The 54,478-nt window shown below is 47.2% G+C and carries 65 protein-coding genes, 6 tRNA genes and 1 other annotated feature (2 of these 72 cut by a window edge); of the genes, 15 read left to right on the forward strand and 56 right to left on the reverse strand.

The window, feature by feature from the left end:
• Positions 1-955 carry the 3' portion of an AEC family transporter gene (locus GCWU000321_RS04330; RefSeq protein WP_007069872.1) on the forward strand. 20 nt of this gene lie to the left of the window's left edge, so 955 of the gene's 975 nt are visible here — the last part of the coding sequence; the start codon falls outside the window, past its left edge; it ends in the stop codon at positions 953-955.
• 104 nt (positions 956-1,059) lie between these two features.
• On the opposite strand, the gene GCWU000321_RS04335 is transcribed toward GCWU000321_RS04330, so the two are convergent.
• The 33 genes from GCWU000321_RS04335 to gyrB form a co-directional block, all read right to left on the reverse strand.
• Positions 1,060-2,091 (reverse strand): DMT family transporter, encoded by a 1,032-nt coding sequence (locus GCWU000321_RS04335; RefSeq protein ID WP_007069873.1) that lies wholly within the window; start codon positions 2,089-2,091, stop codon positions 1,060-1,062.
• 161 nt (positions 2,092-2,252) lie between these two features.
• Positions 2,253-2,843 (reverse strand): 3'-5' exonuclease, encoded by a 591-nt coding sequence (locus tag GCWU000321_RS04340; protein ID WP_007069874.1) that lies wholly within the window; start codon positions 2,841-2,843, stop codon positions 2,253-2,255.
• Between the two features lie 153 nt (positions 2,844-2,996).
• Positions 2,997-3,338: a 50S ribosomal protein L17 gene (gene rplQ, locus GCWU000321_RS04345; RefSeq protein ID WP_007069876.1), complete on the reverse strand. Its 342-nt coding sequence runs from the start codon at positions 3,336-3,338 to the stop codon at positions 2,997-2,999.
• 33 nt (positions 3,339-3,371) lie between these two features.
• Positions 3,372-4,352 (reverse strand): DNA-directed RNA polymerase subunit alpha, encoded by a 981-nt coding sequence (locus tag GCWU000321_RS04350; protein ID WP_007069877.1) that lies wholly within the window; start codon positions 4,350-4,352, stop codon positions 3,372-3,374.
• 91 nt (positions 4,353-4,443) lie between these two features.
• Positions 4,444-4,833, reverse strand: a complete 390-nt coding sequence (gene rpsK / locus GCWU000321_RS04355) for a 30S ribosomal protein S11 (protein WP_007069878.1) — start codon at positions 4,831-4,833, stop codon at positions 4,444-4,446.
• Between the two features lie 18 nt (positions 4,834-4,851).
• Positions 4,852-5,229, reverse strand: a complete 378-nt coding sequence (gene rpsM, locus GCWU000321_RS04360; RefSeq protein ID WP_007069879.1) for a 30S ribosomal protein S13 — start codon at positions 5,227-5,229, stop codon at positions 4,852-4,854.
• Positions 5,230-5,251: 22 nt separating this feature from the next.
• Entirely contained in the window at positions 5,252-5,365 is a 114-nt protein-coding gene (rpmJ, locus tag GCWU000321_RS04365; RefSeq protein WP_008859825.1) for a 50S ribosomal protein L36, read from the reverse strand.
• A 16-nt stretch (positions 5,366-5,381) separates the two neighbouring features.
• The gene (gene infA / locus GCWU000321_RS04370) at positions 5,382-5,603 is read right to left on the reverse strand and encodes a translation initiation factor IF-1 (protein WP_007069880.1); all 222 of its coding nucleotides are present in this window, start codon (positions 5,601-5,603) and stop codon (positions 5,382-5,384) included.
• A gap of 46 nt (positions 5,604-5,649) precedes the next feature.
• The gene (map, locus tag GCWU000321_RS04375; protein ID WP_007069881.1) at positions 5,650-6,402 is read right to left on the reverse strand and encodes a type I methionyl aminopeptidase; all 753 of its coding nucleotides are present in this window, start codon (positions 6,400-6,402) and stop codon (positions 5,650-5,652) included.
• Complete coding sequence (locus GCWU000321_RS04380) at positions 6,399-7,052, reverse strand: adenylate kinase (protein ID WP_007069882.1); 654 nt, start codon at positions 7,050-7,052, stop codon at positions 6,399-6,401. The genes map and GCWU000321_RS04380 overlap by 4 nt, the downstream gene beginning before the upstream one ends.
• Before the next feature lie 11 nt (positions 7,053-7,063).
• The gene (gene secY / locus GCWU000321_RS04385; protein ID WP_007069883.1) at positions 7,064-8,326 is read right to left on the reverse strand and encodes a preprotein translocase subunit SecY; all 1,263 of its coding nucleotides are present in this window, start codon (positions 8,324-8,326) and stop codon (positions 7,064-7,066) included.
• Position 8,327: 1 nt separating this feature from the next.
• Positions 8,328-8,768, reverse strand: coding sequence for a 50S ribosomal protein L15 (gene rplO, locus GCWU000321_RS04390; RefSeq protein WP_007069884.1), 441 nt, complete (start codon positions 8,766-8,768; stop codon positions 8,328-8,330).
• Between the two features lie 14 nt (positions 8,769-8,782).
• A complete protein-coding gene (gene rpmD, locus GCWU000321_RS04395) occupies positions 8,783-8,962 on the reverse strand; it encodes a 50S ribosomal protein L30 (RefSeq protein WP_022027523.1) in 180 nt (59 codons plus the stop codon).
• 13 nt (positions 8,963-8,975) lie between these two features.
• The gene (gene rpsE / locus GCWU000321_RS04400) at positions 8,976-9,476 is read right to left on the reverse strand and encodes a 30S ribosomal protein S5 (RefSeq protein WP_007069886.1); all 501 of its coding nucleotides are present in this window, start codon (positions 9,474-9,476) and stop codon (positions 8,976-8,978) included.
• 17 nt (positions 9,477-9,493) lie between these two features.
• Positions 9,494-9,859: a 50S ribosomal protein L18 gene (rplR, locus tag GCWU000321_RS04405; RefSeq protein ID WP_007069887.1), complete on the reverse strand. Its 366-nt coding sequence runs from the start codon at positions 9,857-9,859 to the stop codon at positions 9,494-9,496.
• 18 nt (positions 9,860-9,877) lie between these two features.
• Positions 9,878-10,420, reverse strand: a complete 543-nt coding sequence (gene rplF, locus GCWU000321_RS04410) for a 50S ribosomal protein L6 (RefSeq protein WP_007069888.1) — start codon at positions 10,418-10,420, stop codon at positions 9,878-9,880.
• A 17-nt stretch (positions 10,421-10,437) separates the two neighbouring features.
• The gene (gene rpsH, locus GCWU000321_RS04415) at positions 10,438-10,836 is read right to left on the reverse strand and encodes a 30S ribosomal protein S8 (protein WP_007069889.1); all 399 of its coding nucleotides are present in this window, start codon (positions 10,834-10,836) and stop codon (positions 10,438-10,440) included.
• Positions 10,837-10,863: 27 nt separating this feature from the next.
• Entirely contained in the window at positions 10,864-11,133 is a 270-nt protein-coding gene (gene rpsN / locus GCWU000321_RS04420; protein WP_007069890.1) for a 30S ribosomal protein S14, read from the reverse strand.
• A gap of 13 nt (positions 11,134-11,146) precedes the next feature.
• The gene (rplE, locus tag GCWU000321_RS04425; RefSeq protein WP_007069891.1) at positions 11,147-11,686 is read right to left on the reverse strand and encodes a 50S ribosomal protein L5; all 540 of its coding nucleotides are present in this window, start codon (positions 11,684-11,686) and stop codon (positions 11,147-11,149) included.
• Positions 11,687-11,706: 20 nt separating this feature from the next.
• Positions 11,707-12,039: a 50S ribosomal protein L24 gene (gene rplX / locus GCWU000321_RS04430; protein ID WP_007069892.1), complete on the reverse strand. Its 333-nt coding sequence runs from the start codon at positions 12,037-12,039 to the stop codon at positions 11,707-11,709.
• A gap of 12 nt (positions 12,040-12,051) precedes the next feature.
• The gene (gene rplN / locus GCWU000321_RS04435) at positions 12,052-12,420 is read right to left on the reverse strand and encodes a 50S ribosomal protein L14 (protein WP_007069893.1); all 369 of its coding nucleotides are present in this window, start codon (positions 12,418-12,420) and stop codon (positions 12,052-12,054) included.
• 29 nt (positions 12,421-12,449) lie between these two features.
• Entirely contained in the window at positions 12,450-12,710 is a 261-nt protein-coding gene (gene rpsQ / locus GCWU000321_RS04440) for a 30S ribosomal protein S17 (protein WP_007069894.1), read from the reverse strand.
• Between the two features lie 24 nt (positions 12,711-12,734).
• The gene (rpmC, locus tag GCWU000321_RS04445) at positions 12,735-12,941 is read right to left on the reverse strand and encodes a 50S ribosomal protein L29 (RefSeq protein WP_022027520.1); all 207 of its coding nucleotides are present in this window, start codon (positions 12,939-12,941) and stop codon (positions 12,735-12,737) included.
• A 1-nt stretch (position 12,942) separates the two neighbouring features.
• A complete protein-coding gene (rplP, locus tag GCWU000321_RS04450) occupies positions 12,943-13,368 on the reverse strand; it encodes a 50S ribosomal protein L16 (RefSeq protein WP_007069896.1) in 426 nt (141 codons plus the stop codon).
• A complete protein-coding gene (rpsC, locus tag GCWU000321_RS04455) occupies positions 13,368-14,141 on the reverse strand; it encodes a 30S ribosomal protein S3 (RefSeq protein ID WP_022027519.1) in 774 nt (257 codons plus the stop codon). Before rpsC ends, rplP begins: the two co-directional genes overlap by 1 nt.
• 18 nt (positions 14,142-14,159) lie before the next feature.
• Positions 14,160-14,495 carry a 50S ribosomal protein L22 gene (gene rplV, locus GCWU000321_RS04460; protein ID WP_007069898.1) on the reverse strand — a complete coding sequence of 112 codons (336 nt, stop codon included), beginning with the start codon at positions 14,493-14,495 and terminating at the stop codon, positions 14,160-14,162.
• 14 nt (positions 14,496-14,509) lie between these two features.
• Positions 14,510-14,776 (reverse strand): 30S ribosomal protein S19, encoded by a 267-nt coding sequence (gene rpsS / locus GCWU000321_RS04465; protein ID WP_007069899.1) that lies wholly within the window; start codon positions 14,774-14,776, stop codon positions 14,510-14,512.
• A 17-nt stretch (positions 14,777-14,793) separates the two neighbouring features.
• On the reverse strand, positions 14,794-15,621 hold the full coding sequence (gene rplB / locus GCWU000321_RS04470; RefSeq protein ID WP_007069900.1) for a 50S ribosomal protein L2: 828 nt from the start codon (positions 15,619-15,621) through the stop codon (positions 14,794-14,796).
• 16 nt (positions 15,622-15,637) lie between these two features.
• A complete protein-coding gene (rplW, locus tag GCWU000321_RS04475) occupies positions 15,638-15,919 on the reverse strand; it encodes a 50S ribosomal protein L23 (protein WP_007069901.1) in 282 nt (93 codons plus the stop codon).
• Positions 15,919-16,545 carry a 50S ribosomal protein L4 gene (rplD, locus tag GCWU000321_RS04480; protein ID WP_007069902.1) on the reverse strand — a complete coding sequence of 209 codons (627 nt, stop codon included), beginning with the start codon at positions 16,543-16,545 and terminating at the stop codon, positions 15,919-15,921. Before rplD ends, rplW begins: the two co-directional genes overlap by 1 nt.
• 51 nt (positions 16,546-16,596) lie before the next feature.
• The gene (rplC, locus tag GCWU000321_RS04485) at positions 16,597-17,238 is read right to left on the reverse strand and encodes a 50S ribosomal protein L3 (protein ID WP_007069903.1); all 642 of its coding nucleotides are present in this window, start codon (positions 17,236-17,238) and stop codon (positions 16,597-16,599) included.
• A gap of 12 nt (positions 17,239-17,250) precedes the next feature.
• Entirely contained in the window at positions 17,251-17,562 is a 312-nt protein-coding gene (rpsJ, locus tag GCWU000321_RS04490; RefSeq protein WP_007069904.1) for a 30S ribosomal protein S10, read from the reverse strand.
• A gap of 519 nt (positions 17,563-18,081) precedes the next feature.
• The gene (gene gyrB, locus GCWU000321_RS04495) at positions 18,082-20,031 is read right to left on the reverse strand and encodes a DNA topoisomerase (ATP-hydrolyzing) subunit B (protein WP_007069905.1); all 1,950 of its coding nucleotides are present in this window, start codon (positions 20,029-20,031) and stop codon (positions 18,082-18,084) included.
• Between the two features lie 230 nt (positions 20,032-20,261).
• On the opposite strand from gyrB, the gene GCWU000321_RS04500 reads away from it, so the two are divergent.
• The gene (locus GCWU000321_RS04500; protein ID WP_040381287.1) at positions 20,262-21,146 is read left to right on the forward strand and encodes a transglycosylase domain-containing protein; all 885 of its coding nucleotides are present in this window, start codon (positions 20,262-20,264) and stop codon (positions 21,144-21,146) included.
• A 58-nt stretch (positions 21,147-21,204) separates the two neighbouring features.
• Here GCWU000321_RS04500 and GCWU000321_RS04505 read toward each other — a convergent pair whose 3' ends face one another.
• The gene (locus tag GCWU000321_RS04505; protein ID WP_007069908.1) at positions 21,205-22,545 is read right to left on the reverse strand and encodes an anaerobic C4-dicarboxylate transporter; all 1,341 of its coding nucleotides are present in this window, start codon (positions 22,543-22,545) and stop codon (positions 21,205-21,207) included.
• A 417-nt stretch (positions 22,546-22,962) separates the two neighbouring features.
• Here GCWU000321_RS04505 and GCWU000321_RS04510 point away from each other — a divergent pair, with 417 nt between their 5' ends.
• Together GCWU000321_RS04510 and mnmA are read left to right on the forward strand one after the other, a co-directional pair.
• Entirely contained in the window at positions 22,963-23,760 is a 798-nt protein-coding gene (locus tag GCWU000321_RS04510) for an enoyl-CoA hydratase/isomerase family protein (protein ID WP_007069909.1), read from the forward strand.
• A 269-nt stretch (positions 23,761-24,029) separates the two neighbouring features.
• Positions 24,030-25,082 (forward strand): tRNA 2-thiouridine(34) synthase MnmA, encoded by a 1,053-nt coding sequence (gene mnmA / locus GCWU000321_RS04515; RefSeq protein WP_007069910.1) that lies wholly within the window; start codon positions 24,030-24,032, stop codon positions 25,080-25,082.
• A 75-nt stretch (positions 25,083-25,157) separates the two neighbouring features.
• Here mnmA and GCWU000321_RS04520 read toward each other — a convergent pair whose 3' ends face one another.
• Positions 25,158-26,264 (reverse strand): hypothetical protein, encoded by a 1,107-nt coding sequence (locus GCWU000321_RS04520; RefSeq protein ID WP_040381288.1) that lies wholly within the window; start codon positions 26,262-26,264, stop codon positions 25,158-25,160.
• Between the two features lie 156 nt (positions 26,265-26,420).
• Between GCWU000321_RS04520 and GCWU000321_RS04525 the strand changes: the two genes are divergently transcribed.
• Positions 26,421-26,981: a DNA-3-methyladenine glycosylase I gene (locus GCWU000321_RS04525; RefSeq protein ID WP_007069913.1), complete on the forward strand. Its 561-nt coding sequence runs from the start codon at positions 26,421-26,423 to the stop codon at positions 26,979-26,981.
• 83 nt (positions 26,982-27,064) lie between these two features.
• On the forward strand, positions 27,065-27,820 hold the full coding sequence (locus tag GCWU000321_RS04530; protein WP_007069914.1) for a sulfite exporter TauE/SafE family protein: 756 nt from the start codon (positions 27,065-27,067) through the stop codon (positions 27,818-27,820).
• 146 nt (positions 27,821-27,966) lie between these two features.
• Here the strand turns inward: GCWU000321_RS04530 and GCWU000321_RS04535 are convergent, their stop codons facing one another.
• The 3 genes from GCWU000321_RS04535 to GCWU000321_RS04545 form a co-directional block, all read right to left on the reverse strand.
• On the reverse strand, positions 27,967-29,133 hold the full coding sequence (locus GCWU000321_RS04535) for an ABC transporter substrate-binding protein (protein ID WP_156777785.1): 1,167 nt from the start codon (positions 29,131-29,133) through the stop codon (positions 27,967-27,969).
• 177 nt (positions 29,134-29,310) lie between these two features.
• Positions 29,311-29,514: a binding site (T-box leader), on the reverse strand.
• A gap of 191 nt (positions 29,515-29,705) precedes the next feature.
• Entirely contained in the window at positions 29,706-30,689 is a 984-nt protein-coding gene (locus GCWU000321_RS04540) for an asparaginase (RefSeq protein ID WP_007069917.1), read from the reverse strand.
• Positions 30,690-30,789: 100 nt separating this feature from the next.
• Positions 30,790-30,864, reverse strand: a tRNA-Cys gene (locus GCWU000321_RS04545).
• A 152-nt stretch (positions 30,865-31,016) separates the two neighbouring features.
• Here GCWU000321_RS04545 and GCWU000321_RS04550 point away from each other — a divergent pair.
• The gene (locus GCWU000321_RS04550) at positions 31,017-31,937 is read left to right on the forward strand and encodes a DUF805 domain-containing protein (protein ID WP_040381291.1); all 921 of its coding nucleotides are present in this window, start codon (positions 31,017-31,019) and stop codon (positions 31,935-31,937) included.
• A 79-nt stretch (positions 31,938-32,016) separates the two neighbouring features.
• Here the strand turns inward: GCWU000321_RS04550 and tuf are convergent, their stop codons facing one another.
• From tuf to truA, 13 genes are all read right to left on the reverse strand, one after another.
• A complete protein-coding gene (tuf, locus tag GCWU000321_RS04555) occupies positions 32,017-33,204 on the reverse strand; it encodes an elongation factor Tu (protein ID WP_007069919.1) in 1,188 nt (395 codons plus the stop codon).
• Between the two features lie 228 nt (positions 33,205-33,432).
• Positions 33,433-33,509 (reverse strand) — tRNA-Met (locus GCWU000321_RS04560).
• Position 33,510: 1 nt separating this feature from the next.
• Positions 33,511-33,586, reverse strand: a tRNA-Thr gene (locus GCWU000321_RS04565).
• Positions 33,587-33,613: 27 nt separating this feature from the next.
• A tRNA-Met gene (locus GCWU000321_RS04570) sits at positions 33,614-33,689 on the reverse strand.
• Between the two features lie 4 nt (positions 33,690-33,693).
• A tRNA-Tyr gene (locus tag GCWU000321_RS04575) sits at positions 33,694-33,778 on the reverse strand.
• A 3-nt stretch (positions 33,779-33,781) separates the two neighbouring features.
• Positions 33,782-33,857, reverse strand: a tRNA-Thr gene (locus GCWU000321_RS04580).
• A 167-nt stretch (positions 33,858-34,024) separates the two neighbouring features.
• Positions 34,025-34,264, reverse strand: coding sequence for a DUF951 domain-containing protein (locus GCWU000321_RS04585; RefSeq protein ID WP_007069921.1), 240 nt, complete (start codon positions 34,262-34,264; stop codon positions 34,025-34,027).
• Between the two features lie 6 nt (positions 34,265-34,270).
• Entirely contained in the window at positions 34,271-35,314 is a 1,044-nt protein-coding gene (locus GCWU000321_RS04590; protein ID WP_007069922.1) for a hypothetical protein, read from the reverse strand.
• Complete coding sequence (gene whiA / locus GCWU000321_RS04595; RefSeq protein ID WP_007069923.1) at positions 35,314-36,249, reverse strand: DNA-binding protein WhiA; 936 nt, start codon at positions 36,247-36,249, stop codon at positions 35,314-35,316. Before whiA ends, GCWU000321_RS04590 begins: the two co-directional genes overlap by 1 nt.
• Positions 36,249-37,601: a uridine diphosphate-N-acetylglucosamine-binding protein YvcK gene (gene yvcK, locus GCWU000321_RS04600; RefSeq protein ID WP_007069924.1), complete on the reverse strand. Its 1,353-nt coding sequence runs from the start codon at positions 37,599-37,601 to the stop codon at positions 36,249-36,251. The genes whiA and yvcK overlap by 1 nt, the downstream gene beginning before the upstream one ends.
• A gap of 11 nt (positions 37,602-37,612) precedes the next feature.
• On the reverse strand, positions 37,613-38,506 hold the full coding sequence (rapZ, locus tag GCWU000321_RS04605; protein ID WP_007069925.1) for an RNase adapter RapZ: 894 nt from the start codon (positions 38,504-38,506) through the stop codon (positions 37,613-37,615).
• A gap of 3 nt (positions 38,507-38,509) precedes the next feature.
• Positions 38,510-39,319: a Cof-type HAD-IIB family hydrolase gene (locus tag GCWU000321_RS04610; protein WP_007069926.1), complete on the reverse strand. Its 810-nt coding sequence runs from the start codon at positions 39,317-39,319 to the stop codon at positions 38,510-38,512.
• 125 nt (positions 39,320-39,444) lie between these two features.
• Complete coding sequence (gene truA / locus GCWU000321_RS04615; RefSeq protein ID WP_007069927.1) at positions 39,445-40,185, reverse strand: tRNA pseudouridine(38-40) synthase TruA; 741 nt, start codon at positions 40,183-40,185, stop codon at positions 39,445-39,447.
• A gap of 144 nt (positions 40,186-40,329) precedes the next feature.
• Here truA and GCWU000321_RS04620 point away from each other — a divergent pair, with 144 nt between their 5' ends.
• Complete coding sequence (locus GCWU000321_RS04620; protein WP_007069928.1) at positions 40,330-40,710, forward strand: hypothetical protein; 381 nt, start codon at positions 40,330-40,332, stop codon at positions 40,708-40,710.
• 3 nt (positions 40,711-40,713) lie between these two features.
• Positions 40,714-41,988: a M18 family aminopeptidase gene (locus tag GCWU000321_RS04625; protein WP_007069929.1), complete on the forward strand. Its 1,275-nt coding sequence runs from the start codon at positions 40,714-40,716 to the stop codon at positions 41,986-41,988.
• A gap of 76 nt (positions 41,989-42,064) precedes the next feature.
• Here the strand turns inward: GCWU000321_RS04625 and tsaA are convergent, their stop codons facing one another.
• Entirely contained in the window at positions 42,065-42,466 is a 402-nt protein-coding gene (gene tsaA / locus GCWU000321_RS04630; RefSeq protein ID WP_007069930.1) for a tRNA (N6-threonylcarbamoyladenosine(37)-N6)-methyltransferase TrmO, read from the reverse strand.
• A gap of 131 nt (positions 42,467-42,597) precedes the next feature.
• Here tsaA and GCWU000321_RS04635 point away from each other — a divergent pair, with 131 nt between their 5' ends.
• From GCWU000321_RS04635 to GCWU000321_RS04650, 4 genes are read left to right on the forward strand one after another with little or no spacing between them, the layout of a single operon-like run.
• On the forward strand, positions 42,598-44,604 hold the full coding sequence (locus GCWU000321_RS04635) for a TonB-dependent receptor (protein WP_007069931.1): 2,007 nt from the start codon (positions 42,598-42,600) through the stop codon (positions 44,602-44,604).
• A 12-nt stretch (positions 44,605-44,616) separates the two neighbouring features.
• On the forward strand, positions 44,617-45,747 hold the full coding sequence (locus GCWU000321_RS04640; RefSeq protein WP_050754519.1) for an ABC transporter substrate-binding protein: 1,131 nt from the start codon (positions 44,617-44,619) through the stop codon (positions 45,745-45,747).
• The gene (locus tag GCWU000321_RS04645) at positions 45,726-46,787 is read left to right on the forward strand and encodes a FecCD family ABC transporter permease (protein WP_007069933.1); all 1,062 of its coding nucleotides are present in this window, start codon (positions 45,726-45,728) and stop codon (positions 46,785-46,787) included. Before GCWU000321_RS04640 ends, GCWU000321_RS04645 begins: the two co-directional genes overlap by 22 nt.
• Positions 46,784-47,578 carry an ABC transporter ATP-binding protein gene (locus tag GCWU000321_RS04650; RefSeq protein WP_007069934.1) on the forward strand — a complete coding sequence of 265 codons (795 nt, stop codon included), beginning with the start codon at positions 46,784-46,786 and terminating at the stop codon, positions 47,576-47,578. The genes GCWU000321_RS04645 and GCWU000321_RS04650 overlap by 4 nt, the downstream gene beginning before the upstream one ends.
• A gap of 185 nt (positions 47,579-47,763) precedes the next feature.
• Here GCWU000321_RS04650 and GCWU000321_RS04655 read toward each other — a convergent pair whose 3' ends face one another.
• Complete coding sequence (locus GCWU000321_RS04655) at positions 47,764-48,318, reverse strand: hypothetical protein (protein ID WP_007069935.1); 555 nt, start codon at positions 48,316-48,318, stop codon at positions 47,764-47,766.
• A 167-nt stretch (positions 48,319-48,485) separates the two neighbouring features.
• Here GCWU000321_RS04655 and GCWU000321_RS09355 point away from each other — a divergent pair, with 167 nt between their 5' ends.
• Entirely contained in the window at positions 48,486-49,049 is a 564-nt protein-coding gene (locus tag GCWU000321_RS09355) for a TetR/AcrR family transcriptional regulator (protein WP_007069936.1), read from the forward strand.
• 856 nt (positions 49,050-49,905) lie between these two features.
• Here GCWU000321_RS09355 and GCWU000321_RS04665 read toward each other — a convergent pair.
• The 3 genes from GCWU000321_RS04665 to greA all read right to left on the reverse strand — a co-directional run bounded on the left by GCWU000321_RS04665 (position 49,906) and on the right by greA (position 52,890).
• Complete coding sequence (locus GCWU000321_RS04665) at positions 49,906-50,388, reverse strand: GNAT family N-acetyltransferase (protein WP_007069937.1); 483 nt, start codon at positions 50,386-50,388, stop codon at positions 49,906-49,908.
• 82 nt (positions 50,389-50,470) lie between these two features.
• Positions 50,471-52,366 carry a lysine--tRNA ligase gene (gene lysS / locus GCWU000321_RS04670; RefSeq protein ID WP_007069938.1) on the reverse strand — a complete coding sequence of 632 codons (1,896 nt, stop codon included), beginning with the start codon at positions 52,364-52,366 and terminating at the stop codon, positions 50,471-50,473.
• Between the two features lie 41 nt (positions 52,367-52,407).
• Positions 52,408-52,890, reverse strand: a complete 483-nt coding sequence (gene greA, locus GCWU000321_RS04675) for a transcription elongation factor GreA (protein WP_007069939.1) — start codon at positions 52,888-52,890, stop codon at positions 52,408-52,410.
• A 940-nt stretch (positions 52,891-53,830) separates the two neighbouring features.
• Between greA and potE the strand changes: the two genes are divergently transcribed.
• Positions 53,831-54,478, forward strand: partial view of a putrescine-ornithine antiporter gene (gene potE, locus GCWU000321_RS04690; RefSeq protein WP_040381300.1) — the 5' end (the start) only. It continues 681 nt past the right edge of the window; the window shows 648 of its 1,329 coding nt (coding positions 1-648); its start codon is at positions 53,831-53,833; its stop codon lies off the right edge, out of view.

Raw genomic sequence — 54,478 nt, forward strand, 5'->3', positions numbered from 1 at the left:
CACCGACAATATTCTGCCCCTTCTAATCTTTGTAGCTATCGGCTACTTCATGGACAGGCGCTTCCGGCTCGACGTCAATTCTCTGACCAAACTGACCTTTTACATCATTCTTCCCTGTTTTATTTTTTACAGCATTTATGTGGCAAAGATTGATTTTTCTCTCTTCCACGTTTTCATTATTTCCCTTGTCCTCATGGCTATGCTCGGCGTCATCGGGACGCTTATTGCCAAAGCAAGAAACTGGGATGCCGGAAAGCGGGAAGCTTTTAAAAACGGCACCATGTTTTCCAATGCGGGAAATATCGGTATCGCCCTGATTGCCCTTGTCTTCTCCAACGCTCCTTATGTCACGGAAAGCGGGACGCCTTATCTGGCGGAAGCTGCAGCCGTAAGCACGCTCGTCCTGGTACAGATGAATATGTTTCTGAATACCCTCGGTCTTTATCAGGCAGGAAAGGGAAGCCTTTCCCCCCATGACGCGCTCCGTGTCGTCCTCCACATGCCTGTTATTTACACGCTCACGGCGGCATTTGCTGTAAAATCCATTGGCATCGACCTGTCAGGCACATTCATATGGCCCATCCTTCAAAACTGTGCAGCCGCTCTTGTGGCTGTCGTCATGATGGCACTCGGCATGCAGATCCACCGCTCGAAAATTTCTTTCAGTGATCCTGACGCCTGGCTTGCCTGCTTTGTCCGGCTCCTTATCGGTCCTTTCTGTGCATGGTTCCTCATCCGGCTCTGGGCTCTCGCGGGCTGTCCTTTTTCACAAGTCGCTTCACAGACGATTCTCATCATGTCTGCCGTGCCGTCTCCTGTCAATTCCGTCCTTTACGCCGTGGAATTCCATAATCATGAAAACTTCGCCACGGAAATCGTGATGATGACGACTTTCCTGTCTTGTATCACCATGACCGGCGTCATCTATATGGCAAGAATATTATTTCCCTTATAATCGCTTTAAAAGACTTCTCCCCATAACAGGAAAAGTCTTTTTTGCTGTTTATTCTTTTATCGGCTTCGCATAATAAAACTTGTCTGAAATATCAATTTCTGCCGCTATATCGATCTTTCCGTGTCAAGGGCAATGTTTTCAGCAGGTCTTTCCTCTTTCCGTTTCTGCTTGGAAATCCTGTCTTCGTGGTGATGGGTGTCATTGTCAATGCTTTTCGGTTTGAATACCATAAGCATGATAGATCCGAGGACGATAAGAGTGCCGCCGAGCCAGGATGCCCAGGTAAGTATTTCATCCCAGAAGTACCAGCCGAAAAGAACATGGAAAAGGATTTCACTGTACATAAGGAAAGAAACGATGAGAGAATTCACATGCTGGAAAGCCCAGGTCATAAACATCTGTGCCGAGAGAGCAAAGAGTCCCAGTCCGATAAGCCACACCCATTGAATTCCTTCCGGCATGGTGAAACTGCCTTTCATAAGAGCCGCCCCTACGGCGATACTGAAAATCTGGAAATAGAAAACGATTTCCGTATTTGATTTAAAATCCCGTTCGGCAAGCATGGAAATGACGATGTATGCGGCCGCAGAAAAAAAGCCGCCCCCGATACCGAAAAGGGCATATACATTGAACGAATCAAAATTCCATATCTGCACGACACAAAGGGTGCCGAGCGCGATAACAACAAGTCCCGGAATAGCTTCTTTAGGCAGTTTTTCTTTCAGAAAGATCGGTGAAAGAATACACATGAAAAAGGCCGCCAACTGTGAAAGGATCTGCGAATCTCCCAAGGTCATCCCCTCGATGGAAAGGAAGTAAAAAAGCAAAGCCGCACTGCCGAAGAACCCTCGAAGAGAAAGCATAAATTTATATTTCCCTGTAAAAAACGGCTCTTTGGTCTGGAGCGTGAGGAGCGGAATGAAAATAAGCCCCACAAGCCCGCGAAAAAAAGTCATTTCTTCGGAAGAAATAGGTGCTAATGCTTTTGCACAGGCGGACATGGCAGTAAAGGAAAGAGAAGCCAGTATAGTGGTAACGACCCCTAAAAAAATATTCCCCCTTGTCCGTTTTCTTGATTTAAAAGCCATCTTGAGCCGGCGGAAAGGATTATGTTTTACTTTATACCGATACATCATTTTCTCCAAGTTTAATTTATCCTTTAGGATATATCATACTTTTATTCTTCTTTCTTCTTCAATAGTTAAAATTTTGCAAAAGTAAGTTAATGAACATTCTAATGAAATTGTACACAATAAAAAAGGACAGCTGATGTGCGTGTCCTCAAATGTTTATCTTTCTATTTCCATTCCGCCAAAAGTCTTTCAAAAAGCATTTTTTCTGCCATACAGTCGTCCATGGCACGATGGAAAGTACTGCAGGGCAGTTCATAATATTCTGCAAGGGCTTTAACGGAATATTTCCTGTGTTCTCCTTCCCTTTCCGGAAGAAGGAGTTTCGCAAGACTGTGGGTATCGATATAATCATTGGTAACAAGAGGTTTACCAACAGCTTTCAGATTTCTGTCAATGACAATCAGGTCGGAATCAAGTCCGTGCCCCACAAGCGGAAATCCTTCAATAAACGTCATAAATATCGGCAGTACATCGTCGATAGGCGGCTGTTCTTCAAGCATATCAGAGGTAATACCGGTAAGTCTTTCTACGCGTTTTTCTATAGGTCCCTTCGCTTTGACAAGAGTATGGAAAGTATCCCGGATTTCTCCACTCACGACACAGAGTGCGGCGATTTCGGTAATATCGGAATACATTCCCGTTGTTTCTATATCCATGACGGTATATGTGCCGCGGGCGGCAGCAAGGATCCTCTCCCGCGCTTTCACTTCGTGGCTCCGTATATCTTTAAAGAGAGTGTTGTTGCTTCTTTTCATGCCTGTCCCTTTCTCCGCTGTATTGTACCGTATAGAATAAAAAATCGGCAAGCTCTTCCTATTTTTCCGGTTCGGTTTGCATCCTTCATTTCGACTGCCCTCTCTTTCATCTCCCCATAAAAAAACGCCCCTTCCGGAGCGTTTCTTCTGATTTCAGTCAACGAGCTCAATAATTGCCTGCGGTGCATTGTCACCGAGACGAGCTTCAAGTTTCAGTACGCGGGTGTAGCCGCCGTTGCGTTCTGTATATTTCTTTGCGGTTTCATCAAACAATTTTTTTGTCACCGCTTTATCCATGATGAATGCTTCAGCCTGGCGGCGGGCATGAAGATCGCCTCTCTTCGCAAGAGAGATCATTTTGTCTGCTACGTGGCGAAGTTCTTTCGCTTTGCTTTCAGTAGTGGTAATGCGACCATACTGGAACAGAGCCGTTACGAGGCTGCGGAGCAGTGCTTTACGCGCGCCGCTGACTCTTCTCAGTCTACTACGTGCCATTGTTTCCTCCTAAATTACCTATCTTTTTGGATTTTAATCTTTCAAATGAAGTCCGAGACCTCTGAACTGTGCCAGTTTCTCAATAATTTCATCAATTGATTTTTTACCAAGATTACGTACACGTCCAAGTTCTTCTTCTGTCTTTTCGGCAAGCTGGTCAAGGGTATTGATTTCAGCCCGTTTCAGGCAGTTAAATGCACGAACGGAAAGTTCAAGTTCTTCGATCGGAATGCCGGAGAGATCGATTTTCTCTTCTTCCGCCTGCTGATCGGAGGACTGCCGTGCCATATCGCTGCCATCTCTTGCTTCCAGTATCGGACCGGTTGCCAGAGGACGGAACAGTTCAAAGCAGTTCATCAGAATAGTGGCAGCAGTGGCCACTGCGTCACTTGCTTTGATGGAACCGTCAGTTTCCAGTTCCAGTGTCAGCTTATCATAGTCCATTTCGTTGCCTACACGGGTATCGCTGACATTATAGTTGCATTTAACCACAGGAGAATAAATAGAGTCAATCGGAATGGATCCGATGGGATCGTCTTCTCTTCTATTTTTTGTAAAAGGAACGTAGCCGTGCCCGCGGTCAATGGTCAGTTCCATTCCGAGATGCGCTTCCGTATCCAGTGTGCAGAGTGCCAAATCTCCATTCAGAACATCAATTTCCGACGGAAGTTGAAGGTCACCTGCAAGAAGAACTCCTTCTTTAGTCACATCTACGCGGACTTTGATTGGGAATTCCGCTTCTTCATAAGCGATGAAGCGGATTTTTTTCAAATTCAGGATCATGTCTGTTACGTCTTCCCGTACACCGGGTACAGTGGAAAATTCATGTTCCACTCCATCAATATTGATAGACGTAATCGCCACACCGTCTAAAGATGAAAGCAACACGCGACGAAGACTGTTGCCAAGTGTGATACCGTATCCGCGTTCAAGCGGTCCGCATTCGAACTTGCCGTAACGCCCGTCAGCACTCATTTCCACAGTCTTAATTGTGAAGCTTGTATTTTCGTTCATCCAAAGTCCTCCTTCTGCGCCATTGGCGCCAAAATATTACGCAGGAATAAAAGGAATTAAGATTTATTTCTGAAAGAAACTCTTTCCTTTATTATACTCTTCTGCGTTTTGGAGGACGGCAGCCGTTGTGAGGAATCGGGGTAACGTCCTTAATGCTGCTGACTTCAATACCTGCTGCCTGCAATGCGCGGATAGCGGCTTCACGGCCTGCGCCCGGTCCTTTGACAAATACATCAGCGGAACGCATTCCCTGATCGATGGCTGCTCTCGCTGCCTGTTCTGCTGCCATCTGCGCCGCAAACGGTGTGCTCTTACGGGAACCTTTGAATCCCAGTCCGCCGGCAGATGCCCAGGCAATGGTATTACCGTTAGAATCAGTAATCGTTACAATCGTATTGTTGAATGTGGAACGAATATGCGCTGCACCGGATTCTACATGTTTTCTTTCTTTTCTTTTTGCTTTACTTTTTACCGTAGCCATTTTATCCCTCCTTCAACATTATTTCTTGGTCGCAGTCTTCTTGCCTGCGATCGTTTTTCTCGGTCCTTTGCGGGTACGGGCGTTTGTTTTTGTACGCTGTCCGCGGGTGGGCAGTCCGTCACGATGACGGCGGCCTCTGTAAGAACCGATTTCCACTAAACGCTTAATGTTGAGGGATTCTTCCCTGCGCAGGTCGCCTTCCACTTTATAATCTGCAAGTGCATTGCGGATATTGGCGACATCGTCTTCCGTCAGATCTCTGACGCGGACGTCCGGACTAATTCCGGCTTTATTCAAAATTTCTCTGGAAAGAGTGAGGCCTATCCCAAAAATGTAAGTTAAGCCGATCTCAACGCGCTTATCTCTTGGTAAGTCTACACCAGCTATACGTGCCATCTACTCTTGTACCTCCTTTTAATTAACCTTGTCTCTGCTTATGCTTTGGATTTTCACAAATGACCATTACACGGCCTTTGCGTTTGATGATTTTGCATTTGTCACACATCTTCTTGACGGACGGTCTGACCTTCATCTTGGTTCCTCCTTGCTTACTTGTAACGATAGGTAATTCTGCCGTGCTCTAAATCGTAGGGCGTAAGTTCTATGGTTACTTTATCCCCGGGCAGGATACGGATGAAATTCATACGCATTTTGCCGGAAATCGTCGCCAGTACGATATGTCCGCCATTTTCAAGTTTTACACGAAACATGGCGTTGGGAAGCTTTTCAACAACTTTTCCTTCCACTTCGATAACGTCTGCCTTGCTCATTCGAGCCTCCTTTGGCTTTTCATAGACTCACCGGTCTTCTGCTGCATTAATCACGCAGTGTCAAAATTCTCGGGCCGTTTCCGGTTATGGCGATGGTATGCTCACAGTGTGCAGCAGGCAAACCGTCTGTCGTCACCACACCCCAGCCATCGCGAAGCGTTATTATATCCGCTCTGCCCATAGTAACCATCGGCTCGATACAGATAACCATTCCTTCTTCCAGCCGTGGTCCGTGTCCCGGCGTTCCGTAGTTCGGAATTTCCGGGTCTTCATGCATTTCAATGCCGATGCCATGACCTACATAATCCCGGAGTACATCATAGCCATAAGGCCTTACGTAACTTTCAACCGCATGACCGATATCACCGACCGTATTTCCCGGTACAGCCTGTTTAATTCCGGCAAAAAGCGCTTCTTCTGTCACTTTTAAAAGCTGCGCATTCTTTTTATTCGTATGCCCGACAGGAACGGTAATACAGGAATCACCCATATAACCATTTAATTCTACCACAAGATCCAGGGAAATAATATCCCCTTTCTTCAAAATCTTTCGGGCCGAAGGGATCCCATGGACAACTGTATCGTTGACAGAGGCGCAGATACTTCCTGGAAACCCCTCATAACCTTTGCAGCTCGGGATGCCGCCTCTGCTGCGGATAAATTTCTCCGCCATTTCATCCAGTTCCAAGGTGCTGATTCCCGGACGAACTGCCTTTTCAAGCATAGAGAGTGTATCTGCAGTCAGTTTTCCCGCCGCGGCAATTTTCTCTATTTCTTCCGATGTATAAATCGTAATCATTTTGAAGCCTTTTTCAATGCGTCCCGGATGTCAGAATACACTTTTTCCATGGATTGATCGCCGTCAATTTCGCAAAATCTTCCACTGGCTTCGTAGTAGTCAATAAGAGGTCTTGTGGATTTCTCATAAACGGCAAGGCGCTGCTCCACTGTCGCTTCATTATCATCAGCACGCTGATAAAGTTTCCCGCCGCAGTTATCACAGACATTTTCTTTCTTTGGCGGACGGAATTCCTTATGGAAAGAAGCACCGCATTTTTTGCAGACAAGCCTGCCGCCAATTCTCTTCACGAGACCTTTCGAATCAGCTTTGATTCCGATAACAGCTGTAAGTCTGATTCCAAGTTCATGGAGTATAGTATCAAGAGCCGCCGCCTGTGCAGTGGTTCTTGGGAATCCGTCAAGAATCCAGCCTTTTTTGCAGTCATCCTGCGCAAGCCGTTCCTTAACAATGCCGATAGTCACGCTGTCAGGTACGAGCGCTCCTTTATCCATATAACTTTTGGCTTCTTTTCCGAGGGCGGTCCCGGATTTTACTGCCGCGCGGAACATATCACCGGTAGCAATCTGGGGGATACCGTAATCACGAATGAGTTTTTCCGCCTGCGTGCCTTTTCCTGCACCGGGAGGTCCCATTAACAAAATATACATAACCCTGCTCCTTACTTAATGAAGCCCTGATAGTTTCTTGTTACCATCAGCGACTGCGCTTGTCTCATCGTATCAAGGGCAACACCGACAACGATCAGTAAAGACGTGCCGCCGAAGTATACGCCCTGGATACCGGTAATATTTCCGATAAAGTTCGGAAGAATCGCAATGAATGCCAGGAAAAGAGCACCTGCCAGTGTAATGCGGCTCATAACCTTGTCGATATATATCATTGTCGGTTCGCCGGGACGGATACCGGGAATAAACCCGCCGTATTTCTTCATATTATCTGCCAGTTCTTTGATGTTCAGGGAAATCGCCGTATAAAAATAGGTGAAAATGAAGATCAAGATACCGTAGCAGATCGTATTAGGCCAAGATCCCCAGGCAAAAAAGTTGCCTACAGACTGCACCCAACCAATATGAACGAACTGCGCCAGTGTAACCGGAAGCATAATAATGGAAGAAGCGAAAATGATCGGGATAACACCTGCCTGATTGACTTTCAAAGGCAGGAATGTGGAATGTCCGCCGTACATTTTACGGCCAACAACACGTTTTGCGTATTGGATGGACACTCTTCGCTGTCCCTCATTGACCTCGATGACCATAAGGATCATGCCAAGGGCAATGATAACAAAGAGAAGAAGCTGGAACGGACTGATCGTCCCAATCTTCAGGTATTCAATGACTGTGGAAATGGCTTCCGGAAAACGCGCCACAATACCACAGAAGATAATAAGAGAAATACCATTACCGATGCCGTGTTCGGTGATCTGCTCGCCGATCCACATCAGAAGGCATGTGCCTGCTGTCAGAACTACGATAATGAATCCAAAATAAAGCCAGCTGTTATCCACCAGTGCATGATTGATACGCAGTGCGTAAGTCATGCCGAAAGCCTGCACGACAGCAAGGAAAATCGTGAAGTATCTTGTGACTTTCTGGATCTTCTTATACCCTTCCTGCCCGTCTTTCCGCCATTCTTCCAACGTGGGAATAACGGAAGTCAGAAGCTGCATAATAATGGAAGAATTGATGTACGGGGTAATACTCATGGCAAAAAGTGAAAATTTGCTCAGAGCACCGCCGGAGAACAGATCCAGAAACCCAAAGAGATTTCCTGATGAAAAGAGACTTTCTAAAATAGATGTATCTACTCCGGGAACCGGAATATGTACGCCAAGACGGAATACGAAGAACATCACCATCGTAAAGAGAACGCGATCCTTCAATTCCTTATTGGCTGCAAAGTTTGCGAAGGCAGATCCCATATCAGATCACCTCTACTTTTCCACCTGCTGCTTCAATTTTCTGTTGTGCGGACTTGGTGAATCCCTGCGCTCTTACATCAAGAGCCTTAGTCAGTTCTCCATTGCCCAAAATACGGACGCCATCGAGAACATTTTTAAGAATACCTGCTTCTACAAGAGCTGCCGGATCTACAACAGCTTTATCTTCAAAGCGGTTCAGCTGTTCTACGTTAACAACAGCATATTTATCAGCAAAAATATTCTTGAAGCCGCGTTTTGGGAGTCGGCGATACAGGGGCATCTGGCCGCCTTCAAATCCCGGACGGACGCCGCCGCCAGTTCTTGCATTCTGTCCTTTAGCTCCGCGGGTAGACTGTTTTCCCATGCCGGAACCTATGCCACGACCTACACGACGACGTGCTCTTTTGGAACCTTCAGCCGGTTTCAGTTCATGCAGTTTCATTCGTGCACCTCCTTTTATTCAGCTTCTTTACATTCAACCAGATGACGAACGGCATGTACCATGCCTTGAATCTGGGGGGTGAGTTCCTTCACTACAGAGGAATTGGTCTTCTTCAGACCGAGAGCTTTCACTGTAGCGATGTGCTCGGGTTTGGAGCCGATCACACTTTTCTTGAGTGTAATGATAACCTTCATGATCGTTCTCCTATCAGTTATAAATTTCATCAACCGTTTTGCCGCGGAGTGCCGCTACGGTCTGAACGTTTTCCAATTTTGCCATTCCGTCCAAGGTAGCTTTTACCATATTGATCGGATTGGAAGAACCAAGGGATTTGGTGAGAACATTGCGAACGCCTGCCAGCGCAAGCACTGCACGAACCGGACCGCCCGCCTTGATACCTGTACCTTCAGCAGCCGGTCTCATAATAACTTTGCCTGCTCCGTAAATCCCAAGGGATTCATGGGGAATGGTGCCATTCTTCAAAGCAACGTTAATCATGTTTTTCTTAGCATCTTCAACGCCCTTGCGAATCGCTTCCGGAACTTCGGCAGCTTTGCCGAGGCCTGCGCCTACTCTGCCTTTTCCATCACCGACAACTACAACTGCAGCAAAGGAAAAACGACGGCCGCCTTTTACGACTTTAGCAACGCGGTTAATAAAAACGACGTTTTCCTGTAAGTCGGATTCCTGTTTTTCAAATCTTGGCATGTGCTTTCTCCTTTACCTTAAAATTTCAAGCCGGCTTCGCGGGCACCTTCAGCCAGAGCTTTTACTCTGCCATGATATATATTGCCTCCACGATCGAACACTACGGTATCAATACCCTTTGCGAGAGCTCTTTTTGCTACCAGTTCACCGACTGCCCTGGCAGCTTCTATATTGCCACCATAAGGGAAATCAGCCTTAAATTCTTTATCGAGGCTGTTTGCCGCAACGAGAGTAGTACCGGTCGTATCATCAATCACCTGTGCATAAATGTTCGCCAAAGAACGGAAAACACTCAGACGGGGACGATCAGCAGTACCGGTAATCTTCTGGCGAAGACGCAGGTGGCGGCGAATAACAGCTGTTCTGCTTGCATTTTTACGCATATCTTTCTACCTCCTGTTTTACTTCGTTGCGCCGGTCTTACCAGCCTTACGACGAACGTGTTCGCCGGAATAACGGATCCCTTTGCCTTTATAAGGTTCAGGCCTGCGCCAGTTACGGATTTCAGAAGCAACCTGCCCTACCATTTCCTTATCAGCGCCAGATACGACAATGATAACGGAAGACGGTGTGGAAAGAGTAATTCCTTCCGGAGGGGTAATGATAACCGGATGGGAAAACCCGAGAGCCAGCTTCAGATTCCGCCCCTGCATCTGTGCATTGTATCCAACACCCTGGATCTCCAATTTCTTTTCAAACCCTTGTGTCACGCCGACCACCATGTTATTCACAAGCGTGCGGCATAGACCGTGCAGGGAACGGCTTTCTTTTTCATCATTTGGACGAATAACGTTAACCTGTCCATCTTCTACTTTAACGTCGATCGCCGGATTTAATTTACGGCTTAATGTGCCTTTCGGACCTTTTACGGTGACAGTATGTCCGTCAATCTTGACTTCCACACCTGCCGGAACCGCAATCGGTTTTTTGCCAATTCTTGACATGTTATACCTCCAACGGATTACCAGACATATGCAAGGACTTCTCCGCCAAGACCCTCTTTACGAGCAGCCTTGTCCGTCTTGATGCCCTTGGATGTGGAAATAATTGCAATACCAAGCCCGCCGAGAACCTTTGGCAGTTCTTCATGCCCTGCATATACACGCAGGCCCGGCTTAGAAATTCTCTTCAGACCTTTGATGACCTTTTCACGGTTTGCACCGTACTTCAGTACAATACGCAATACCTGATGGCCTTCTACTTCGATCTGTTCAACATTCTTAATAAAGCCTTCATTCTTCAAAATTTCAAGCACAGCGGCCTTAATTTTAGAAGCAGGCATATCTACTTTTTCATGATATGCATCGTTCGCATTACGGATACGGGTAAGCATATCCGCAATCGGATCGGTTGTTACCATTATTTAATCCTCCTCCCGAAATCTCGATTACCAGCTGGCTTTTCTCACGCCCGGGACTTCTCCGCGGTATGCCAGATCTCGGAACTGATTACGGCAGATTCCGAATTTACGCATAAAGCCGTGGGGACGGCCGGTCAGTTTGCAACGGTTATGCAGACGTGTCGGGGACGCGTTGCGCGGAAGCTTGCTGAGTGCTTCATAGTCTCCGGCTTCTTTTAACGCCTGACGTTTAGCTGCAAATTTCTGAGCGCAAAGTTCTCTCTTTTTTTCGCGTTCCAACATAGACTTTTTCGCCATATTGTCCTCCTGCTTACTTCTTAAACGGCATTCCGAACTGTTTCAGCATTTCACGTGCTTCTTCATCGGTTTTAGCCGTTGTGACTATGATAATATCCATCCCGCGGATTCTGTCGATTTTTTCATAATCAACTTCGGGGAAAATCAGCTGTTCTTTAACACCGAAAGCATAATTGCCGCGGCCGTCAAAGCTCTGTGCGCTGATACCACGAAAATCGCGGACACGGGGAAGTGCAATATTGATCAGGCGATCAAGAAATTCATACATCCTTTCGCCGCGAAGTGTTACTTTGCAGCCAAGAGGCATGCCTTCACGAATCTTCCATGCCGCCAAAGATCTGTGCGCTTTACAAATCAAAGGCTTCTGTCCTGTGATAGCCGCAAGATCAGACGCAGCAGCATCAACCGCCTTTGAATTCTCCGTCGCTTCTCCGACGCCAATGTTAATGACGATCTTTTCCAGCTTCGGAATTTCCATCTCATTCGTGTAGCCGAATTTTTCACGAAGGGATTTTCTGATTTCTCCCTTGTACAAATCATTTAATCTGGACACTTGTTATCCTCCCTTCCCGCTTACTTTGCATTGTCTAAAACAGCGCCGCTCTTTACAGCCGCTCTGACGTATGTACCATCTTTTTGCTGTACTTTTTTTATGCGGGTTGGTTTCTTTGTTTCCGGATCCAGTATCATGACTTTGGATACGTTGATCGGGGCCTCTTTTTCAATAATTCCGCCCTTAGGATTTGCCTGTGTCGGCTTGGTATGTCTCTTAACAACATTGACACCCTCAACGACAACACGGCCTTTCTTTGGCAGAGCCGCTGTAATCTTGCCCTGCTTGCCTTTATCTTTACCGGAAATGACAACTACTGTGTCACCGGTCTTTACGTGCAGTTTCTGACTCATGTTTGCCTCCTATCAGAGCACTTCCGGAGCCAGGGAAATGATCTTCATGAAATCTCTTTCACGGAGCTCTCTTGCTACCGGTCCAAAAATACGTGTTCCTACCGGGCTCTTGTCATCTTTAATAATGACAGCTGCATTTTCATCGAAGCGGATATGGGAACCGTCCGCACGGCTCACACCGCTTACCGAACGAACCACAACAGCCTTAACTACCTGGCCCTTCTTTACAACGCCACCGGGTGATGCATCTTTGACTGTAGCAACTACGACATCGCCGATATTTCCGCTTCTGCGGAAAGAACCGCCCAGAACTTTGATAACCAGGATGTTCTTAGCACCGGTATTATCTGCAACGTTGAGTCTGCTTTCCTGCTGAATCATCGTGCCAATCCTCCTATAAAACTATATTATTAATCCTGACGGGCAACGATTTTCTCGACTCTCCAACGCTTGTCACGGGACAGCGGGCGGGTTTCGACAATGCGGACGGTGTCACCGACGCGACATTCGTTGTTTTCGTCATGCGCTTTGAACTTGGTTGTAGATTTAAGAGCTTTTTTGTAAAGCTTATGGGGAACCTTGCGTTCGACAGCAACTACGACAGTTTTATCCATCTTGTCGCTTACGACAATTCCCTGGCGCACTTTGCGCAGATTTCTTTCTTCTGCCATGAGATCCTCCTTATGGAATAACCGTTATGCCTTTTTGGCAGCCTTCAATTCGTCTTCACGCTGAACGGTCTTGATTCTTGCAATATCCTTCTTCACTTCATGGATACGCATCGGGTTTTCAAGCTGACCGGTAGCGAGTTGAAAACGAAGGTTAAACAGTTCTTCCTTTAAGCCGGCAACCTTTTCATTTCTTTCGGCAGTGCTCAGGTTACGAATTTCATTGACCTTCATTTTATTCACCTGCCACTTCTTGACCTTTAACTACAAATTTTGTTTTAATCGGCAGCTTGTTGCTTGCAAGACGCATAGCCTCTTTTGCTGCTTCCGCCGGGATACCGCCCATTTCAAACATAACACGGCCCGGTTTTACTACGGCTACCCAGTATTCTACAGAGCCCTTACCGGACCCTTGGCGGGTACCGATCGGTTTGGATGTTACCGGTTTGTCCGGGAAAATCTTAATCCATACCTTGCCGCCACGTTTAGTATAACGTGTCATGGCAATACGTGCAGCCTCAATCTGGCGGCTGGTAATCCAAGACGGTTCCATTGCTACCAGACCGAATTCGCCGTAAGTTACAGTGTTTCCACGATGTGCTCTGCCTTTCATGCGACCGCGGAACTGCTTACGGTACTTTGTACGCTTCGGAATTAACATCAGGAATCACTCCTTTCAGTACGTTCTTCATTTCTCGGTCTGCGTTCACGACGATCGCCTCTGCGGCCGCCTCTTCTATTGCCGTTTTCATGGCGGTTTCCGCGATCTTTGCTTGTGCGGATATTTTCATTTTCATCGACAGTCTGTCCCGGGGCAAGCTCGCCCTTATAAATCCAGACTTTAATACCGATAGCACCATAAGTGGTGTGTGCCGTAGCTACCGCATAGTCGATATTTGCACGCAGTGTCTGCAGCGGAATAGAACCTTCACGGTAACTTTCACTGCGGGCGATTTCAGCGCCGCCGAGACGACCGGATACCGTAACTTTAATTCCCTTAGCCCCCATACGCATGGTTCTGCCGACAGCCTGCTTAACAGCACGGCGGAAACCGATACGTCTTTCCAGCTGGGAAGCGATATCTTCACCAACAAGGATAGCGCTCATATCTTTGGATTTAATTTCAAGGATATCAATATCGACTTCTTTGTCGGTAACAGCGGCAAGCGCCTTTTTGATATCCTCAATACCTGTGCCGCCGCGGCCAATGACCATGCCCGGCTTAGCTGTGTAAATGGCAATTTTTATTCTTGTTCCGACACGCTTAATGCCAATCTTGGAAATGCCTGCCACAAACAGGTGCTTCTTTAAAAACTGGCGGATTTTCGCGTCTTCCACAAGCAGTGCAGCATAATCTTTTTCTGCAAACCATTTGGAATCCCAGTCATTGATCACGCCTACACGCATTCCATGCGGATTAACTTTCTGACCCAAAACGTTTCCCTCCTTCGATTATTCTCTTTCAGAAACCTTTACCGTCAGTGTGCTGGTACGTTTCATAATCCCGAAAGCCTGTCCACGAGAACGTGGGTGCACGCGCTTCATGATCGGACCTGCATCTACAAAAATCGTAGAAATGTAAAGACTGTCAATATTCATATTGTTGTTGTTTTCTGCATTTGCCATAGCACTTCTCAGCGCCTTTTCGACGACAGAAGATGCCGCTTTCGGCGTGTTGCGCAGAATAGAAAGTGCTTCACCGGCACTCTTGCCGCGAATGAGGTCAGCCACGATGCGAACCTTACGGGGAGAGATGCGGATGTTTCTTGCAATAGCCTGTACTTCCATCTTAATCCTCCCTGTTATTTATCGCTCTTATTATGACCCTTAAATGTACGGGTCGGAGCAAATTCGCCAAGTTTATGGCCAACCATGTCTTCTGTGATATACACCGGCACGTGTTTCCTTCCATCGTGAATCGCAATTGTATGACCTACGAAACTCGGCAGGATGGTAGAAGCACGAGACCAGGTTTTAATAATTTTCTTTTCTTCCGATGCGTTCATGGCATCAATCTTTTTCAAAAGAGAGAATGCGACAAACGGACCTTTTTTTACGGATCTGGACACTTTTACTCCTCCTTATCTTACTTGCGTCTCTTAACAATCAGTTTAGTGGACGCTTTCTTGTTGTCGCGGGTCTTTACGCCGTATGCAGGCTTACCCCACGGTGTAACAGGACGCTTACGTCCGACAGGAGATTTGCCTTCGCCGCCGCCATGGGGATGATCGTTCGGGTTCATGACTACGCCGCGGTTAGCGGGACGAACACCAAGCCAGCGGTTTCTTCCTGCTTTGCCCAAGGTAATGTTTTCATGATCCTCATTACCAACGACCCCGATAGTGGCACGGCAGCGAATGTGTACTTTGCGAAGCTCGCCGCTGGGGAGACGAAGAAGAGCATGGTCACCTTCTTTTGCCATCAGCTGGGCGCTTGCGCCTGCAGAACGAACCATCTGTCCGCCCTTGCCGATTTTCAGTTCCACATTATGTACCACAGTACCAAGAGGAATATTGATCAGCGGCAGGCAATTGCCGATTTTAATATCGGATTCCGGACCGCTGGTAACGATGTCTCCTACCTTCAATCCCTTTGGCGCAAGGATATAGCGCTTTTCACCGTCTGCATAGTGCAGGAGCGCGATACGGCAAGTACGGTTCGGATCATATTCAATTGTTGCCACCGTAGCCGGAACATTGTCTTTCATTCTCTTGAAATCAATAATTCTGTACTGACGTTTATGACCACCGCCCTGATGGCGGACTGTCATCTTGCCGGAGCCATTGCGACCACCATGGTTGTGAACAGGAGCCAGAAGAGATTTTTCCGGTTTATCTGTTGTAATTTCCTCAAAGGTAGATACGGTCATCTGGCGGCGTCCGGGGGTGTACGGTTTAAATGATTTATAAGCCATTTATATTACTCCTCCCTTAACCTTCAAAGAGTTCAATCGCTTCACCCGGCTTGAGTGTAACGACTGCCTTCTTCCAATCGCTGCGGCGCCCCTGTGTGCGGCCCATACGTTTTAACTTGCCTTCATAACGCATGGTATTCACAGCCTGTACCTTTACCTTGAAAATCTGTTCCACCGCCTGGCGGATTTGGATCTTTGTAGCAGCAAGCGGTACGCGGAATGTATATTTGCCCTGTTCCATCAGAGCGGTAGATTTTTCCGTCACAATCGGGCGGATGAGGATGTCACGAGCTTCCATTATGCGAGTACCTCCTCAATCTTCTTTACTGCGTCCTGTGTCAGGAACAATTTAGTGTAATGAACGATATCATAAATATTGAGACCGCTCGGAGCGTATGCTTTTACCCCAGGAATGTTGCGGGCGCTCAGTACGGTGTTTTCAGAAGCAGTGCCTCCGTCAACAATCAGCGCTTTACCATCAACATTAAACGCGGCCAGGAATTTTACGACTTCCTTTGTCTTCGGCGTATCAAAGTTGATCGCATCGACAACAATCAATTCGTTGGCACGGAGCTTTTCACTCAGCGCGGATTTAACGGCCAGCTGACGTGCTTTTCTTGTCATGTCTTTCGCATGGCTTCTCGGTGTCGGTCCAAAGACGGTGCCGCCGCCTACCCACAATGGAGAGCGGATAGATCCGACTCTGGCACGGCCTGTGCCTTTCTGCTTCCAGGGTTTCCTGCCGCCGCCGCGTACAAGGCCTCTGGTCTTTGTGGCATGGGTGCCGAGGCGTTCGTTTGCCATCTGACGCACCACTGCCTGGTGAATAACAGCTTCGTTGTATTCTACACCGAATACGCTGTCATTCAGCTCTATCTCACCGGCTGCCGCGCCGGCAGTGTTATACAGTGTTACTTTCGGCATTGAGATGTTCCTCCTTACAATAAGAACAATTTTCTGTTGTTCCGGACAATATTATTTGGAAGACTTAACTGCAGTCTTCACCATGACGAGACTTCCCTTGGCGCCGGGAATCCCGCCTTTAACCAGCAGAATGCTGCGGTCCGTGTCAACTCTCACCACTTCCAGGTTCTGAACTGTCACGCGATCGCCACCCAGCTGTCCAGGCATTTTTTTGCCTTTGAACACCTTTCCGCCGCCGCCGGACATACGCGCACCCAGAGATGCGGTCTGGCGATGATTTTTGGAGCCGTGGCTTTCAGGTCCACGCTGGTGATTCCAACGCTTAATCGTACCGGCGAAGCCTTTACCTCTGCTGATGCCGATTACGTCCACGAATTCGCCAGCAGCGAAGATATCAGCAGCCAGAGTTTGGCCCACCGTGTATTCCGGCTTTTCAGCCAGTCTGTATTCACGGAGATATTTAACCGGATCAATACCGGCTTTTTCAAACTGCCCCTTAACCGGTCTGGTTAAATGTTTTTCCTTGACAGCGCCGTATCCGATTTGTACAGCATTGTAACCGTCAGTCTCAACAGTCTTTACACCTACGACAACATTCGGGAGAACTTCTACAACAGTAACCGGAACGAGGTCGCCGTTTTCAGCAAACACCTGAGACATTCCTAATTTTGTTCCCAAAATAGCTTTAGACATCTTTGCACCTCCTTACACTTTGATTTCAATGCTGACGCCGGCCGGAAGTTCCAGTCTCATCAGCGCGTCTGCCGTCTTTTTAGACGGATCAAGGATATCAATCAGCCTCTTGTGGATACGCATTTCAAACTGTTCACGGCTGTCCTTGTTGACATGCGGAGAACGGAGAATGGTATACACATTCTTCTCGGTAGGGAGCGGAATCGGCCCTGAGACTGTGGATCCTGTTCTTTTGGCAGTTTCCACGATTTTCGCCGCACTCTGATCAATCGCTTTGTGATCATAGCCTTTCAGGCGAATTCTGATTTTTTCCTGTTTCGACATACTACTTAACCTCCTCGTTCATTTCATGAATGAACTGCTCCGTGGAAATTCCCCTGCATGGCAGGCCACCTTCCACTTCATAGTTTCTTGAACGGAGTTCAGGCGTTTTTCCGTAAACATCCTGAAACGTTCAGCCTTTAAATAATACTATTATTTTTTCATCGCCGCAACTATTTTATAAAAAATTTATTTTTATCCCTGAGCTTTCAATTCATCCGATAAGCACTGGTTTTTATCACATCTATTTTCATGAATGTATCAAAAACACGCCTCCGTGTGTGTACTCCCCTGCTCTAAAATTCCATAATTTTTTATAAACTAAGATACATTCACTTTATATTTTGCTTTTTGACAAGATCGAACACTTTTTATTTCTTTCTTTATCCTTTTATATACTTCTATTTAATATATAAAGAGATTTTTTCCTGAGAACCACTCCTCTTTTGAATACGTTCATACACAAAAGAACGCAAAAAGACCGCAAGGGATTCCCTCACGGCCTCATTTCATAATCCGGTGTTACAGATCCAAGTTGCTTACATTCTTTGCATTGTCTTCAATAAACTTACGACGAGGCTCCACTTTGTCTCCCATAAGAATGGTAAAGAGACGGTCTGCTTCCACAGCATCAGTCAGTTCCACTTTCAGCATGACACGCTGCTCCGGGTTCATGGTGGTATCCCAAAGCTGTTCAGGGTTCATCTCCCCAAGACCTTTGTATCTCTGAATCGCACAACCGTCACGGCCGATTTCATTCAACAATTTATCCTGTTCCACATCATCATAAGTATAGTACTTCTGGCGTCCTTTACGCACCTGGTAGAGCGGCGGCTGGGCTATATATACATGGCCTTCGGTAATAAGGGGTTTCATGTACCGATAGAAGAAAGTCAGAAGCAGTGTACGGATATGGGCACCGTCCACATCGGCATCGGTCATGATGATGATTTTATAGTAACGAAGTTTTTTAATATCGAAATCTTCCGCCACCCCTGTGCCAAAAGCGGTAATCATAGTACGGATGGCATCGGAATTCAGCACCTTATCCAGTCTTGCTTTTTCCACATTCAAAATTTTGCCGCGGAGTGGAAGAATCGCCTGATAACGTCGATCACGGCCCGATTTGGCAGAACCGCCCGCGGAATCACCTTCGACGATATAGATTTCCGTGAACTTTGGATCTTTCTCCGAGCAATCGGCCAATTTGCCGGGAAGGCTGGAAACTTCGAGCGCATTCTTACGGCGTGTCAGTTCTCTTGCACGGCGTGCCGCTTCTCTCGCGCGATTGGCCGTAATGGATTTGGAAATAATTTCTTTGGCTTCCGCCGGATGTTCTTCCAGATAGGTACGGAGTCCGTCGGAAACAATAGTATCCACAATCCCCTTGACGTCCTGATTGCCTAACTTCGTCTTTGTCTGCCCCTCAAACTGGGGATTCGGAACCTTGACGGAAATGACACAGGTCAGCCCTTCACGGACATCATCACCGGACAGGTTTTCTTCATTGGGTTTCAACAAATTATTGGAACGGGCATAATCGTTAATGGTGCGTGTCAGCGCATTGCGGAAACCGGTGAGATGCATGCCGCCCTCCACCGTATTGATATTATTGACAAAGGTGTACATGGACTCACTGTATCCAGCCTGGTACTGCATGGCAATATCCACAATAACACGGTCTTTTTCTCCCTCGAAAGAAATGACGCCGGGATCCACCAGATCTTTTCCTTCATTCAGGAACTTAATGAATTCCACAATACCGCCGGCATAACAGAATACATCCTGATGAGTCGCACCGTCACGGACATCGGTCAGTGTAATGGTGAGGCCTTTATTCAGAAACGCCAGTTCACGCATACGGACTTTCAGTGTATCATAATCGAAATCGGTGCCTTCTTTAAATATTTCTCCGTCCGGCTTGAAAGTTACCTGCGTCCCTGTTTCCGTTGTCTCCCCAAAAGTCTTCATGTGCTGGGTTACAACACCGCGGGCAAGCTTCATCTCATGGAAATGCCCTTCTCTCTTTACGGTGACCGTCGTCCATTCAGACAGCGCCGTAACAACGGAAATACCTACACCATGCAGGCCGCCGGAAATCGGATACCCGTCGCCGCCGAATTTACCGCCCGCATGGAGAACGGTGAGAACAACTTCCATCGCCGGTTTTCCCGTTTCATGGAGCCCTGTCGGTATACCGCGGCCGTTATCGGTAATCGTACAGCTCCCGTCATCATTCAAAGTGACCTCGATATGGGTGCAGAAACCGGCAAGGGCTTCATCAATACTGTTATCTACGACTTCATACACCAGATGATGCAGACCGCGGGCAGAAGTGGAACCGATATACATTCCCGGACGGAGACGAACCGCTTCCAGACCTTCCAGCACGCGTATATCCTTCGCGCCGTAATCGCTTTTCCCATTTTCACCGGCATGATGCGCCTGTATTTCGTGGATTTCCTCGCTCATAAAATCTCCTTAAAAGGCGGCAGTCAAAAAATGAACTGCCACTACACTCTTTTATTATTTCATCTATTTATATTCATACAAATATTTATATTCATACAAAGAAATTATACCACAAAATGCATTTCCCCGCATAAAGTCCGCAGGTGGCTTGCCGTCTGCCCCTGTTCCTTTCGCTTCCGTATGGTAGAATGAATGAAAGAACTATATTGTATTTTGATAAGGAAACGTCAATGAAAAAACTTTTATTTTTCATACTTATACTTTGCGCTGCAGGGTACTGGGGAATCCGTGAAGGAAACTCTTCTGTCAAAGATTTTTCCCCGCCGCGGGCAGCATCGAAATCCGAACCCCGCCGCACAGAAAAAAACTGGCTTGAAGAACTCACCGGCCGGATCGGTACGCTTATTACCACGCCCGCCGTAGAAGAAGGGAAATCAAATCCGTCTCTTTCACCGGACACGGAAGACAGCAAAAAGGACTCTTCTCTTTCCACGGTAAAAGAAAAGCTCGGAAACATTCTTCATTTTAAAGAATCTCTCGAAGCACGGGTAGACAGAAATAAGTTCATTTCCCAAAAGGAAATCCCCGATCTCCTGAAAAAAGGAATCATCGCCACCGAGGACCGCCGCTTCTACGAGCACGGCGCCATAGATCCTATCGGCGTTACCAGAGCAGCTGTCACAAACTACTTCGCAGGGCGTACCCTGGAAGGCGGCAGTACCATTACGCAGCAGACAGTAAAAAATATTTTTCTTTCTAACGACCGGACCATCCTTCGTAAAATGGAAGAACTCGCTCTTGCAGTCCAGCTGGAAAAATATTATACGAAAGACCAGATTCTTGAACTCTACCTCAATACAATTTACTTCGGCCATGGTGCCTATGGGCTCAAGGAAGCGAGCCTCACATACTTTGGCAAAGAGCCAAAAGATTTGGATCTTTCCCAATGTGCTATGCTTGCAGGACTCCCCCAAGCCCCCAGCGCCTATGACCCCATTGACCATCCGAAAGAAGGAGCACAGCGCATGACTGTCGTCCTCACACTTATGGCGCAGCAGGGATATATCTCTCCGGAAGACGCCGCAAAGGCAGCCATGAATTTATGGCTGAAATAAATCCAATACAAAAACCATTTCTCCCTATACAGGAAAGAAATGGTTTTTTAATCGTTTATTACAGAATGGCGTGGGCAATGACGAAGCTCATGCCGCAGGCGCAGATAACGCCAATCAGTCCGGGGAGCATGAAACTGTGGTTCAAAACGAACTTCCCGATTCTTGTCGTACCGGAACGGTCAAAGCCGATACATGCCAGGTCGGACGGATACGTCGGCAGGAAGAAATAACCATAGCATGCAGGAAGGAAAGACATAACCATGACCGGATCCATGCCCAGACCAAGCGCCATAGGCATAACGATAGCAACCGCCGCCCCCTGCGAATTTACAAGTTTGGAAGTAAAGAACAGGACCAGGCCATACGTCCATGGGTGCTGGGTCACCACGGAACCGAGGAATGTTTTCAGAACACCCATGTGGCTTGCAAAGTAAGTATCAGCCATCCATGCGACACCGTAAACGGAAACAAGAGCCACAATGCCCGCACGGAATACCTGGCTGTTCCCCACTTCCTTCGCTTTCGTTTTGCAGGCAAAGAGAATGAGGGCGGAAACAAAAAGCATCACCATCTGGATAACGGTAGTCATAGAGATAGCAGCCATCTTTCCCTTCGCATTCGGGAAATGCGGGAGCAAATCCGGGAAGTTGCCAAGAATGGCAATGCAGATAATCCCTATGAGGAAAATCCCCGTCGCATGATAATAGGAAGACGGCAGTTCACGCCCCTGCAAAGTTTCATTGTCACCGTAGATATACTCTTTTTGTTCAGGATCTTTTATCATTTCCTGGAATGCTTCGTCTTTTTCTAAATCCTTGCCGCGTCTATAACTGTAAAAAGCCGCGCAGAGAACACCAAAAAGCGTAGCGGGAACGGAGATGGACAAAATCTGGAGCAGTGAATAATTCTGCCCTGCAGCCGCCATGAATCCGACAATGGAAACAACAGCAACAGAAACGGGAGAAGCGGAAACCCCCATCTGGGACGCGACCGAAGAAACCGCCATCGGACGTTCCGGACGGATATTCTGCTTAATAGAAATATCGTAAATGATCGGGAACATCGTATAAACGACATGGCCCGTGCCGCATAAAACGGTAAGGAACCATGTAGTCACCGGAGCAAGAATAGTAATGTGCTTCGGATTATTGCGGAGAAATTTTTCCGCATACTTCAGCATAACTGTAAGACCGCCGGAAGTCTGCAAAAACCCCGCGCAGGTTACAACGGCCAGGATAGTGAGCATGACGCCGATGGGTGGTGTGCCCGGCTTGTAGTGAAATACAAAAGTATACAGCATAAGGCCGATGCCGCTGATAACAGCCAGCCCAATCCCCCCGTGCCGTATGCCGAGGAACAGACAAACAAGCAATACTGCAAATCCCAATATCATTTCCATAAGTAAAAAGCCCCCTCAATAATATACATTTATTCATCAATAATACGACTTAAAGTATATATTATTATTCTTAAATATCAAATATTTATTTGTCATATGAAATCATTTTTCCATGACTAATTCACATCATTTAAAAGATCTTTCTCCAAAATAAAAGCCCTTATCCGGTTGAATAAGAGTTTTCTGTTGATCAATCTCCCGTAATAAGAATATTACCCGTCTGAAAAACTGCATCCGCCGCTTCAGGAATATAAAGTTTCACAGTATACTGTCCGATTTCTATTGTCTCTGTTTTTGTAATTACTTCTTTGCTTTCTATTATATATGCCTCCTGTGCTGATACATCCCGGCAGTCCTTATTTTTAGTGTTATAATAGAAATAACATATGTTTGTTTTAGAAATATAAGGAGGTTCTCATGGATTACAAAATGATCAGACTGGAACAGACAGAAGGAATTGCTGTCATCACCCTCGATTATGCGCCCACGCTGAATGCTCTCGACATGAACATGTCTCTCGAACTGGAAGATGCTCTCAAAAAAGCGGAAACGGATCCCGACGTAAAAATCGTTGTCATCACAGGTGCAGGCCGTGCATTTTGCGGCGGTGGCGATATCCGTTATATGAAAGCCCATTGTGAGGAGCCGGACTTCGCAAAAGAATCCATGGGGCCTCTGGCTAAGAAATTATCTGAAATCGTTTTGTACATAAAAAAAATGTCAAAAATCGTCATTTGTGCCGTAGCAGGAGCAGCGGCAGGCGGCGGTGCGAATCTTGCTTTCGGGTGTGATTTCATTTTTGCCGCAGACAACGCTAAATTCCTTCAGGCCTTTGTAGGCATCGGCCTCTGCCCCGATACCGGCGGCGTATACATGCTCCCCCGCATGATCGGCACACACCGCGCCTTTGACATGTTTGTCACAGGCCGCCCCGTTGATGCAAAAGAGGCATTCCGAATTGGACTTATCAAAGAAGTGACCACAAAGGAAGATCTCCTTACGAAAACGATGGATTTTGCAAAAAAACTGACAAAAGGCCCGACCCTGGCATACAGAAACATGAAGAAACTGATGTTTGAAAGCATGTACAAAGATTTTGAAACCTTTATGGCGGCAGAAGAAATTTATCTTGGCCAGTGCTCGTCAAGCGAAGATTTCAAAGAGGGAATTACAGCATTCCTTGAAAAACGCCCCGCGGACTTCAAGGGAAAATAATAATTACACCACACCGTTTTATAAAAAACAAAAATAGCTGCCAATCTCAGAATACCGCGAACAACTTCTGTCAGCCGGCTACCGGTCACCAACTCACAGCTAACAGATTATGAACTCCGATATCCTCTCCTGCAGGCATTGACGCTTGCCCGCTGTGCTATAATGTATGCATTCCTTCGGACTTTCACTCCGTTGAGATTTTCAGGATATTTCCTGCGAATGATGGTTCGGGTATTTCAGAAGGAAATGCCTGCAGAAAGGATTCCTCCATGACAGAAAAAAAGAAAGTCGTTGTCGCCATGTCAGGCGGTGTTGACAGTACATTGACGGCGCGCCTGCTTCAGGAAGCGGGGTATGATGTGTACGGTGCCACGATGAACCAGTTTGACGGGCAGGACATGACAGAGGCACAGAAGATAGCTGATTTCCTCGGTATCCCCCACAAGGTCATTGATGTGCGGAAAATGTATCAGGACATAGTGCTGTCCTATTTTGTGGATTCTTACAAAAATGGGATCACGCCGAATCCCTGTATGATGTGCGATTTTAAAATTAAGTTCGGTTTTTTTTACGACACCGTCCGCGCCTTTTTTGACTGCCCCTACTTCGCTACAGGTCATTATGCACGGATCACTTATGACGGCACACGCAGAAAGTATCAGGTGGAAAAAGCTACGGATCTTGCCAAAGACCAATCTTACATGATGTACCATCTGACCCAGGACCAGCTCGCCCATATCCTTTTCCCCCTCGGCCGTATATATAAAAAAGATACCCGCCGCATATCCGAAGAAAAAGGACTCCCTACTTATAACAAAGCAGAATCGCAGGATATCTGTTTCCTGACCAGTGAAAAATCGTATGCTGAATTTTTACAGAATCATGCGCCTGAAGCGTTCCGCCCGGGAAACATCACAGATACAAAGGGGCGTATTCTTGGAACGCATAAGGGACTTCCCTTTTATACCATCGGCCAGCGGAAAGGTCTGGGAATCGCGTCACGGACACCGCTTTATGTCGTCTCTCTTCATGCAGGAAAGAACCGGGTCATTGTCGGTTCCAATGATGACCTCTTCCGTTCCGGTCTTCTGGCAAATGAGCTGGATTTCACCGACGGCGCGCCGCCCTCGCAGCAATTCCGGTGCCGGGCAAAAATACGGTACGGCATCCATGTCCATAACTGCACCGTGACTTTGGACAACCACGGCAGGGCCGCCGTGAAATTTGATGAGCCGCAAAGGGCAATTACCCCCGGCCAGTCCGTTGTCTTTTATGAAGAAAACCGCCTGCTCGGCGGCGGTACCATCATGAAAGTATTATGAGAAATAAATCCCCGCCGCAAAGAGTGCATCATTGAAAAAGCAGAAGGAGTAATCCCCCTGCTTTTTATTTTGTTCTCATAAAAAGAAATACCTGCACAGTATTGCCGCTGCCAAAAGTCCGGCCAGGCATACATAAAAATTCCCTCCGGACTGCCGCGGCAATGTTACAGCAGGGATGCGATCAACGGTTTTCGGCACAGCGGTTGTTCTCTCAAGTTTCCGCTTCGGATAAGGAACAGATTCCGTCAGCCGGTCTTCAGATATCATGATTTTCCATCTTTTTACCTTTTCTATATGCCTGCTGTTTCCGCAGACATTGTCAAGAAAACAGCCGAGCAGTACCAAAGCGGTTTCCTTTTCTCCTTTTTTATGAAAGAAGAACGCTTCATTGACATATTCCTCAAAAAATATTTCCACTGCATCGGGAAGTACCTCATGGTGAAGCATGGCATAAAAAGGAGAAACCGTTTTCCCGTAAACTTTCATTTTTTCTTCCACCAGCTTCAATCCCTGCAGAGGATATATTTCCGCCAGCTGAAGAGCATATTCCAAATCCCGGGAAAGTGCCGCCACTTCCGCTTTTGTCTTTTCCTCATACAGGGAAAGAAAACGGGTCAGTGCCATACCGCAGGGCACATCCGTTTTACCGAGAGCGGTCAGAAATCTGCCAAACCTTTCCGCATTCAGCCGTCCGGCAGCCACCCCCATTTCCCACAAAAGTTCTTCTTTCCGAATGTCCAGAGGAAACAGCTCTTTAATCGGAGGAAACCCGCCTATCTTCCGATCCGCCTCTATGCGCACCAGGACTTCGTTCGTATCACTGGCAGGATACAACCGGATAATCGTTTCCATGATAGAAAAAGCGTCTTTCCCGCCATTATACAGGTCATGAACCGCAAGCAGCAGTCGCAGTGACGGCGGCAGATTTTCCCGCTTTTCCATGTTTCCTGTCCCGTCAATCAATGAGTAGGCACGTTCTTTACCCATACCGCAAAGCCAGGATAATTCTGCCCGAAACCGTGAACTCTCATGAAGCAGACGCTCTTCCGCCAGCTGGTACATATGCTTTTCTTCTCCGCTTTTTGCAGCGCCCTGCTTTTCCAAAGATGCCGTGCGGATCGTTTCCGCCGTGTCCCTGCTGTGGACACCGAGCAGGTAAAAAGGATTTTCTCTGAAAAACATTCCTCTATTCCTCATGACTGTATTTCTTTTATTCTAATATATACAGGCAAACATAAAAATGCTTTTCCCCTTTGGTATAATTGAAAATATCTATCCCCGTTCCGGCAAAGATCCGGTTCTGTTTCAATAACAGCAGAAAACACAAGGAGGAGCAGAATGATTTGTCCATGGGCTTTAAAAGACGAGTTTTTAAAGACTTATCATGATGAAGAATGGTGCCGTCCCCATCATGATGACACTTACCTTTTTGAGATGCTGGTTCTGGAAGGCGCCCAGGCGGGGCTTTCCTGGTCCACGATTTTGAAACGGCGGGAAGGGTACAGAAAAACATTTTTCCACTTTGATATTTCCCGCTGCGCCGGCATGACCGACGAGGAGATGGAAGAAATCGGAAGAACGGCGCCTGTCATACGAAACAGACGAAAAATAAACTCTGTCCGCCAAAATGCTCGCGCCGTCCTCGCCATACAAAAAGAGTGGGGCAGCTTTTCCCGTTACCTCTGGTATTTTACAGAAAATAAAATCATTGTTCATCATCTGCAGGATAATGATGATTTGCCTGCCAGTTCTCCTTTATCAGAAAAAATAAGCGATGATTTGAAAAAGCGGGGCTGCACGTTCGCCGGTCCCGTGATTATTTATTCTTTTCTCCAGGCGGCAGGCATCATCGATGACCATCTGGAAAGCTGTCCTTTCCGCAGTACAAACCGGACCTGATCTTCTTTCACAGGAATGGTGTTTGTATCCTGTTTCCTTTCTCTGTGATAGAATAAACTATATTTCACTTATGGAAGGTTTTTATGGATCTGCTCACCTATATCATCATCTGCCCCCTCGTATTCCTTGCGGGATTCGTCGACGCCGTAGCAGGCGGAGGCGGACTGATTTCCCTCCCTGCCTATATCATCGCGGGGATCCCCGTACACAATTCCATTGCCACAAATAAGCTCAGCTCCTGTATGGGAACCCTTCTCACCACGGGAAAATTCGCAAAAGACGGTCTCATCCCGTGGAAGCCCGCATTGGCAGGAGTCATCTTCGCTTTTGCGGGATCATCGCTGGGTGCCCATATCGCTCTTATTCTTGACGCCCGTATATTCATGACTGCCATGCTTTTTATCCTTCCCATCACCGCTTTCTATGTGACACGAAAGAAATCTATGGCAGAAAAAGAGCCTTTCCCTTTTCAAAAAACAGTGCTTCTCAGCTGCACTATGGCGTTTGTCATTGGCATTTATGACGGTTTTTACGGCCCGGGCACGGGAACATTCCTCATCCTTCTCCTTATGGGTGTCGCCCATGTCCGCCTGAAAGAGGCGAACGGCATCACGAAAGTTATCAACGGCACGACAAACCTTGCCGCGCTGTTCGTCTTTCTTGCAAATGACGTCGTCCTTCTCTCCCTCGGTCTTGCGGCAGGGCTGTTCAATATGGCAGGCAATTATTTCGGCGCCCGCTACTTTGAAAAAGGGGGCACGCAAAATGTAAAGCCTGTCATCATCATCGTCCTTACCGTCTTTTTCGCCAAGGTGGTCTACGAATTATTTCTCCGTTAAATATCCGGCGCTCTTTGCATGAGGTCGTCTTTACTTTTCAAAAGAAAATACCCACGAAAAAGGACCGTGCCGTTACGGACACGATCCTTTTTCTTATCAATGATAATAATATTTACTAATAAATATATCCAACCGGCCGGTACAGATCAGGCAAAAGGAACCCACTTGCCCTCTTTCACCTGCAGTACGTCAAGATCCATTTTCGGATCGCGGTTCGCATCAAATTCAAACTTGCCCGTCGCTCCTTCAAAGCCTTTGATCTGTGCCAGGGTATCACGGAATTTCTTTCGGTCTGTCGTGGTCCCCGACTGTTCCACCGCCTGATGGATCAGGTACATCGCGTCATAAGCCTGGGCGGCGAACTGGTCCGGTTCATGGTTGTACTTTGCTACAAACGCTTTGCGGAAAGCCTGTGCTTTTTCCGTCTGGCGGTCCGCATTCCACGGAGTGGCTACGAGCGTGCCGTCAGCCGCGGCCCCTGCCTGGGTAATGTATGCCGGGCTGTTGAAGCCGTTATTGCCGATAATCGGCTGGGTCATTCCCATTTCACGGGCTTTCTTTACAATGAGAGAGCCTTCCTGGTAAAGACCGGCAATCGCGATGACATCCGGATTGGATGCCTGGATTTTTGTGAGCTGCGCGGAGAAGTCGGTATCTTTATCCGCAAAGGTTTCTGTATCGACGACTTCCACGCCCATTTTCTTAAACACTTCCTGATAAATTTCATTTTCACCGACCATCTGGTCGTTGTTATTGGAATACATGACGGCGACCTTCTTAAATCCTAACTTCGCCTGTGCTTTTTCAAGGGTAACAGGAATTGCCAGTTTGCCGGGAATCGCATTACGGAAAATATAATCACCGATGTCGGTAATCTTCGGAGCAGTGGTGCCTGTGCCGAAAGCGACTACTTTGGACTGCTGGGCAATCGGGCCGGCAGCAAACATTTCTCCCGATGTCATCGGACCTTCTACGGCAAGAACCTTATCCTGCTCGATCGCTTTTTTCATGGCATTGATCGCTTCCGCCTTGACCAGCTTGGTATCGTAGGTTTTCAGATCAATCTTTACTTTTGTTTTCGGATTATTGTTAATTTCCTCCACGGCCAGATCTACGCCTTCTTTCATAGCCACACCGTAAGCAGCGCCGGGACCGGTATAGGCCGTAATAAATCCGATTTTTACAGATGATGCATCAGCCGTTTTTCCTGCCGCGCCATTGTCTTTCTTATTTCCGCCGCAGCCTGAAAAAACAGCGGTTAACGCAGCTGCCGCCAACACAGCGGCCATTCCCTTTACAAAATTTTTCTTCATCATGTCTCCCTCTTTTTCTCAAAATAAATCGGCAAACATACACCTTGCAAGAAAACAAAAAACGCCTCACAGGGACTATCCCTGCAGAGGCGCTCACACGCGGTACCACTCCGCTTTTCACTCATGGAAACCGAATCATTCAGGTAATAAAAAATCCCATCTTCGGCCAATGCTGAAGATAGGGGCGAAAATTCCGCGGTACCACCCTACTTTGTTCTTAGAGGTTTCCTATTCGTAACGTGAATGGACGCCCTTTCCTACTCATTTCGGAAAAAGTGCTCGCGAGGGATATGGAATGCTGTTCTCTTCCGGTTTTCACCATCCACCGGCTCTCTGCATGAATTTTACAACAGACCTTTTTGTCTCGTTCATGGCATTTATTTGCTGTAAAAGATATGACATATCATAAGGGAATCCTTTCCCTCTGTCAAGTATTTTTTCAAAAAATTATTTCATCAACTTTCTGAATAGATAATTGCAGGAAGCGCCCTTTACATTATTATGAAAAGCTTCTTTAATGTTTTCAATCCATGATTGATTTGAGAAAGGATTCCTTGTCCCACAATGGTTTTCTATTCTTCCCTGATCCCCAAGAAGCAGCTTTTGATTTCTTCTATATTTTTTGTTTTTCCCATTGCCAATGCCAAAAGTAATCTTGCTTTCCACGAAGACAGGCGGCCGCCTAAGATAATCCCGCTGTCTTTCATGGAAAGGGCGCTTCCCTCATAGCTGTATTCTTCCTCAACGCTCCCCGAAGGCACTCTTGTCGTCAGGACGATGGGCATTCCTTTTTCCCGCAGATAGAGAACCGCTTTCCTGCATTTCGGCGGGACATTCCCGCAGCCGATCCCGTCAATGACAAGACCCGCCGCTTTCCCCTCCGCTCCATAAACGATTCCGCCGTCCATCCCTGACCAGCAGGTGATGATCCAAATATCTTCTTCTATTCTATCTGTATGAATCTTTTTATGCTTCACGGGAATGCGTCCGTATTCCACCCGGGATCCGTATACCGTACCGATGGGGCCATAATGCAGATCACGGAAGGTATCGGGATTTGTGGTGTGGACTTTAGTCACGTCCCAGGCTGCATAAATGCGGTCACCCAAACACACGGTAACCCCCTTCCCTATGGATTCGCCAGATGCCGCTGTGCGGACTGCGGCAAGAATATTTGCCGGCCCGTCAGCGCTCAAATCCGAAGCCCCCCGCATAGCACCGGTGACACAGACAGGTTTTTCCGTCTTTAGTACAGCCTCAAGAAAGAATGCCGTTTCTTCCAGCGTGTCCGTCCCATGGGTGATGACAAAACCATCCGCTTGATCTGTATCCGCCAGACGGTCAATCAGTTTCGATAATTCAAACATATCCGCTGCGGTCATCCATCCGCTGGGCTTATTGGAAAATTCCAGCACGTCCACGTCAGCATAATGCGCCAGTCCCGGCACAGCGGCGGCCAGGTCTTTTCCTGAAACAGCCGGTATCAGTCCGCCGGTTTCCCTATCTTTTTTCATGGCTATGGTTCCGCCGGTCGTAATGACCAGAATTTTTTTCATTTTCCACCCTCCGGTAAAGAAATATTTCTTTCATTGTAGCATATGATCCGCCAATACAAACAAGAAAAAGACAGACTGCCCGATTGCAATCTGCCCTCTGTGGAGGCGGTGCCCGGATTCGAACACGGGGATACAGGTCTTGCGGACCATTGCCTTACCGCTTGGCTACACCGCCATAAAAATAACAGTAATAGTATATCGTATTTCTTCGAAAAAGTAAATCTGATTTTATTATTTTCTATGATACGTTTTTTATCCATCTTCATAAATTGCAACCTGCATATTATAATGGAAATGATTAATACGTTATTTAAGGAAAGGCTTTCTATGAATTTCACTTACGAGTTTCCTGATATTACCGGATATATCCAAAAAAGCGGCACTTATAAAAAGCCGCGCCGCATCAGCGGACTCCGTCTCGGAGAAAACAGGACAGCCGTCGAAAAATGTTTCCCCCTTTCTCTCTCCCGCCGTGATGAAGATAAAGATATTGATTACTTTACCGTTTCTATGAAAGAAAAGATTTCTCTCTTTGATGAAGAAGTCGCTTCTCTCGGCTGCAGTTTCGTGAAAGGGAAAGCAGCGCTTCTCTTTGCAGACTTTATTTTTTCTACGGAAGAAATGCGAAACCGTCTGACCTCTCTTTTCGGCGAACCGGTGAAAGTGAAAGATGTTTTCCTCTGGACGGACGCGGCAACTTCCATCTTTCTCATGGCAAATGAAAATTCCGCTTCTCTCATTTTGGCGGACACGGCTCTTGAACAAGCTTATATTGATGAAGAGCAATTAGCAAATTCCGCTGAAATGGAAAATGCCGGGTTCAGAAAAACACTATGGAAGAAATACGGAGATCCCGTGGGCCGCATCGGACAGAAAACATATATTGCCCGCGCTCTTCTTGTGGGAATTCCGACAGCAGCCATGTTTGCCTGTACATGGATACGCCCTGAATTATTTGCAGGCGATGCGAACATCTTCATTATATCTTTCATGGTACTCGGCACACTGGGTTTCGTGTCGCTCATCAGTCTGGCGATACGCCGCCTTTCGGATATCGGTCTTTCCCATTTATACTACTGGGGATTCTTCGGCTTTCTTTTTATAAGCAACCAGGCCGGCGCCAAACTTCTTGGCGATGAGCTTGTTGCCACCCGTATCACAGGTATGTTCTTTTTTGCCGCCGTTACACTCCTTGCCTTTATCCCGGGACAGAAGACAAAAAACAAATACGGACCTGTACCGAAGTAATATTCCTATCCGACCGGCGTAATATAAAACTCCGACTGTCATGGACATCATGGGTCGGAGTTTTATATTGTCTTAAAAATTATTTTGTAATCTTGGCAACAACGCCTGCGCCTACGGTTCTGCCGCCTTCACGGATTGCGAAACGCTGCCCTTCTTCCATCGCTATCGGGGTGATGAGTTTTACGCTCATTTCAATGTTGTCCCCAGGCATGCACATCTCTACTCCTTCCGGCAGGTTGATGTCGCCTGTTACGTCTGTCGTTCTGAAGAAGAACTGCGGACGGTATCCATTGAAGAACGGCGTATGGCGGCCGCCTTCGTCTTTGGTCAGGACGTATACCTGCGCCGTGAATTCTGTATGCGGGTGTACGGTTCCCGGTTTTGCCAGTACTTGTCCTCTTTCAATGTCCGTACGGTCGATCCCGCGGAGCAGGGCTCCGATGTTGTCCCCTGCCATGGCCTGGTCAAGGGTCTTTCTGAACATTTCTACGCCGGTGATTACGGTCTGGGTCGGTTCGTCCTGCAGTCCTACGATTTCTGCAGCGTCCCCTACTTTGACGGTGCCGCGTTCTACTCTGCCTGTCGCTACGGTGCCGCGTCCGGTGATGGTGAATACGTCTTCTACAGGCATCAGGAACGGTTTGTCGGTGTCACGCTGCGGTGTCGGTACGTATTCGTCTACGGCTTTCATCAGGTCACGGATTTTCTGTTCGTCTTCCGCGTTCCCGTTCAGCGCTCCCAGTGCGGATCCTACGATGATCGGCACTTCATCGCCGGGGAAGTCATAGGAGGACAGCAGGTCGCGGATTTCCATCTCTACGAGGTCGATCAGTTCCGGATCGTCTACCTGGTCTGCTTTGTTCAGGAATACGACGATGGCCGGTACGCCTACCTGCTTGGCAAGAAGGATGTGTTCACGGGTCTGGGGCATCGGGCCGTCTGCCGCGGATACGACCAGGATTGCGCCGTCCATCTGTGCCGCGCCGGTGATCATGTTCTTTACATAGTCGGCGTGCCCGGGGCAGTCTACGTGTGCGTAGTGGCGGTTTTCGGTTTCATATTCTACAGTGGATGTATTGATGGTGATACCGCGCGCTCTTTCTTCCGGTGCTTTATCGATGGACGCGTAGTCCAGGAAGTTTGCCTTGCCTTCTTCAGCCAGTACTTTGGTGATGGCCGCGGTCAGGGTGGTTTTACCGTGATCGACGTGTCCGATGGTACCGATGTTTACATGCGGTTTGGTTCTTTCATAATGTGCTTTTGCCATATCTTCTCTCCTTCAATAAAAAAAAGATTTTTCGCTTTTCCTATTATACATATAAAAACGACAGGAAACAAGGAAGCGCCTAAAAACGACAGGAAACAAGGAAGCGCCGAAAGGTATCCTTATTCTCATGAGGATTCTCCAAGAAACGTTTCTTTTTAAACAAAGCTCCCTTAAAATACGTCATAAAAAGTAAATAAAAAATCCCCTGACACAGAGGATCTTCTACGCTGGTGGCGGCTCAGAGATTTGAACTCCGGACACAGCGGGTATGAACCGCTTGCTCTAGCCAACTGAGCTAAGCCGCCATGGAGCTGATAACCAGGATTGAACTGGTGACCTTATCCTTACCAAGGATACGCTCTACCGACTGAGCTATATCAGCAATCTATATGAATGAAGATAATAAACATGGTTGCGGGGGCAGGACTTGAACCTGCGGCCTTCGGGTTATGAGCCCGACGAGCTACCAACTGCTCCACCCCGCGTCATTGGTGGGCGGAATAGGATTCGAACCTATGAAGGCAAAGCCGGCAGATTTACAGTCTGCTCCCTTTAACCACTCGGGAATCCGCCCACATGGAGCTGGCAATAGGACTCGAACCTACGACCTGCTGATTACAAATCAGCTGCTCTACCAACTGAGCTACGCCAGCACATCAGTGACAAGAGTTATTATACATACAGGCCACCTTATTGTCAAGAGTTTTCACGGGTCGTTCCTATCGCTTACGCCTACTGATTATAGCACCAACCGCCGCTGCTGTCCACCATTTCCACAGCCGTGGCAGTCAGGCATTCCCTTTTCAAAATGAAATACTCTTTACTCCATTTCTTCTTTGCGGCTCACCAGTTCCGTCGGCCCGCTGACATCACGGTTCAATACTTTCTTCGCACCTTTTAAGAACTTCGGACGCGCAATCAAAACGATGCGGCCGCAGCCACGGCATTTGACACGCATATCGCTGCCCAGCTGAAGGACCTCCCATTCGGAAGAACCGCAGGGATGCTGCTTTTTCATCTGTACGACATCACCGATGCGGAATTGGATAAATTTCATCATGTCACCCTATTTCTTCGGTACAAATAATAATCGGATCGGAAAATAGCAGGCACCCGGCGGGATAAACCGGATATATAGATCTTTCCCCGCTTCCCAAGTTCCCAGTTTCTCATAATCGTAAATGGTATCATGGCCGAACCAGCGGGTTCCATAGCGTTCCGTACGGTATATACGGAGCAGCCTGCGGTCCTGCCCGATTTCCAGTGTCCCTTCAAAAACACCTCCGTTCGGGTTCAGATAAAGATCATACTTCCCCGTCCCTTTGCTGTGGATCGTCAAATGGCAGGTAATGCCGTAGTTCCCCGTATTTTCCCGCCCGATGAAATTAAGTTCGTCCCTTCCTTCTTGAAAAAACGCTGTGCTTTCAGCAGAACCCAATTCAATTTTTCCTGCGCTTTTTTCCGCGTCCCACACGCCGCTTTCAAAATAAACGTGCATGGGAAATGTTCCCCGCATTTCATGGGAGTCCGGAGGAAGGTACCTTGCCTTTTCCAGATGCTTTTCCACACTGCCTTCATAAGGAAGAATAGCCGCGCCGAATCGAACGGGCGACGACGTTTCCACTTCCACGATACCGCTGACCAAATCATCTTGCCGGATTCCTTTTACGTTATCTTCAAAAAGAATAGTCCGCTTTCCTTTCTCCAGCATAACGTTTCGCGGCGGCTGCTGTTTAGCCGTCACTTCTCTGAAAGAAAGCGTCTTTCCCGTAGGCACGTAGCTGCGGCTCGGTTCCCCCCGGAGCGTACGGACGACTTTGATCTCTTCTCCTTTATCGCTCATGCCATAAACCGCAAGACGCGCCGGTTTCCCCGTCTCATTTACATGATAATAGTAAATCCGGCCTTTCCCTTTCAACACGGTACCTTCCGCAAGGATTCCGTAGTTTCGGGCATATTCAGGGCTGTCTGATAAGATCAGCGTATCTTCCGCTTTTATCTTTTCCAAAGGGATTTCTTCATAGGAAATACCCAGAGGCGACGCCCCTGCCGCAGTAACCGCTCCGCAAGCGGCAGCCGCCATAGCGGCAATCCATGTTTTTATGTTCATTACTTTCTGCCTTTTACCCTTCCTGCCAATGTTTCCGCCATGGAGGCTATTTTACGGAACCGATGGGCCAGTCCCGACTTGGTGATGCCGCATAGATCCGCCAATTCCGCCATGGAAGCGTCCGGATTTTTCATGCGCGCTTCGCAGGCGGCGCGAACAGACGGTGATAATTCGGATAATCGTTTATACTGCAATAATTTTTCCACATCCCGCATTTGGCGGACAGCAGCGTCTACTGATTTCTGCAGATTTGCCGTTTCACAGTTTACCTGGCGGTTGACACGGTTCCGCATATCTTTCACCACGCGGACACTTTCAAAATCCATATAACTGTTTGCCGCGCCGACAATCTGCAAGAAAGAGCTCACATCATCACCGCCTTTGATGTAGACGATGTAATCATTTTTTCGATCGGTCATACGGGCATTCAATTTGAAGGAACGCATCACGGCAATGAGTTCTCCGGCAAACCGCAGCGACTGTGTCACCAATTCCAGGTGGTAATCGCCCTGCGGCCGGCTCACCGTACCGCCGCCAAGGAAAGCGCCCGCCAGATAAGACCGCCGTTCTTCGGCAGACACCAGCCGGCCCGCATCACGGATATCCATGAGCGGATCCAATCCCATTTCCCCAAGAAACCGCAAGCTGTCCTCTGACGGCCGGACGGTCAAAGTATACACATTTTTCTTGCGCAGCTTCCGTCCCTGCCGCACCATAGCTGACGGCATAAGATTGAAATCTTTTTTCAGGCAGACGAGGACACGGCGGGCAACGGCGCTGTTCCCCGTAGAAAATTCCACGCCCTTTTTCCTCTGCGCTCCCGTAACAATTGCGCCGCCCATACGAAGAAGTGCCAGCAGTTCCCCGCTTCTGCTTTCTTTATCGGGACGGACAACACGGGCAAGCTCATTCTTCACCTGCTCCGTAAATGACATTACTTCGCCCTCCCCAGATACCCCGACAATACTTCAGGCGCAATATTGGTTTTCAGAAGTCCGGAAATACGGATGATTTCATTGCAAAGCGTATCCGTATCATGAACAGCGCCTTTTTCAACGCCGAGCAAATCCTCTTCAATAAGGATTATCCCCATACGCTGGATTTTCTTCCGATCTATTTCCACCGGATGCGCCTGTACTTTTTCATAACGTTTCAGTACATCTTTCTTCGGCACACCGTTGTTGACAAGAACATAGTCAATGACCCCTTTCCCCACATGATCGACAAGGGCTTTTAAATGGTCACTGACGGTATAACCGAGGGTCTCGCCCGGCTGGGTCATCACGTTACAGATATACATGCACGGCGCGGAACTTTCCTTGATCGCCGTAAGAATCTCAGGTACAAGAAGGTCGGGAAGCACGCTGGTATACAAGCTGCCCGGGCCCAAGGTAATCAGGTCGGCATTGCGGATTGCTTCCAACGCATCGCCTACAGCAATGGGAGCCGACGGAACGGTATCCACATGGATGATTTTTACTTTGCCGCCTTTTTTTTCGACATAAGCAGCAATTTCCGATTCCCCTTCAATCGTACTGCCGTCGGACATTTTCGCACAGAGGCGGATTTTCTGCGCCGTTGCCGGCATGACCTGTCCGCGGATATTTAAAACGGTGCTGGCCGTTTCCAAAGCATTCTGCACATTTCCGAATTCCTTCATGAGCGCCGCCAGGAATAAATTGCCCAGACTGTGGCCCGCCAGTTCTCCTTCCCCGCCAAAACGATATTGGAAGAGCTGTTCCAGTACCGTTTCTTTATCTGCCAAAGCCACCAGACAATTGCGTAAATCCCCGGGCGCGACAATATTCATCTCTTCACGAAGCCGGCCGGAAGAGCCACCGTCATCCGCTACCGTAACAATAGCGGAAATATTGGAAGTCTTTGTTTTCAATCCGCGGAGAAGCATGGACAATCCGTGTCCTCCTCCGATAGCCACGACTTTCAGCCCGCGGGACAATTCCCATTTCGACACGATATGGCGGGACACGCTTTCCTGATCCGGTGCCACAAGGCTGAAGAAACGTTTCACCAGCCTGCGGATCGCCCACAACATGAAAAACAGGCCGATGAACACGAAAAAGATCCCTGCCGCAGCAAGAAATGTATAGCTGTAAGTCCCTGTTAGAACGAACAGAAGACGAAGTATTTCCTCCTCAATCCGACCAAAGACCTGGTAGTTCATAACGAGAGCAGCACCGAATGCCAACAGCATAAGGCCGAAGGAAAAGAGCAGCATCCATCTTTTTATATTTAACCCTGGATAAAGCCACTGCAGGAGCAGTTTCATTTGTTTTCCTCCTACTTATCATCTGCATCGCGAACAATGCGGTTCCTGTGCAAATCACGGTGTTCCACGTTCACATGGGCATGCTTTTCTTTCAGGTGGGCTCCCAGTTTTTCTGTCACGAAAACGGAACGGTGCATACCGCCGGTACAGCCGATAGCAATGGTAAACTGCGTTTTTCCCCGGTCCCTGAACTGATCCACTATGAATCCCATGAAATTAAAAAGTTTTCTTTTGAATTCTTTGGTAACCGGTGATTTTTCAATATATGCCGCCACTTCCGGCACGCGCCCCGTCCAGTGCTTGTATTCTTCCACATAGAAAGGGTTCGGCAGGAAACGGACATCAATGACCATATCGGCATCAATAGGAATACCGTATTTGAAGCCGAAGGAAAATACAGTAATCTGCATATCCCGTTTCTTATCCACCGCGCCGAAACGGCTCCCCATGTATTCCTGCAGATCAGCCGGTTTCATAGCGGTAGTGTCGATAATGACATCCGCCTGTGCGCGGACACCAGCAAGAATTTTTCGTTCCGCCTCTATGCCTTCCTGAATGCGCATCGTTTTGGCCAAAGGGTGCTGCCGACGGGTTTCCATATACCGCCGCACAAGAGCTTCGTCCGATGCTTCCAAAAAAACCACTTCATGGGGAATCCCCCGTTTATTCAATTCATCCAGCGCCTGGGGAAGTGCGTCAAAAAAAGAACCGCCCCGGATATCGGAAACCACCGCCACATGGCGGGTATTGGACGTACTCTTCCAGCAAAGGTCCGCAAAACGAGCAATCAGGACCGGCGGCAGGTTATCCACACAGTAATACCCCATATCTTCCAGCTTCTGCATGAAATTCGTTTTCCCCGCACCGCTCATGCCCGTGATAATCACAAAACGAAACCGTTCCATTACTTATACCTCCAATACATATTTCTCTATGGCTTTTGCCACACCATCCTCATTATTCGATGCCGTGATGAAATGAGCCGCCGCTTTTGCCGATTCCGCCGCATTTTCAACGGCAAAAGACCAATCAGTCAGATTAAACATGGAAATATCATTATGCCCATTCCCAAAAGTCATCAAACCTGACAAAGAAATCCCCCAGCGGTCACAAAGCTCGGCGAGCGCCGCCCCCTTGGACATGCCTTTCCTGTTCATTTCAAAAAACTCCGGCTTCGATTTCACCTGGTTCGTGGCATAGCTGAACTTTTCAGAAAGTACCCGCTCCACCTCTGCCATAACCTGCGGGTCTCTGTCAAATATCAGGAGCTTCGTCGGTTCTTTGGCAAGCGTCCAGAAATCCTCTCCCAGAACATGGGCGGAAACGCCGCACTGCTTTTCATAACTCTCCGTACGCTCATCGCGGAAAGGCACGTACACTTCATCATCAATATAGGCATGCATGTACCATCCCCGTTCATGGGCCGTATCTATAATGCCCTGTGCCGTTTCCATATCCATTGTCACATCGCGGAGCACTCTGCCACTTTCGCAAAGCCCCACAAACGCACCCGTATAACAGATCAGCGGCACATCTCCAAGACCGATGGCTTGCCCCCATGGGCGGGCGGCCTGAAACATACGGCCTGTGGCAATGACGATGCGGATATTTCTTTCCATCACTTTCCGAAGAATATCTTTCGTATAATCGGAAAGTGAAATATCATCGTGGAGAAGCGTATCGTCCAAATCGATCGCTATCATTTTTACCGGTGCCATTCATTCCTCCCTTTGAGCGTCCTTTATTTCCGCTTCAAGGCTTTTCCAATTTGTTTGTACCCTATTATAGCATAAAAAGAAACACCCGAATCCGTGTGAAGCGGATACAAAGTGCTTCTTCCGTTCTATATTTCATACCTTACCGAAACAAGAATCAATCCTTGGGGCGGCGCAGTGAATCCTGCTTTCTCCCTGCTTTTTGATTCCAGTATGGCGGGAATACTCTCCGCTTTCCGTTTCCCTTCGCCCACTTCCACAAGCGTTCCCACTAAAATGCGCACCATGCCCTGGAGAAAACCGTCTCCGGTAAAATCAATCTGCAGTTCTCCCTTTATTTCTTTCATTTCAATTCCGGAAATACAGCGAACCGCAGACTTTTTCATTTTCTTATTTCCACAGAAGGAAGTAAAATCATAAGTTCCTATTAAAAATGCTGCCGCTTTCTTCATTGCTTCTATATCAAGAGACTTTCCATACTGCCACACGAAGCGCCGTTCAAACACATTTTTCTCCGTCGACGTGCGGATCCGGTAACGGTATGTTTTCTCCAAAGTACTGAAACGGCTGTGGAATCGTTCCTCCGCTGTCTCCATATGCTTCAAAGCAATATCGTCAGGCAAATCCCCATTCAAAGCCGTTTCCAATTCTTCCGCTTTCCATCTCCCTTTCAGATGGAAATTCACTACCTGTCCCAGCGAATGGACCCCGGCGTCTGTCCGTCCCGCGCCGATGACCTGCACCTCTTCCCCCGTTATTTTCCGAAGAGTTTTCTCCAATTTCCCCTGAATCGTTTCTTCCGTACGCTTTTGCTTTTGCCAGCCCTCGTAACGGGTACCGTCATACTGTACGATGCAGCGATAATTCATAGAACCTCCTTATAGCTTCCGTTATTCCCATTGTACGCAGAGCCCGCAGCAGCGTCAAACAAAACTATATTTACTGTAACTCCATATGATATAATATTAACAGTTTTAAACTACTTTTTTATATTTTGAAAGTGAGTGAACCTGATGAAAAAATTATTGACAGCCCTTGGTGCGGCAGCAGTCATCGCAACCATGACCATGCCGGTTTCCGCTGAAAAACTGTGGAAGTACAGCGAAACCGTTACCATTGACCTTGCTGAAGCACGGTACAAGCCGACCACCGACGGCCACGACATACTGGAATTCGTTGCGGTAGAACAGCTTCCTGACGGCACCTGCACTTATACTTATGTCTATGACAGAACCGCCGGAACCATCCAGGTGAAAGAAATGGAAAAGACCACAAAGAAACTCCATTATAAGAGCAACTTCTCCGCGACCTCCGTCAACTCCACCAATCCCGTTATCCGTGAACGCGCACAGATGGCAGAAGCGGTCTACCAGAGAAAAGTACATAAGAAGTAAGCCATGGACGCCGTTTATGAAGAAATAAACCGCGACCTGCTCCACTTTATTGCCAAAGCACCGTCTGTTTTTCATGCTGTAAACAGCATCCGGACGGCGCTTTCTTATGCAGGTTTTACGGAAATACGGGAAGAAGACCCGTGGCAGATTGAAAGAGGCGGGAAATATGTCGTCACAAGAAACGGCTCCGCCCTCATGGCATTTACCATCCCTGAAGACGGCGGTCATGCGTTCCGAATAACGGCAAGCCATGGCGACTCTCCCTCTTTTAAAATCAAAGAAAATCCCGAACTCCGCGACGCTGCGTATGTCCGGCTGAACGTGGAAGGCTACGGCGGCATGATCATGTCCACCTGGCTCGACCGCCCCCTGTCGGCAGCAGGCCGTATCATCGTTTCGGAAAATGGAAAACTCGTTTCCAAACTAGTCAATCTTGATCGGACGACACTCGTCATTCCCTCCGTCGCCATCCATATGGACCGTACTGCAAACGGCGGGCACGCCTGGAATATACAGCAGGATCTCCTTCCTCTTTACGGGACGGCGGACGATTCCCTGTCTTTTATAGATGCCGTTGCCGCTGCAGCACAGGTTGCGCCGGAAAATATTTTAGGCCATGACCTGTACCTTTATTCCCGTATAGAGGGAACCCTGTGGGGAGAGCGGCATGAATTTATTTCTTCCGCCAGGCTGGATGACCTTCAATGCGCTTTCGCCGCGTTCCGTGGATTCACCGCAGGAAAAAAGGAAAAGCATATCTGTGTTTACGCCCTTTTCGATAATGAAGAAGTTGGCAGCGCCACAAATCAGGGCGCCGGTGCCACCTTCCTCAAGAATACACTGACAAGGATCTCCCGTTCTTTGGGTTACAGCTATGACGAAACACAAGCCATGATTGCCCGAAGCTTCATGATTTCCGCCGACAACGGCCACGCGCTCCATCCGAATCATGGAGAATATGCCGATCCCGTAAACGCGCCGCGCCTGAATGGAGGCATCGTCATTAAATTCAATGCCCAGCAGAAATACGCCACTGACGGATTCTCCGCCGCCTTCTTCCGCAACCTTTGCCGCCGCGTAGAAGTGCCGACACAGACTTTTACGAACAGGAGCGATATCCCCGGCGGTTCCACCCTGGGAAATATTTCCAATACCAAGGTTTCCATGCCTACGGTGGACATCGGACTTCCCCAGCTCGCCATGCACTCCTCTTATGAAACAGCAGGCACGAAAGATACCGCTTACCTGGTCATGGCATGCACCGCATTTTTTGAATAAGCTGTATTATTTGTTTACAGGCAATAAAAACAGACACCGCTATGAAATTGTATTTCCGCAGTGTCTGTTTTATTGGCTACGCTTCCGCTTCATCCAGCTCCCTCACATAGGGTTTTATGTCAATCAGGCCGCTTCCGTCAATGGCATCCAGCCCGATTACAAAAAGCCTGTTCTTTTCCCGCCTTACCAGTTTGACCACGCATAGATTGATGGGATTCGGCCGGTGCGGCGAACGGCTGGCAAATACGCCGTAAGGTTCCTTTGCCCAGGGCGGCACTGTTTGCAGGGCCGTGCGGTCAGCTTCGTGGGCAAAATATAAAACCACATAATATCTCCCTTCATCCGCATGAAGCAGTGCTGTTTCATAAGCCGGAAAGATCTCAATCTCACAAAATTTATCAGAAATCTTTCCCTGACGCGGCGCTTCTTTTACTGTTTTATAAGGACTGTATATTCTCCCTATTTCTTTTAATTCCATTCTTCCTCCTTAAGGCAAATAGAAATCATTCGCATATATTGATTTTAGATTATCATTTATTTATAATAATTTCAATGTGCATTACTTTTATTTTCTAATTTGTCATTTCATTTTATAAGGAGGACTTCACATTGAAAAAAACTTTACTGGCATTAAGTATCTTATCTGCTTTCAGCGGCGGATGGGCACAGGGAGCCGAGCCCCTCTTTTTTGAAATGGATGAATTCATTGTTGTCGGGCACAAGATAAAAAAGGAAGACCCCCATGCTTCTATCAACATAGAAGAAAAAATTGATGCGGGCCAGCTCCATACTGCGGCTGATATTTTAGAAAATGTACCCGGCATGGTCGTATCCAGAGGACAGAACTCCGGTATCCAGGTAGGTATGCGTGGACTTAACCATGAACGTACAGTCATCGCCATCAATGGAAACGTTGTGGATAATATCGGTGAAATCATGCAGGGACGGGCGCTGGAATGGGATGCACTCCCGATTACAAATATCAAGCAAATGCAGATCATCCGCGGCGGGCGTTCCGCCATGTACGGCGGTGCCCTTGCCGGTGTAATAAACATCATTACTGATGATGATAATATAAAACCGGAAAGCAAGCTCCGCTTCAGTTACGGCAGTTGGAACACATGGAAATCCACTTTTAGCAATCAAGGGAAATCTGATAATCAAAAACTCTCATGGAGCCTGGCTCTCTCCAAGCAGGAAAGTGACGGATACTATCGGAATACGAGCTCCAACGGCCACGACGGCAGTATCAATCTGTCTTACAACCTGAATGATACAGATAAGATCCGCCTTTTATATTCCCATGTATATAAAAGAGAAGGAATGGCCGTTGGAAATAATAAAGCAAAAAATCCGGCATCAAAATACCTGGGTTTTGACCCTGATTATCCCACTACCCCCAACCTGCCAGCATTACAGGTGGACGGATACCGCCAGTGGAAAACGGATGACATATCACTCCACTATGAGACGAAAGATTCCCATTTCAGTTTTTATGACTACCGCCAGAACCGTCTTGACCACGCGCAGCGCATGATTCCCGGCCGGAGAGGTCCTCCCAGGCTGGGACAAATGGAAATTATTTGGGATGCCGATATTATAAACTGCGGATTAAATTGGGATCAGCAGAAGAAAACAGGAAAACATGACCTGAATTACGGACTGCAATATAAAGTCATGAAATTTCATATTAAAAACGAGTTCTCCCGCTACCGCCTGCCGGCTCATGCCTTGTTCATTGAGGATAACTATACTGCCGGCGAACGTACCACTATCGGTATGGGTCTTCGCTATGACCATCAGAAATTTACCGCTGAGCAAGGCGGGATACGCAAGGATTCCTATCATCATCTGTCCCCGAAAATGAATATTACCCAGAAATTGTCTGACGGCAGTTATCTGTTCGCCGGTGCCAGCATGCTTTTCCGCGCTCCCACGGTAGCTGACTACAGCCGTTGGAGCACTGGGTATATTGACAGGGACGGCGATTATAGAAATGAATTTTTCCCCGGCTCTTCTATTCCCGACTGGCAAAAATTTCTCGGAACCCCAAAACCGGAAAAAGGCATGAGCTATGAACTTGGATGGAAAAAAAGTTTACATGATAATGCCAATCTTCAGATTACAGGATTCTATTATGACATTGATGATTATCTGAATATTTCCTTCGGGAAAGCCCATTTAAAACCGCCCATTGTTTACAATATAGATAATGTCAAGGTAAGAGGCATCGAAATCATGGGCAGTTACCAGCTGAATGAAAACTGGTCGCTTACCGCCGGATACACTTATCAGAAATCTAAAAAGGAAGGCGACCGTATGAATGCGGCGCTGAGAAATCTGCCGGAGTCCACTTTCAAATCAGGAGTCTATTATAACAATTTCCATGGATTCCGCAGTGCTCTTAACCTCCGCTTTATAGGAAAGGCAAAAGCAGAAGATCCCTCTTCCGCCCTTCCATCTTATACCATAGCCGATGCGACCTTCTCTTATGAAAAGGGTTCACATCTGATAAGCCTGGCAGTCAACAATATTTTTAACCGTTACTATGAAGAAAGCCGCGGCTTCCGAATGCCAGGCACCAATTACAGCGTTTCTTACCAGTATCGATTCTAAGAGGTTGAGCACATGCGCAGTACAAAATTCTTCTTCTGTCTCCTTTCCATGGCAGCAGCCATCATCTTTGCCGGCTGTGGCAACCTGCTCCAACCGGTATCCCCCAAAAAAGATGTGTCCATCACTATCACAGATGCCACCGGTCGAAACGTAACTCTTCCCAAAACTGTTAAAACCTACGCCATCAGTACCTTTGACCTGATTAACTTTATTATTCCCCTCAAAGGAGAAGCAGCTTTTGAAATGCTGGTTGGTGTCGGCGATTCCGGCGGCAAATGGAGTTATGATAAAGTATATGAAGCCAAATTCCCACAATGGAAAGACAGATGGACTGTTATTTCTCCACACAATGCTCCCTTCGATTTGGAGACCATTCTTGCCAAAAAGCCGGACGTTCTCATCGTCAATTCCGCCATGCAGGCTCACCTCCATGCATTGGATATAGAACCGCAACTCACGAAAGCCGGTATTGCCCTTGTGCTGGTAGATGTTCCCAAAATCACAGACCGCTCTGCCCAGGAAACATATACGCTGCTGGGTAAGCTTTTCAATGAAGAGGAAAAAGCGGCAGAGGTAAATGCATTTTTGGATGAACAGTTTAAAGTAGTCAAAGACGGACTTGCCAACGTAAAAAGAGGCAAACCTCTTGTTTACTATGAGAAATCAGGCACCGCCGAAGTGTACGGTCCATCCAGCACAAGCAAGACATCCGGATGGGGTGCCCTTATTAATTATGCCGGCGGAGACAACCTGGCAGATCATGCTGCCGGAAAATCCATGGAAGGCGGAGTTATGCTTGATCCGGAATTTGTAATCACCGCTGACCCTGATTTCATTATCCTTTCCGGCAGCAGTCAGATGGGCATGGGGTTTGATTTACAGGCACCGCAGCCGAATCGTTTCAATATCCTTTTACGTCCGGGCTGGCAAAATATTAAGGCCGTTAAAAATAAAGAAGTCTATGAATTTCAGCATGAACTTAGCCGTACACCGTTTCTCTTCTACCCGGTACAGTGTTTTGCTAAATCATTCTACCCGGAAGCATTCCAATCTCTTGATCCGGAAAAACGGCTCGATGAATTTTACGACAGATTCATGCTGATAAAAAGAACGGATGGCATATGGAAAATCAAAATGAAATAACCTCCGTAGAAAAAGCTGTTTTTATATACCGCCAGATTGTCAGAAAGAAAATAGTTGCTCTTACTGCCCTTATTGCAGGCACTCTTCTCTGCTTTTTTCTGAATGTTGTCATCGGGTCTACTACAATTTCACTCTCAGCGGTTTTATCAGCTCTTGCAGGCGATGAAAATACAACTCTTCACACCGTAATATGGGACATCCGCCTCCCGATGGCATGCATGGCAATCCTTGCCGGTGCAGGTTTTTCCATCTGCGGTTGTGAAATGCAGACCATTTTAGGAAATCCCATGGCAAGCCCTTATACACTGGGAATTTCTGCAGCAGCCGCTTTCGGCGCTGCAGCAGGAATCATTCTGGATATCAATATTCTAGGCATACCGTCAAATCTGCTTGTCACGGCCAACTCTTTTTTATTCGCCCTGGCAGCCTCTTTTCTAATTTATCGTTTTTCCGCCTGGCATCAAAGCAAAAGACATATAATTATCCTTTTCGGCATCGCTCTCAATTTCATTTTTAATGCATTCACCATGTTTCTTCAATATATTGCCGATGAAAATAAATTGCAAAGTCTGATCTTCTGGAGTTTTGGGAGCCTGTCAAAATCCACCTGGGAGAAAACAGTCATTCTTGCCATTGTATTTCTTTTCACCTTTTTCTTTCTTCTCCATCACTCATGGAAACTCACGGCTCTTACACTGAATGACCAGAAAGCACTGAGCCTGGGAGTAGATGTTTACCAGCTGCGCTGCCATGTCATCATACTTGTCTCACTGCTCACAGCAACAGCAGTCTGCTTCGTGGGAACCATCGGATTTTTAGGCCTTGTCGCCCCCCATCTTGCAAGAGGACTCACCGGGGAAGACCAGCGTTTCCTGCTTCCTGTTTCCGCTCTCTTTGGCGCTTTTATCCTTTCTGTGGCCTCCATGCTTTCAAAAATCCTTATTTCCGGAGCACTTCTCCCGGTTGGACTCATTACTTCTTTTATAGGAATCCCCTTCTTTATTATCCTCATCTTCAGCCAAGGAAGAAAAAGCCTATGATTACCACGAAAAACTTATCCTTCGCTTATCCGGGAAAATCTCCTGTTTTCAGAAATCTCTCTCTTACATTCAAAAATGAATTCAACGTAATCATAGGCCCCAATGCCGCCGGAAAATCCACATTCCTGAAATGCCTTTTTCACCTGCTTTCTCCATCAGGAAGATTCTTTTACGGGAACCGGGACATTACCAACATAACATTAAAAGAACGAATCGCGCTCATGGCTTATCTGCCACAGGAAGAAATTTCATCCTTAAACCTTACGGTTTTTGAGACAGTTCTTTTAGGCCGGCTGCCCTATTTAAACTGGCATATCACAAAAGAGGATGCATCATGCGTCATGAAGATATTAGAAACACTCCACATAAGCCATTTGGCACAGACCTCATTTTCTTCACTCAGTGGCGGCCAGCAGAAATTAGTGTCTATCGCACAGACACTTGTTCGAAAACCGAAAGTGCTTCTCATGGATGAGCCGACAAACAGTCTTGATCTACAAAAGCAATTGGAGCTGTGCGAAATAATAAAAGAAATTACGCGACATCATCATATAGGGTTTATCGTTGTTCTTCACGACTTAAACTTAGCCGCACGATTTGGAGACCGGGTCTTCGTATTTGACGGAAACGGGGGAATCTATAACCAAGGCTCTCCGGAAGAAGTATTTACGGAAAATCTGCTCAAAGATGTATATGGCGTCCATGCTGAAATCAGGCAGGACCAGACAGGCATCCCTGTAATCATTCCGCACATGTCCGTCAGAACCCTCCATGAACATATACCGGTATAACACTGCTATCACCAGTATAAACAAGGCTCCCCACCCCCCCTTCTTACAAATCGCCCGGTGGAAAAGACGGCACTTCCTTGACCACGGCATATGCTGCATTTTCAAACAAGCCGATTTAAAAACGCTGATTGGTTCCTCTACAGAAAAACACAATCAGCGTTTTATTTTATCCGACCTTTTGCAGTTTAAAACAGCGCCATTTGCTTACTCGCATGAACGGGAGACGCCGGACGGAAATAGTGCTCCGTTATATCCACAAGGCCGTCGGCGAGCAATCTGAAAAATTCAGTTTCCGTCATGTGCTCCGCGTAAGCAGAAAATACATATGGCCCGTTTTTCCAGTACGCCGCCCATGTATTTTTCGAAATGCCCGCCACGGATACCATTGTGTCTCCGATACGGCGCTGTTTCCAGCTGGTGCCATACACGCCGCTGATATTCTCCATGCTGCCCACTCTGGAAGAACGCACCGTAATTTCACTTCCGTCATCCTTCACATAACGGATATCACCCGTCTTTCCGCTGATGGCAGAAATATACCGGCACTGATATCCCGCCAGCCCGGGCAGGTACAGTGGCGAAAAGCCGAGTGCCGCAGAAACTTCCCCATATGTGCGGTATTCTGTAATCGGATTCGGTATTTCAGTAATCGATTCTTTCGTATCCGCAGCCATCACTGCCGTGCCGCTTATACTGATGGCAGCAATCATGGCTGCCAAGGTCTTTTTCATCGTTATCATATAAACCGACTTTCTATTTTATATGCCATATTATATGACATCAAAAAAGAATATTCAATAATTTCCGACTTTAAGTCATAATATTTTCATCTTTAAACTTGAGACAAACTGTGATAATATAGCCGATAAGAAACAAATTGTTTGAGAAATATTTCACAGGAGCTTTTATGGACAGACGACAGCAAAAAACGCGAACTGCTATCTTTGACGCGTTCAGCGAACTTTTATCGGAAGAATCTTATTCACGCATTACCATACAAACCATCATCGACCGCGCGAATATCGGACGGAGCACTTTTTATTCCCACTTCCAGACGAAAGACGACCTTTTGAATGCCATGTGCACGGAACTCTTCCGGCATATCATCGACGGCGTCATGAATCATGACCTCCCTGCAGACCATCACAATGCTCCCGGTGTGCCGGATCCTGTTTTCTGCCACATCCTCCAGCATATCAAGAGCAACTCTTACCATATCAAAGATCTGCTTATTTCCGAAAGCAGCGATATTTTCCTTAAATATTTCAGGGACAGCCTGCGCAGCCTCATCAGTATATATATTCTCCAGTCCCCGGACCATCAAAAAAAAGATCTCCCCGATGAATTTCTTCTGAACCACATCACAGGCAGTTTTGTGGAAATGGTCCAGTGGTGGGTAAAGAACCGTATGAAGCAGACGCCGGAGGAATTGGATTTCTGTTTCCGTTCCGTTATCTATCCTGTCATATGAAGATAAAAACCGTGTTTCCCCGCCGGAGCAGAACAGCAAGGCAAAGAATCCCAATAGATCAGCGGCCTCCCGGATACACTCATGATGACGGACTATAAAGGCCGCGTCATCAAAATGTCCTCAGACATGTCCAATGAAAAAATACAGGAACCTACGTAAAAATCCCCTGCCGCGCATCGGTAAGGGATTTTTCGATTTTCATCTGTCGAGTACCAATAAAAGCAACACTGCCTGTCAAACGTCAGTCAGTGTACCAGCAATGATTCTGTCTTGTTAGCTGTTAGCTACGAGATTAAAGCCGACAACCGGAAGCTGGCAGATAAAAGCTCTAAAACCGTAACTCAGAGTGAAACGAAGAGTCTATTACCGTAATGACGAAAGCGGTAAGCATGATTCCGTATTCTGTTTTCCGTCTTCTGTCAGCTGATTTCCGTTTTCTGTCATCAGCATAATAGATTTTTCACTCTTCATACTTCATAACAATTATCGTTTACCGCTTTCTCTACAAAGTATTCTTGTGATCGTTCGGAAAACCCAATGACGGGGTGTCAGGCCAGCTGCTTTCCTTACTATAATAAAATAAGTGCAGCAGGGGAAATGTTGTATTTCTCTTTGCTACACTTATATGGTACTAATGACGCTGTAAGAAAAAGTGTCATAATACTGTTTTCCGTTTTCCGACCGCTGACTTCTGTTAGCCGATAGCTGATTTCCGTTTAGGTTTCCCCTGATAAAAGCAACTCTACTCTTAAAACGTCATCCAGAGCTATGCGAAGGATCTATTACCGTGGTGAGGAAGACTGTAAGCATGAACCTGACTTCTATCTTCTGTCAGCTGTTTTCTGTCTTTTATCCTTTAAAAAGTAAGGCGCATCTGATACCACACCACATTGCCGTGAACCGATACAGATATTCCTTCGTTAAGAAAACCGAACTTGCCATAATAATGGATCAGTTCTTTCTTGCAGGTGAGGACAAGACCTTTCCGTCCTTCCTTTTCCGCATCATGGATAGCGCGGCGGAGTACCAGTCCCGCATAACCTTTCTTCCGGCAGGCAGGAATCGTATTCAGCCCGAAAATCATCTGCCATGCGCCATGTTCATCATGCATATCCGCTTTCTCATACATTTCGTCAGTAAGATCCGCAAGGTTTGTCACCATACCGTCCGCAAAGGAAATCAGTTTTCCTTTTTCAAAGAGGAGCCAGAAATGATTGCCGTAATAAGTGAGCCTCTCTTTGAAAGAATCCTTCGTCGCCGCCTCGGCAGGAGGAAAACACTCCGCTTCCACCGCAGACACCAATGCCAGATCATCTATCGTTGCTTTGCGTATTTCCATAAAGTCCTCTTCTTCCCTTTCCTCTATACCAATCCGTAAAAAAGCACCTACCGTCCAGTAAGTGCTTTTGTCTTATCAAATATCAGTACAGCTTCGCTCCCGCAGGGATATGGTCGTCTACCATGAGCAGATGGAGTTTTTCTTCGCCGTCTTCTTCGTGGATTGCAGAAAGCAGCATACCGCAGGAGTCGATGCCCATCATATTCCTCGGGGGCAGGTTCACGATAGCGATCACCGTCTTGCCGATGAGGTCTTCCGGTTCATAGAAGGCATGAATACCGGAAAGGATGGTGCGGTCTTTGCCGGATCCATCGTCCAGTGTGAACTGAAGAAGTTTCTTGCTCTTCTTGACTGCTGTGCAGTCTTTGACTTTCACTGCGCGGAAGTCCGATTTGCTGAAAGTTTCAAAATCAACCGTATCTTTAAATAAAGGTTCTACTTTTACTTTGGAAAAATCAATTTTTTCAGGAACGGCAGGGACGGCCTCCTTCACTTCCGTTTTCCCCTGGTCGCCTTCCGGCCGCATCGCAGGGAAAAGAAGAACGTCTCGGATACTGGAAGAATTGGTCATGAGCATGAAAAGACGGTCAAGCCCGATGCCGAGTCCGCCTGTCGGGGGCATACCGTATTCCAAAGCAGTAAGGAAGTCTTCATCAATGGGATGCGCTTCGTCATCGCCATGCTCTCTTTCTTCTACCTGCATTTCAAAACGTGCCCTCTGATCCAGCGGATCATTTAATTCGGAGAATCCGTTTGCCAGTTCGCGTCCATAAATATAAGATTCGAAACGGATGGTATATCTCGGATCTTTGGGATCCAGTTTGGACAGCGGAGATACTTCGATGGGATGCTCTGTAATGTGGACAGGCTGGATAAGGTGCTCTTCCACATAGTCATCAAAAGCAGCTGCCAGAAGCTTGCCGAAGCCGTCAAATTCACCGTATTCCACATGAAGTCTGTCGCAGATGGCACGTGCTTCCTCAATGGTCTTGCAGGCATCAAAGTCTTCCCCGGTGTATTTCTTTACCGCTTCTGCCATGGTGAGTCTCGGCCATGGGCCTGCCACATCTATTTCCGTTCCTTCATAGGTGAATTTCGTAGTGCCGTAAGAAGCCATGGCGCAGGCTGCCACGATCTGTTCCGTCTGGTCAATGACATCATCGATATCGCCATAAGCCTGGTATGTTTCAATAGCGGTAAACTCCGGATTATGACGGGTATCCATGCCTTCATTGCGGAAGTTGCGGGTGATTTCAAATATGCGTTCATACCCGCCGACAAGAAGTCTCTTTAAATAAAGTTCCGGCGCAATGCGGAGGTACATGGTCATATCCAGCGCGTTGAAATGCGTCATGAAAGGTCTTGCATTCGCACCGCCGTAGAGCGGCTGAAGAACCGGCGTTTCCACTTCGAGGAAACCGTGTGCGGTATACCAGTTCCGGATAGCCTGGAGCATATTCGCCCTCTTGATGAATGTTTTTCTTACATCGGGATTGGCGATAAGATCAAGATATCTCTGGCGGTAGCGCTGTTCCTTATCCGTAAGGCCGTGCCACTTTTCCGGAAGCGGGCGGAGAGACTTGGAAAGCATGGTGAAGTGCAGGACACGGATGGTCGTTTCTCCCGTGTGTGTAGTGAATACAGTGCCTTCCACCCCGAGGATATCTCCCATGTCTACCAGTTTGAAGAGATTCCATTCATTTTCACTGACAGTATCTTTCCGGAAATAAAGCTGGATATCCCCTTTTTCATCACGAAGCGTGCAGAATGCCGTTTTTCCGTGCCCGCGGATGATCATAATACGGCCTGCCACTTTGACATGCTCCCCGCTTGCTTCCAAAGCTGCCGCATTCGCATGGATATCTTCACTGTGATGGGTGCATTCATACTTTCCGCCGTAAGGCTCAAATCCCAGTGCGGCAATCTTCTCCAGCTTCCCCCTTCGGATCAGCATCTGGTCGTTCAGTTTTTCTTCCATTCCGAAACCTCTCTTTGCATATAACCAATCAGCAATAAAATTTATGCTTTGATTTTAATAACTTTATACTTTACAACACCGCTTGGCGCTTCCGCTTCTACAATATCCCCCGCTTTGGCGCCCATCAGTGCGCGGCCGACAGGAGACTCATTGGAAATCTTCCCTTCAAAAGGATCCGATTCCGTGCTGCCCACGATCTTCACCGTTTCTTCTACATGGTCTTCCAGCGCTTCAATGGTTACCGTCATTCCTACATCGACGCGGCTCTTTCTCCCTTTTTTGCCGCTGTCAATAATTTCCGCCGTACGGATCTGCTGTTCCAGTTCCTTAATACGTCCTTCTACGAAAGACTGCTGGTTTTTTGCATCATCATATTCGGAGTTTTCAGAAAGGTCGCCCATAGCGATGGCTTCTTTCAGACGTTGTGCTACCTCGCCGCGCGTCTTTGTACGAAGTTCATCCAATTCTTTCTGTAATTTTTCAAGACCTTCTTTTGTTACAAGTGTATGCTGCAATTCTGCCATGCCAATTGCTCCTTTTTCTATAAATATTTTATAAAACTCCCATTATAAGGATATATTATTAAGTATAAGCAGATAAAAATGTATTGTCAATTTGATAAGAACCGTTCCTTACGACTCCCGCCCCGTTTGGAAAGCTTTTTTACAAAAAGAAATAGGGGCCTGCCTTCCAAAATCATTTCTGCCATAGGAAACAGATTTCCTCTTCCCGTTTTCCCCTTACCGGATTGATATCTTCCCTGTTCTTTATTTATAAAAAAATTCTGCACCCATAAAAAGAAAAAATATCATTTTCTCAATTACATAAGGCTTCTTATCAATTTCAAAATCATTTCGGGCAAATAAAGTCCATATAGGGAGAAATGAGGAGATTTCAGCCTCTCACAGGACAATCGGATCCCGGACCGCATTCATTGTTTTTGCAACATATTTATCAGAATGAATAAATATCCATTTTTGAAATTATTGTCCTTCCCCAGATATTTTAAAAAAACCGATAAAAACGGCGTTTCAAGATTTCTATTTTTATAGCCCCCGGAAATCTGAATGTATCATGATGTATCACTCCAATCCATATCAATATCCGATAGCGTTCCATTTTTTTCGTTTTTCTTCATTTTTCTTTCTACTCCTCAAAGGTCCTCAAAAGTCCTCAAGGATAAAGAAATATATTTTTTTGAAATTTCCTATTGTACTTCCTGTTTATCTGTGATATATTTCTTTCAGCAAAAATATTACGCGCCCTGCATGAAAGTGCAGCTGAGCTGCGGAGCACTTCTCGAAGTGAACGGTTTTCTTTGTTTCCCTGTTTCTTTCACCATAACGAAAGTAAATGGGGATTGCCTATACCTGAAAATCGGGCATTCCGGTGAGATTCCGGACAAATATCTTCCCCCGTTCCGAATATGTGTCGGAAATTGGTACGAGAAAGAAGGGAACTACATTGTCTGAAAGCAGAAAAATGGGAGTGGTACAGCTCACCACAGTCACCGCCATCAACATGATGGGATCCGGCATTATTCTTTTGCCAGCAACACTCGCGGAAATCGGTACGGTTTCCATTTTCGCCTGGATTCTTGCCTCTATCGGCGCTACTATTCTTGCCTACGCTTTTGCCAAATGCGGCATGTACAGCAAAAAGGTAGGCGGCATGGGCGGTTATGCGGAATACCGGTTCGGCCGTCTTGGAAACTTCCTTTCCAACTACACTTACGCCATTTCCCTAATTATCGCCAACGTAGCTATCGCTACCGGTGTAGTCAGCTACGGTTCTTACGTTTTCGGTTTTGACCTTTCTCCCATGGAAGTTTGTCTGGCGACCATCGGCACGCTTGCCATCGCCGCTTCCATCAGCCTTGTCGGACCGAAAAAATTCGGCAAATTCACCTCTTTGGGTATGATCTGCATTCTTCTTCCGGTCATCGGCCTCCTTCTCTGCGGCTGGTACTTTTTCAGCCCGGACATCTACGTGGCTGCCTGGAACCCGCATGACATGCCTTTCTATCTCACCATGCGCGATTCCATCGCCGTCATTCTCTGGGCATTCCTCGGTCTCGAAACAGCCTGCGCCAATTCCGATACAGTGGAAAAT

Source organism: Dialister invisus DSM 15470 (assembly GCF_000160055.1).
Classification (GTDB): domain Bacteria; phylum Bacillota; class Negativicutes; order Veillonellales; family Dialisteraceae; genus Dialister; species Dialister invisus.

Bases quoted from the DNA above. Each gene is read 5' to 3' on its own strand.
- GCWU000321_RS04610 (WP_007069926.1), bottom strand. From the start codon at position 39,319: ATGGCACCGGTAAAAATGATAGCGATCGATTTGGACGATACGCTTCTC.
- gyrB (WP_007069905.1), bottom strand. From the start codon at position 20,031: ATGAGCGAGGAAATCCACGAAATACAGGCGCATCATGCCGGTGAAAAT.
- rplF (WP_007069888.1), bottom strand. From the start codon at position 10,420: ATGTCAAGAATTGGCAAAAAACCGATTGCGGTTCCGGCAGGTGTGGAA.
- rpmD (WP_022027523.1), bottom strand. From the start codon at position 8,962: ATGAAGGTTATCATTACACTCAAGAAAAGTGTGATCGGCTCCAAACCC.
- rpsK (WP_007069878.1), bottom strand. From the start codon at position 4,833: ATGGCTACGGTAAAAAGTAAAGCAAAAAGAAAAGAAAGAAAACATGTA.
- GCWU000321_RS04655 (WP_007069935.1), bottom strand. From the start codon at position 48,318: ATGATAACGATGAAAAAGACCTTGGCAGCCATGATTGCTGCCATCAGT.
- GCWU000321_RS04340 (WP_007069874.1), bottom strand. From the start codon at position 2,843: ATGAAAAGAAGCAACAACACTCTCTTTAAAGATATACGGAGCCACGAA.
- GCWU000321_RS04335 (WP_007069873.1), bottom strand. From the start codon at position 2,091: ATGATGTATCGGTATAAAGTAAAACATAATCCTTTCCGCCGGCTCAAG.
- rpmC (WP_022027520.1), bottom strand. From the start codon at position 12,941: ATGAAGGTCAATGAAATTCGTAACCTGAGCACTGCCGAAAGAAATGAA.
- rplB (WP_007069900.1), bottom strand. From the start codon at position 15,621: ATGGCTTATAAATCATTTAAACCGTACACCCCCGGACGCCGCCAGATG.
- rplW (WP_007069901.1), bottom strand. From the start codon at position 15,919: ATGGAAGCTCGTGACATCCTCATCCGCCCGATTGTGACGGAAAAATCT.
- GCWU000321_RS04625 (WP_007069929.1), top strand. From the start codon at position 40,714: ATGGACGCCGTTTATGAAGAAATAAACCGCGACCTGCTCCACTTTATT.
- GCWU000321_RS04585 (WP_007069921.1), bottom strand. From the start codon at position 34,264: ATGATGAAATTTATCCAATTCCGCATCGGTGATGTCGTACAGATGAAA.
- GCWU000321_RS04505 (WP_007069908.1), bottom strand. From the start codon at position 22,545: ATGGAAATGATATTGGGATTTGCAGTATTGCTTGTTTGTCTGTTCCTC.
- GCWU000321_RS04520 (WP_040381288.1), bottom strand. From the start codon at position 26,264: ATGTTTTTCAGAGAAAATCCTTTTTACCTGCTCGGTGTCCACAGCAGG.
- lysS (WP_007069938.1), bottom strand. From the start codon at position 52,366: ATGGAAGAAAAACTGAACGACCAGATGCTGATCCGAAGGGGGAAGCTG.
- GCWU000321_RS04530 (WP_007069914.1), top strand. From the start codon at position 27,065: ATGGATCTGCTCACCTATATCATCATCTGCCCCCTCGTATTCCTTGCG.
- GCWU000321_RS04550 (WP_040381291.1), top strand. From the start codon at position 31,017: ATGAATTTCACTTACGAGTTTCCTGATATTACCGGATATATCCAAAAA.
- truA (WP_007069927.1), bottom strand. From the start codon at position 40,185: ATGAATTATCGCTGCATCGTACAGTATGACGGTACCCGTTACGAGGGC.
- rplD (WP_007069902.1), bottom strand. From the start codon at position 16,545: ATGCCGAAAGTAACACTGTATAACACTGCCGGCGCGGCAGCCGGTGAG.
- rpsM (WP_007069879.1), bottom strand. From the start codon at position 5,229: ATGGCACGTATAGCTGGTGTAGACTTACCAAGAGATAAGCGCGTTGAG.
- whiA (WP_007069923.1), bottom strand. From the start codon at position 36,249: ATGTCATTTACGGAGCAGGTGAAGAATGAGCTTGCCCGTGTTGTCCGT.
- GCWU000321_RS04525 (WP_007069913.1), top strand. From the start codon at position 26,421: ATGATTTGTCCATGGGCTTTAAAAGACGAGTTTTTAAAGACTTATCAT.
- greA (WP_007069939.1), bottom strand. From the start codon at position 52,890: ATGGCAGAATTGCAGCATACACTTGTAACAAAAGAAGGTCTTGAAAAA.
- secY (WP_007069883.1), bottom strand. From the start codon at position 8,326: ATGGGATCTGCCTTCGCAAACTTTGCAGCCAATAAGGAATTGAAGGAT.
- rplO (WP_007069884.1), bottom strand. From the start codon at position 8,768: ATGAAACTGCATGAACTGAAACCGGCTGAAGGTTCCAAAAGAGCACGT.
- GCWU000321_RS04650 (WP_007069934.1), top strand. From the start codon at position 46,784: ATGATTACCACGAAAAACTTATCCTTCGCTTATCCGGGAAAATCTCCT.
- rpsJ (WP_007069904.1), bottom strand. From the start codon at position 17,562: ATGTCGAAACAGGAAAAAATCAGAATTCGCCTGAAAGGCTATGATCAC.
- rplV (WP_007069898.1), bottom strand. From the start codon at position 14,495: ATGGAAGTACAGGCTATTGCAAGAAACATCCGCATCTCTCCCCGTAAG.
- rapZ (WP_007069925.1), bottom strand. From the start codon at position 38,506: ATGGAACGGTTTCGTTTTGTGATTATCACGGGCATGAGCGGTGCGGGG.
- GCWU000321_RS04645 (WP_007069933.1), top strand. From the start codon at position 45,726: ATGGAAAATCAAAATGAAATAACCTCCGTAGAAAAAGCTGTTTTTATA.
- rpsN (WP_007069890.1), bottom strand. From the start codon at position 11,133: ATGGCGAAAAAGTCTATGTTGGAACGCGAAAAAAAGAGAGAACTTTGC.
- rplC (WP_007069903.1), bottom strand. From the start codon at position 17,238: ATGTCTAAAGCTATTTTGGGAACAAAATTAGGAATGTCTCAGGTGTTT.
- rpmJ (WP_008859825.1), bottom strand. From the start codon at position 5,365: ATGAAGGTCAGACCGTCCGTCAAGAAGATGTGTGACAAATGCAAAATC.
- GCWU000321_RS04640 (WP_050754519.1), top strand. From the start codon at position 44,617: ATGCGCAGTACAAAATTCTTCTTCTGTCTCCTTTCCATGGCAGCAGCC.
- mnmA (WP_007069910.1), top strand. From the start codon at position 24,030: ATGACAGAAAAAAAGAAAGTCGTTGTCGCCATGTCAGGCGGTGTTGAC.
- rplQ (WP_007069876.1), bottom strand. From the start codon at position 3,338: ATGGCACGTAGTAGACTGAGAAGAGTCAGCGGCGCGCGTAAAGCACTG.
- rpsH (WP_007069889.1), bottom strand. From the start codon at position 10,836: ATGGTAACAACCGATCCGATTGCGGATATGCTTACCCGTATCCGTAAT.
- rpsQ (WP_007069894.1), bottom strand. From the start codon at position 12,710: ATGGCAGAAGAAAGAAATCTGCGCAAAGTGCGCCAGGGAATTGTCGTA.
- yvcK (WP_007069924.1), bottom strand. From the start codon at position 37,601: ATGAAACTGCTCCTGCAGTGGCTTTATCCAGGGTTAAATATAAAAAGA.
- map (WP_007069881.1), bottom strand. From the start codon at position 6,402: ATGATTACGATTTATACATCGGAAGAAATAGAGAAAATTGCCGCGGCG.
- tsaA (WP_007069930.1), bottom strand. From the start codon at position 42,466: ATGGAATTAAAAGAAATAGGGAGAATATACAGTCCTTATAAAACAGTA.
- rplP (WP_007069896.1), bottom strand. From the start codon at position 13,368: ATGTTAATTCCGAAGCGTACAAAGTACCGTAAGCAGTTCCGCGGTCGC.
- rplX (WP_007069892.1), bottom strand. From the start codon at position 12,039: ATGAGTCAGAAACTGCACGTAAAGACCGGTGACACAGTAGTTGTCATT.
- GCWU000321_RS09355 (WP_007069936.1), top strand. From the start codon at position 48,486: ATGGACAGACGACAGCAAAAAACGCGAACTGCTATCTTTGACGCGTTC.
- rplR (WP_007069887.1), bottom strand. From the start codon at position 9,859: ATGCGTAAAAATGCAAGCAGAACAGCTGTTATTCGCCGCCACCTGCGT.
- GCWU000321_RS04500 (WP_040381287.1), top strand. From the start codon at position 20,262: ATGAAAAAACTTTTATTTTTCATACTTATACTTTGCGCTGCAGGGTAC.
- GCWU000321_RS04665 (WP_007069937.1), bottom strand. From the start codon at position 50,388: ATGGAAATACGCAAAGCAACGATAGATGATCTGGCATTGGTGTCTGCG.
- GCWU000321_RS04350 (WP_007069877.1), bottom strand. From the start codon at position 4,352: ATGAACGAAAATACAAGCTTCACAATTAAGACTGTGGAAATGAGTGCT.
- infA (WP_007069880.1), bottom strand. From the start codon at position 5,603: ATGAGCAAGGCAGACGTTATCGAAGTGGAAGGAAAAGTTGTTGAAAAG.
- GCWU000321_RS04510 (WP_007069909.1), top strand. From the start codon at position 22,963: ATGGATTACAAAATGATCAGACTGGAACAGACAGAAGGAATTGCTGTC.
- rpsE (WP_007069886.1), bottom strand. From the start codon at position 9,476: ATGCCAAGATTTGAAAAACAGGAATCCGACTTACAGGAAAACGTCGTT.
- tuf (WP_007069919.1), bottom strand. From the start codon at position 33,204: ATGGCAAAAGCACATTATGAAAGAACCAAACCGCATGTAAACATCGGT.
- GCWU000321_RS04590 (WP_007069922.1), bottom strand. From the start codon at position 35,314: ATGAACATAAAAACATGGATTGCCGCTATGGCGGCTGCCGCTTGCGGA.
- GCWU000321_RS04380 (WP_007069882.1), bottom strand. From the start codon at position 7,052: ATGTATATTTTGTTAATGGGACCTCCCGGTGCAGGAAAAGGCACGCAG.
- rplN (WP_007069893.1), bottom strand. From the start codon at position 12,420: ATGATTCAGCAGGAAAGCAGACTCAACGTTGCAGATAATACCGGTGCT.
- GCWU000321_RS04620 (WP_007069928.1), top strand. From the start codon at position 40,330: ATGAAAAAATTATTGACAGCCCTTGGTGCGGCAGCAGTCATCGCAACC.
- GCWU000321_RS04535 (WP_156777785.1), bottom strand. From the start codon at position 29,133: ATGAAGAAAAATTTTGTAAAGGGAATGGCCGCTGTGTTGGCGGCAGCT.
- GCWU000321_RS04540 (WP_007069917.1), bottom strand. From the start codon at position 30,689: ATGAAAAAAATTCTGGTCATTACGACCGGCGGAACCATAGCCATGAAA.